Here is a 57,671-nt window from a genome sequence, read left to right on the forward strand (position 1 = left end):
ATGGCCGGCGCGCGCCAGCTGCTGCGCCGCCGCCAGGCCGGCAGGACCGGAGCCGACGATGGCCACTTTCTTGCCGGTGCTAAAACTCGCCGGCTGCGGCGTGACCCAGCCGTGCTCCCAGCCCATGTCGATGATTTTATGCTCGATCGACTTGATGCCGACCGGATCTTCATGGATGCCCAGGGTGCAGGCCGATTCGCACGGCGCCGGGCAGATGCGGCCCGTAAATTCCGGGAAGTTATTCGTCGAATGCAGGATATCGAGCGCTTCGCGGTAGGCGCCGCGGTATACGAGGTCATTCCAGTCGGGAATGATGTTATTCACGGGGCAACCCGTGGTACAGAAGGGAATGCCGCAATCCATGCAGCGCGCGCCCTGCACGGTCGCTTGCGCGTCCGACAGGTGCAAGACGAATTCCTTGTAGTTCTTCAGGCGCGCGGCAGGCTCCAGATAGTGTTCGTCCTGGCGCTTGAATTCCATGAAGCCGGTAATTTTACCCACGATGTTTCCTTTGTATTTGGCTGGCGGGGAGCGGCATGGCCGCTCCCTGGTCGTTCATTTGGCAATGAGCCTGGCTGGCTCAGGCGGCGACGGCTTGTACTTCCATGGCGGCATCGGCCGCCATCTCGATCAGCGCGCGCTTGTATTCGTTCGGGAAGACCTTCACGAACTTGCCGCGCGCCGCGGCCCAGTCGTCGAGCAGGACGCGGGCGCGGGTGCTGCCCGTGTGCTTGAAGTGACGCTCGATCAGGCGCTTGAGGATGACTTCGTCCGCTTCCGGCACGCCGTCGCGGTGCTGCGTGTGCCAGGCATCGCGGTCGACGTGCTGTTCCCCTGCCGACACGACCTTGTCCAGGCTGACCATGGCCGTGTTGCATTTGCTGGCAAAGTCACCGGCCGGGTCATACACATAGGCGATGCCGCCCGACATGCCGGCCGCGAAGTTGCGTCCCGTGTTGCCCAGCACCACCACCGTGCCGCCCGTCATGTATTCGCAACCATGGTCGCCCAGGCCCTCGACCACCGTGGTGGCGCCCGAGTTGCGCACGGCAAAGCGTTCGCCTGCCACGCCGTTGAAAAACGCTTCGCCGGCGATGGCGCCGTACAGCACCGTGTTGCCGATAATGATGTTGTCCACGGCCCAGCCGCGGAACTCGGTATTGGGCCGCACGATGATGCGTCCGCCCGACAAGCCCTTGCCGACGTAATCGTTGCCCTCGCCCACCAGGTCGATCGTGATGCCGTGCGCCAGGAAGGCGCAGGCCGACTGGCCCGCCGTGCCTTGCAGCTGGATGTGGATGGTGTCGTCCGGCAAGCCGGCGTGGCCGTATTTCTTTGCCACTTCGCCGGACAGCATGGTGCCCACCGTGCGGTTCAGGTTGCGCACGGGCGAGATGAAGGAAACGCGCTCGCCCTTTTCCAGCGCCGCGCGCGCTTGCGCGATCAGCTTGTGGTCGAGCGCCTTTTCCAGCGCATGGTCCTGGTTTTCCACGTGGCGGCAGGCTTGGCCATCCGGGGTTTCCGGCTTGTAGAAGATGGACGAGAAGTCCAGCCCTTGCGCCTTCCAGTGCGAAATCGCCTTCGATTTGTCGAGCAAGTCGACCCGGCCGATCAGCTCGTCATACGTGCGGATGCCCAGCTGCGCCATCAACTGGCGGGCTTCTTCGGCCACGAAGAAGAAGTAATTGACGACATACTCGGGTTTGCCCGAGAACTTGGCGCGCAGCACCGGATCTTGCGTGGCCACGCCCACCGGGCACGTATTCAAGTGGCATTTGCGCATCATGATGCAGCCTTCGACCACCAGCGGCGCCGTGGCGAAACCGATCTCGTCGGCGCCCAGCAGGGCGGCGATGACCACGTCGCGGCCCGTCTTCATCTGGCCATCGGCCTGCACGCGGATACGGCTGCGCAAACCGTTCAAGACCAGCGTCTGTTGCGTTTCGGCCAGACCCAGCTCCCACGGCGTACCCGCATGTTTCACGGACGACAATGGCGAGGCGCCCGTGCCGCCGTCGTGGCCGGCGACGACCACGTGGTCGGCCTTGGCCTTGGTGACGCCGGCGGCCACGGTGCCGATGCCCACTTCCGACACCAGTTTCACGGAAATCGAGGCGCGCGGATTGGCGTTCTTCAAGTCATGGATCAGCTGCGCCAGGTCTTCGATCGAATAAATGTCGTGGTGCGGCGGCGGCGAAATCAGGCCCACGCCCGGCACGGAGAAGCGCAGGCTGGCGATGTATTCGGACACCTTATGGCCCGGCAACTGGCCGCCTTCGCCCGGCTTCGCGCCCTGCGCCATCTTGATCTGGATCTGGTCGGCCGAATTCAGGTAAGCGGCCGTGACGCCGAAACGTCCCGACGCCACCTGCTTGATGCGCGAGCGCATGGAATCGCCTTCCTGCAGCGGAATATCGACGACGATCTGCTCGGCGCCCACGACGGAAGCCATGGTATCGCCCTGGCGGATCGGGATGCCCTTCAATTCCTGCGTGTAGCGGTTCGGATCTTCGCCGCCCTCGCCCGTATTCGACTTGCCGCCGATACGGTTCATGGCGACCGCAAGCGTTGCGTGCGCTTCCGTGCTGATGGACCCGAGCGACATGGCGCCCGTGGCGAAACGCTTGACGATTTCCTTGGCCGGTTCCACTTCATCGAGCGGGATCGCCTTGGTCGGGTCGAGCTTGAACTCGAACAGGCCGCGCAGGGTCAGGTGGCGACGGCTCTGGTCGTTGATGATTTGCGCATACTCCTTATAGCTGGAGAAATTGTTGCTGCGCGTGGAGTGCTGCAATTTCGCAATCGCGTCCGGCGTCCACATGTGGTCTTCGCCGCGCACGCGGAACGCATACTCGCCGCCCGCGTCGAGCTTATCGGCCAGCACGGGATCGTTGCCGAAGGCCAGCGCGTGCAGGCGCAGCGCTTCTTCCGCCACTTCAAACACGCCGATGCCTTCCACGTTCGAGGCCGTGCCCTTGAAGTATTTATCGACCAGCGACTTGTTCAGGCCGATGGCTTCGAAGATTTGCGCGCCGCAGTAGGACATGTAGGTCGAAATGCCCATCTTCGACATGACCTTCATCAAGCCTTTGCCGACCGCCTTGGTGTAGTTATAGATGGCTTTCTCGCCCGACAGGTCGCCCGGCAAGCCGTGCGCCATCTCGGCCAGGGTTTCCATGGCCAGATACGGGTGGACGGCTTCCGCGCCATAGCCGGCCAGCAAGGCGAAGTGGTGCGTTTCGCGGGCCGAGCCCGTTTCCACGACCAGGCCGGTGGACGCGCGCAAGCCCTTGCTCACCAGGTGCTGGTGCACGGTGGACGTGGCCAGCAGCGCGGGGATCGCCACCTGGTCGGCGCAGATGGCGCGGTCCGACACGATCAAAATATTGTGGCCTGACTTGACGGCATCGACGGCTTCCGCGCACAGCGAGGCCAGGCATGCTTCCACGCCTTCCTTGCCCCAGGCCAGCGGGTAGCAGATGTCCAGTTCGTACGACTTGAACTTGCCGCCCGTGTGGGCGCTGATGTTGCGCAGACGCGCCATGTCGTCAAAGCCCAGCACGGGCTGCGCCACTTCCAGGCGCATCGGCGGGTTGACGTTGTTGGTATCGAGCAAGTTCGGTTTCGGGCCGATGAAGGACACCAGCGACATCACCATCGCTTCGCGGATCGGGTCGATCGGCGGATTCGTCACTTGCGCGAACAATTGCTTGAAGTAGTTATACAGCGGCTTCAATTTGTTCGACATGACGGCCAACGGCGAGTCATTGCCCATCGAGCCCGTCGCCTCTTCGCCGGCCAGTGCCATCGGCGCCATGAGGAATTTCAAGTCTTCCTGCGTGTAGCCGAACGCCTGCTGGCGGTCCAGCAGCGATGGCTGGGCTTTTTCGCCCTGGGCGCGGTCCAGCTTCGCTTGTCCTTCGGCCAGCTTGATCTCGTCGAGCTTGATGCGCACCGAATTGATCCACGCCTTGTACGGCTTGGCGTTGGCGTAGGTGTTTTTCAGTTCCTGGTCGTCGATGATGCGGCCCGCTTCCAAGTCGATCAGGAACATTTTGCCAGGCTGCAAGCGCCATTTCTGGATGATCTTCGATTCGGGAATCGGCAGCACGCCCGATTCCGACGCCATCACCACCAGGTCGTCGTCCGTGACGATATAGCGCGCCGGACGCAAGCCATTGCGGTCCAGGGTGCCGCCGATATGGCGGCCGTCCGTGAATGCCATGGCGGCCGGGCCGTCCCACGGCTCCATCATGGCCGCGTGGTATTCATAGAAGGCGCGGCGGTTGTCATCCATCGTCGTGTGGTTTTCCCACGCTTCCGGAATCATCATCATCATGGCCTGGGCGATCGGGTAGCCGGCCATCAGCAGCAATTCCAGCGCATTGTCGAAGCACGCCGTGTCGGACTGGCCTTCATAGATCAGCGGGAACAGTTTCTGCAGATCGTCGCCCAGCACGGCCGACTTCATCACGCCTTCGCGCGCGCGCATCCAGTTGAAGTTGCCTTTCACCGTGTTGATCTCGCCGTTATGGGCGATCAGGCGGTACGGGTGGGCCAGCGGCCATTCCGGGAAGGTATTCGTCGAGAAACGCTGGTGCACCAGGGCCAGGGCCGAGATGCAGCGCGCATCCTGCAAGTCCTTGTAGTACACGCCCACCTGGTCGGCCAGCAGCAAGCCTTTATAGACGATGGTACGGGCCGACATCGACGGCACGAAGAATTCCTTGCCGTGCAGCAGTTTCAAGGCCTGGATGGCGTGGCCCGACGATTTGCGGATCACATACAGTTTGCGCTCGAGCGCGTCGGTGACCATGATGTCCGGGCCGCGGCCGATGAAGATCTGGCGGATGACGGGTTCCTTGGCGCGCACGGTGGGCGACATCGGCATGTCCGTATCGATGGGCACGTTGCGCCAGCCCAGCACGACCTGGCCCTCGATGCGCACGGCGCGTTCGATTTCCTGTTCGCAGGCGATGCGCGACGCGTGTTCCTTGGGCAGGAAGACCATGCCCACGCCGTATTCGCCAGGCGGCGGCAATTCCACGCCCTGCTTGGCCATTTCTTCGCGGTAGTACTGGTCGGGAATCTGGATCAGGATGCCGGCGCCATCGCCCATCAGCGCATCGGCGCCCACGGCGCCCCGGTGATCGAGGTTTTTCAGAATCAGCAAACCCTGTTCGACGATCGAATGGGTCTTGTTGCCCTTGATATGGGCGACGAAACCGACGCCGCAGGCATCGTGTTCATTGGCTGGGTCGTACAGGCCTTGCGCTTTCATGGGCTTCTCCGCTGCATATGACTATCGAAAAACTAGAGTAGTGCAACGCAACAAAAAACTCAACCAGAACAATTAGGGTCGGAGTCGAATTAAATTCGAATCTGTCGCCCTAAAAATTTAATAGGGACATAGTTAAAGCGATTTCAATAAAACGTCAAAAAGAAACCATTTTTTGTTTTAAATGCGAATGCTTTTCAATTGGAGGCGGACTCGGCCACGATTTTGCGGGGACGGCCCCGCTTGGCGGGCAGTACTTGCCGCTGCATTTTCTGCTCCAGCGCCTGCTTGAAAGCGTCGGAACCCAGGGGCCAGCCCTTCAAAACAGCCTGTTCCACGGTTTTCACCTGGCTGCTGCCCAGTCCCTGCTCGACCAGGCGCAGATACGCCGCCTCGCGGTCGAACGGCGTGTTGCCCAGCGCCCAGTACAGCGCATGGTCGGTGATGACGGCATCGGGCCGCACGCCCGCATGGTGGGCATAGCTGGACCAGCTGTAATCGAGCGCCTGGCCCGCCAGCCCCGTTTGCACGGGCACGCATTCGAGGTAGCGGCAGCAAGTGAGGAAGAAATTGTCGGGATCGATGACGGAAGTTTTGTAGCGTCCCTGCCACAACGCCCCTTCGCGGCCGTATTTCTGGTTGAAATACGGCACGTAATAGCGTCCCAGCCACTGCATCAGCTGTCCCAGACCCGTCGCATCGCTGGGCGTGGCCAATAAATGTAGCTGATCAGGCAATAAAACGTAGGCGTGGATGGCCACCTTGAACATTTTCGCGCCCGTTTTCAGCCAGGACAAAAATTGCGCGTAATCAAGCGCATCCTGGAACACGGGCTGGCGGTTACTGCCGCGCTGGATCACGTAATGGGGCAGTGCGGGAATGATGAGGCGGGGCAGACGGGCCATGGCAGAATCGGTAAAAAGAAGGCTAAGGCCTTGATTTTACACACTTGCGAGCGCAGGACGCGACTCTGACCCTGTTTTATTTGAAATCTTGAAAAAAGCGATTGACTCTGTCCCTTTTATGCAGCCACCCTCCGTGGGTGGCTGGCATCCGGGATCAGGACAAGTTGAAACTGGCCGACAGGCTGTAACCCTCGCCATACGCGCTGCGCAGGGGCAAGTCCTGGCCCAGGCCCGTCTTGGCTTTCTTGCGCAGCCGGTACACGAGCATGTCGACGCGGCGGCCTGCATCGGGGTCTTCGCCGCCCATGCCGGCCACGATGACGTCGCGCGGCACGGGGCGGGTGTTAATGGTCAACAGGTGCAGGAAGTTGAATTCCTTTTCCGTCAGGGCGATGACGGCGCCCATCAACTCAAGTTGGCGAGCGCTTACTTTCAAGGTCCACTTGCCTGGCTCCGGCACGGGATCTTGCGGCCCCACGCGGCGGTCGAGCGCTTCGATGTGGGCGGCCAGTTCGGGGAATTTGATGGGCTTGGTCAGATAGTGGTCGGCACCGAGGCGCAAGCCGAGGATGCGGCTGTCGAAAGCGACACGCCCCGTCAGCACCAGCACGCCGATTTGCGGATACAGCTGGCGCATGCGGGGGATGACGTTGAAGCCATCCTCATCGGGCAAGCCCAGGTCCAGCACGACTACGCCGACATTACCATGGCTCAACGCCGTCCACATCCCGCCAGCGGAGCTGGTGATATGAACTTCGTGTTCGAGCTCAACGAGAAACTCCGCCATGTCCTCGGCGTAGTCCAGATTGTCTTCGACGATCAGTATTTTCGTCATTGCTACGCCATTCTTCCGTTAGTGAGCTACCGTGGGCAAACCATGCCATTCACTTCTGCACCATGATGGACGGCACAATAGGTTTACGTCAAGGAATTATCACGGTTGGCTTCAGCGGAAGCAAGGCTTTTCCTTGTCTAGACAGGAAGCGGCAGCCAAATCCGGAAAAGCGCCCCGCCTTCGGGCAGATTATGCCCCTGCAAACTCCCCCCATGCACGTCCACCACGGCGCGCGCCATGTACAGTCCCAGGCCCGCACCGGCATGCGTCGCATCGGTTCCACGGAAACCTTTCTCGAACAGCTGCCCCAGTTCTTCTTCCCGCAAGCCGGGTCCCGCATCGCGCACGCACAGGGCCACGCCGCCCTCGGGCAGCAGCCTGGCGGACAAGCCGATGCTGCTGCCCGGCGGGCTGAACTTGACGGCGTTGTCGAGCAGGATTTTCAGGCACAGGGCCATGCCGGGCACGTCGCAGCGCAGCCTGGCCGGCAAGTCTTCGTCGAGTTCCAGTTGCACGCGGTGGCTGGCCGGCACGGTGGCGGCCGCCTGCTGCAGCAAGGCCAGCGGCGCGATGCCGTCGGCGGCCCGCTCGCGGCCGATGGCCGCCATGCGTTCGGGCGATAAATAGTCGGCTATCATGGCCAGCAAACGGTCGACGGCCGTCTGGATTTTCACGTAGCGCTTGCGCGTGGCCTCGTCGGCGTCTTGCGACGTCGAGACGAGGCGCTGGATGGCGCCGTCGATGGTGGCGAGCGGCGTGCGGAATTCGTGCGACAGCATCGAAGCGAAGCGCTTCTGCTCCTTTTCCCGTTCCGCTTCCTGCGCGTGGGCGGCGCTGACGTCGCGCACCGTGCCCACCACGGTGACGCCCCGCCCCGCCGCGGCGGGCACGATGGTCGAGCTGACTTCCAGCGCCAGAGGATGGCCGTCCGCATGCGCCAGCTCCACTTCGCGCAGCAGGGTCAGGCGGCTGGCGTCGCCGTCGCGCCAGCGCTGCAAGCGGGCCGGCACGTCGGCCGCGAGGCGCGCCGCGTGTTCGCGCAAGGCGGCCAGGTCGTAACCGGTCAGGCGTTGCGCGGCAGGGCTGATGTAGAGTAATTCGAGGGTCGTGGCATCGAGCAGGAAGGCCGCGTCGCGGCCATGCTCGGCCAGCAGGCGGAACTGCGCTTCGCCCGCCCGCGCGCGCAGCAGGGCGCGGCGCAACTGGACGAAGCGCAGCGCCATGAGGATGACGCCGGCAAGCAGCAGAAGGAGAAAGGGCAGCATGCGTTATACCTGGCAAGAAAGATTGCCAAGTATAAGCGTGCGGCAGCATTAATCTTCCAGCGGGGCGAAAATCTGCTGCAAGTCTTCCTGCGTGAGGGCCATCTTCTGCGACTCGCCTTCGGCCAGGATCGATTGCGCCAGCTCCGATTTCTTTTGCTGCAGCAGCTGGATTTTTTCTTCCAGGGTGCCCTTCGCAATCAATTTGTAGACGAACACGGGCTTGTCCTGGCCGATGCGCCAGGCGCGGTCCGTGGCCTGGTTTTCCGCCGCCGGATTCCACCACGGATCGTAGTGGATCACCGTGTCGGCCGCCGTCAGGTTCAAGCCCACGCCGCCCGCTTTCAGGCTGATCAGGAAGATGGGCACGGCGCCCTGCTGGAAGGCCGCCACCTGCGCGCCCCGGTCCTTCGTCTCCCCCGTCAGCAAGGCGTACGGGATGTCGCGCGATTCGAGTTCTTCCTCGATCAATTCCAGCATGCTGGTAAATTGCGAGAAGACGAGGATCTTGCGTCCTTCGTCGAGCAAGTCTTCCACCATCTGCATCAGGTCGAGCAGCTTGGCCGAACCGGCCGACTGCTTCTTCGCCGGCAGCGATTTCACCAGACGGGGGTCGCAGCACACCTGGCGCAGTTTCAGCAGCGCTTCGAGGATGACGATCTGGCTGCGCGCCACGCCCTTCTTGTCGATTTCTTCGCGTACTTTTTGATCCATCGCCAGGCGCACGGTTTCATACAGGTCGCGCTGCGGTCCCGTCAATTCCACCTTGCGCACCATTTCCGTCTTCGGCGGCAATTCCTTGGCCACATTGTCCTTCGTGCGGCGCAGCAGGAACGGTTTGATGCGGCGGTTCAGCAGCATGCGGCGCAGCGGATCGTCCTGGCGCTCGATCGGGTGGCGGAACTGGGTATTGAAGGTCTTCTCGTCGCCCAGCAAGCCCGGCAGCAGGAAGTGGAATTGCGACCACAGCTCGCCCAAATGATTTTCCAGCGGCGTGCCGGACAGGCACAGGCGATGGCGCGCGCGCAGCAGGCCCGCGCTTTGCGCCGCCTTGCTGCGCGTATTCTTGATGTAATGCGATTCGTCGAGGATGACCAGGTGGAAATCGTGCTCGCGCAAGGTTTCCTCGTCGCGCGGCAACAGCGCGTAGGTGGTCAGCACCAGGTCGCACTGGTCGATCTGGTCGAATTGCTGGGCGCGGTCCTTGCCTTGCAGCAGCAACACCTTCAGGCTGGGCGCGAACTTGGCCGCCTCGTCCTGCCAGTTGCCCATCAAGCTAGTCGGTGCGATGACGAGGGCCGGATGCGTGAGACGGCCCGCTTCCTTTTCCACCAGGATATGCGCCAGCGTCTGCACGGTTTTCCCGAGGCCCATGTCATCGGCGAGGATGCCCGCCAGGTCATGGTCGCGCAGGAATTGCATCCACGCCAGGCCGTCGGCCTGGTAGTCGCGCAGGGTCGCCTGCAAGCCCGCGGGTGCCGCCACTTTTTGCACGGAACCGAACTGGCTCAGCTTGCGGCCCATGGCGCGCAGCTGCTCGCCGCCCGTCCACTGCATCTCCAGGCCGCGCGCCAGCTCTTCCAGGCGCGCCGCGTCCAGGGTCGACATGCGCACGGCATGCCTGATCTTGTCGCTGAAATACAGTTCCCCCAGGGTATTCAGGATCGGACGCACGCGGCCCCACGGCAGGGCGACGCGCGTGCCGTCCGGCAAGGTCGCCAGCATCTGGTCATCGTCCGCATGCGCTTCGATGACTTTCGGGTTGAAATCGTTGGGCGCGTTGCGGATCAGCTGCACCAGCACGGGCAGCAGCGGCACGCGCTCGTGGTTGACGACGATGCCCAGCTCCAGCTCGAACCAGGCGTTGCCGCTGTCCGGGTCCTGGTCGTCGATCTCCGCGTACCAGTCGCCCACGTCGCTCACGTCGTAGCGGTACTTGGCCGTCTTTTCCACGATCCAGCCCTGTTCCAGCAAAGCGTCGATGCCGGACTCGGCAAAACGCAGCCATTCCGCCTGGGAAGGCAGCAGCAAGGCGCCCTTCAAGCCGCTCAAGGGGGCCGAGCCCGGCTTCTTGAATTGCAGCTCGGCCAATGTCGCCAGCGCGCGCGCTTCATCGACCGTATTTCTCTGGATAATTTCCGTCACCTCGCCCACTTGCCGCACCACGCGCTGCGACGGGTCGAACGAGACTCTTTCGCCATCGTAGTCGTAGGACAGCACGGCGAAATCGCTCCAGCGCTGCAGGCTGCCATCGGCCAGCATGGCGCTGTCCAGCAGCAACACCGGTTGCGCCGGCACGTCCTTGCGCAAGCGCTGCGGCAACGGTTGCGGCAGCGGCATCAAATGCTGCAAGCCCTGCGCCAGCAGCAGTTGCGACACGCGCACCTTGTCGTTCGCATTCAACGGCGGCGCCTGCGCCACCAGCGCCTGCAGGTCGGCCAGGGAAATGTCGGAGCCGCCCTGGTTCAGTTCCAGCACGCCGCACGACAGGTTGTCGATGTACCACGGCGGATCGGTGGGCAGCATATAGTCGATCTGGTCGGCGCCGTGGTGCTTCGCGCCTTCCGGCGGGTCCACTTGCCAGCCCAGGCGCATGGTCTTGCCTTCGTCGCGCCAGAACAGGCGCGCGGGACGCACGGGACCTTCCTTCAACGGGTACACGAGGCCATTGCCCACGTCGGCCCAGGAATTGGCCCACAACAATTTGTCCTGCTCGGCCAGCATTTTCAGCAGGGCCGCGCCCACCTTGCCCTTCGGCTCCGTGGCGCTGCCCGTCTGCGAATTCTGCCCGCTGCGCATGGCCACGAAGAAGCGCACGAGGTCTTCGTCGGCCGGCGTCAAGAACGTGGGCGGCGCCGACAGCAGGGAAAAGATTTCGCTGATGGGAGACGCCGCCGCCACGTCGCCGTTCGGCCGCAGCCGCGCCTTGTACAGGCACAGGGCCACGTGGCGGCCGCCGCTGGTGGGCGCCAGCACGTAGATCAGGCGGTGCTGGTTGAGTTTGGGATCGGGCTCGGCAATCGTCAGCACGGCCTTCGGATGGGCGGCAGCCTCCACCCGCTGCAGCCAGGTGGCGACGGCATACGGCAAAGGCGCTCCCGGCGCGCTGGCCGGGGCAACTGGGGTTTCACTGGTTTCGTCGCGGGTAAAATCCATGGGGCGCATTTTTGTGTAAAGGTCGTATCCAAATCGGCAACAGGCAATATTATCCGCCATACAGGCCTTGCTGGCTTGATTCACACACGCTCTTTGAGCAGTTTTAATGCGCGATGCCTAAAAAATAAGTATTTAATACGACACTTGGGACCCGCCAGCGGCAAAAAAGGCCCGTCGCGGGCCTTTTTTCGACGCCTGTGGAGGGCTTATCAGGCCGGCACAGTTTCTTCTTCGGCCACGCTGGCGGCCTCGACTACCGGTGCCGTGCTCGTATCGGCCGGCGTAAAGTTGCGCAAAAACAAGAAGAACTGGCCCATCATCTGCGTCCACAGTTGCAGATTGATATCCAGGTACTCCTTGCTGACGCCGCCGGCGACCAGCACATCCATCTCCAGCACGACGAAATCGCCATGCTGGGCCACGCGGGCAAAACGCTTGCTGCGGTGCCATTCGGCCAGCAAGCCGGCCGGCAAGTCGCCGCCCTGCACGCGCAGCGGGCAGCTCAAGGTCAGGTCCGCATATTGGCCAGGCGCGGCTTCATTACCCCACAGCACCTGGAAACCGATGCCATGGCTGGCGCTGTGCAGGCGCACGACACCGTCGTGTTCAATGCTGGTCACGGCGCAGCCGGCCGCCTTGATGGCCTCGGCCGTTTGTTCAGCATTCAGGGTGGTCAGCAAGTTGTTGGTGTGTTCCATCGTCATTCCATTCATTTCAAAAAGATTATTGAGGTGCCGGCGCGGGCGCGGCCGGCGTGTCACTTGTTTGACGTGCATCAAAGCGGCCCTGGTATAGCTGGTCGCCGTACTGCTGCGCGATTTGCTCGAGTTTGACCCGGCTTTGCGCGGCGAACGGCTGGCGCGCTTTCATGACGTCCAGCACGTCGAGGCTTTCATACGCTTGCAGGATCTCTTGCCCCGTTGCATACAGCTGGGCATTCTTGCTTTCGCAGCGCGCCAGGGCACCGCGCTGCGCCGCCACTTCGCCATCGAGGCGCGCACGTTCCGCTTCGATCCGCTTGCCCGTGGCGGCCAGCTGTTCGCCGGCCTGACGGTACTGCGCCAGATTCGCGGTGGCCTCCTGTGCGGCAGCCGCGCTGCGCTGCTGCTCGGCGGCCAGCCTTTCCCGTTGCGCGCGCTCCTGCACCAGCTGCGACTGGCTGTGCGCCAGCTCCTTTTTCAAGCCATCGCTGGCAGGCGCCGCAGCGGCGGGCGCCGCCTTGGCGGCAGGCACGCCCTTGGCTTTCAGCGCTTCCAGTTCGCCGCGCGTCTGCTGCAATTGCGCCGTGACATTGCGCAGCTCGGCGCGCAAACGCTCTTCCATGCTTTGCCCCTTTTGTCCCTGCGCCTGGGCGGCACCACCGGCCAGCAGCATCAGCAGCAGAACCGGCAAGCGCGTTTTGTTGAATATCAACATCATGGCTCCTTAAAAACGCGCGTTCAATTCGATTTGCAGGGTGTCGATCGACAGTGCCGAACCGAACACTTCGCGGCTCGACGTCCAGCGGCCATTGAGCCAGGTATTCTTGTCGAGCGCATACGCGCCGCCCAGGTAATAGCCGCGCGCATTCGTGCCGCCCAGGTGGAAGGTGGAATCGTTGTAGGCGTCAGGCAAGGCATCCGGTTCGATGCGCTTGTAGCCAAGCAGCACGTTCCAGTCGCCGCGCGCCGCCGGGTTCGCCTTGCCCAAGGTTGCCTGCAGCATGTAGGCATTGCCGCCGCTCCTGAAATCGGCTTGCGAGACGCCGCCCGTGCCGCCGAAGTTGTTCATGATGCCGCCCTTGGCGCGCGCCCACATGGCGTTCTTGTCGTAGGCCATGTTGCGCACATAATCGCCTTCGATGCGCAAGTCCGTGCCGCCCGCGACCTTGCTATCCCAGCGCGCATTCAGGTTGGCCAGGCGGAATTTCGACGCCAGGCCCACGAATTGCGGCTGCGGCGTATTCGCCGGGTCCAGCGGGTTCAGGGCGATATTGCGCAGCAACATCAAGCTATTGCCCTTTTGCATGCTCGATGGACGCGACCAGTCCGTGCTGCAGCCATCGGCGCCCGCGTACAGCGCGCACGGCTGCGAATACTCGCCGCTGATGTTGCGGAAGTTGTAGTAGGCCACGGCACCGCGCAATTGATGGTCGCTATTGATCTTCCACGAGGCGCCCACTTGCGCGCCGAGCAGCCATTTGTTTTCGCTCGACATTTTTGCCTGGCTGCGGCTAGGCGCATTGTCGGACGAATATTCGAGCGGAATCAGGCCCAGGGTGCCGAACACGGTGACGTCCTTGCTCTCGCCAACGGGCTGCTGCACCTTGGCGGCGATGCCGTCGAAATTGAGTTCGCTGGAAAACAGTTCGTCGCCGGACACGAACGGATTGTCGAAACGGCCCGCCGTCAGTTTCAGCCACGAAGCAGGCTGGTAGGACAGCCAGGCCTGGTCCAGCCAGATGTTTTTCTTGCCCAGGCCGCCACCAAGGGTTTGCGTGGTGGACACCGGGCTGTCGTCATTGCCGCTGGCCAGGCGGATGCCCGCTTGCGTGGTGTCGGAAATGTCGGCCAGGATGCCGAGGCGGGCGCGGGCGCGCAGCAAGTGCTTGCGGTCTTCGCGCGTGTTCAGCAGCGCCGGCAGGGCCAGGTTGGTGTTCGAATTGACGTCGTAGCCGCTGCCGCTGTTGAGCGAGCGCCAGTCGATCTCGATATTGCTGTTAGCCATGTCGTAATAGCGCGATTCGTAGCGCGCGCGCACGTCACCTTCCAGGCGGATGCGCTTGGTCCAGGCCGGCGTTTCATTCGGCGCCGCCCAGCCGCCCGCCTTGGCCTCGGCCATGACCTGGCCCTTGATCTCGTCGCGGATCTGCTCGCGCACGGTTTGCGAAATGTAGGGCACGCGCACGTCGCCCGGCTGCACCTGCGCCAGGGCGGCCGGCGCGGCGGCCGGACGCGCTTGCGCGGCGGCCAGCGCTTCGCTTTGCGCCTGCGCCAGCAAGGCTTCGCCGGCATCCTTGTTCAGGGCGCCGCTCTGGATCAGGCCGCGGATCAGCTTGACCATGGTGCTGTCGGCCGGTGCCTGCGCTTGCACGGCGCCCGCCGCCATGCTCAGGGCCAGGGCGGCCAGCGCCAGCGGAAGGCGGCGCGCACGCTGTGGGGAAGAAAATAAGGAATTCATTGTTTCTTTCGATAAAAATTAAAATGAATGTGGGCACTACGGCCGGCGGCCCTTGATCGATACTCGCGCGGGAAAACGCAGGGACGCCGGCGGCCGCTCATCGGCGCGGAAGTCGCGCACCATGGCCAGCACTTGCTCATCCGTCTGCGCATTGCCCGTGCCTTGCACAAGGTGGACCTTCGACGTCCGGCCTTCCGTATCGAGCCATAGGTCGACGCGGATGTCGGCAAACGCCAGCTGGCGCGTGCGCGGGTCGCGGGCGAACGCCAGCTGCAGCGCGTTGGCCACATAGCGGCCGTACGATCCCGCACCGAGTCCGCCGCCACCGCCGCCGCCCGTCATGCCGCCGCCGCGCCCGGCCTGGATGCCGAACGCGTCGCTGCCGGCCTGCGCCGCGCCGTCGATGGTGACGGGGTCGCCCTTGTCCGGCGACGGGCTTTCCGGCGCGTCATCCATGGGCTTGTCGGCCGGCGTCGGTTCCGGCTCGGACACTTCCGGCACGACCTTGTCGGGTGTCGGTTCCGGCAATTTTTCCGGTTCCGGCGGCGGCGGTGGCGGCGGTGGCAGCATCAGCATCGGCGGGGCCGCCACTTCGCGCTTGGTGGCCGCCGTGTCCGACAGCAAATACCAGACCAGCGCGGCCAGCGCACCGGCCAGCAGCGCGCCGCCGGCCACGCCGCCCCAGCGGCGCCACCACTGCGCTGCGCCCGACGGTTCCGAGGCAGCCATCTTCATCATGTCGTCACGCTTCAACTTGCGCTCCTCATGCCGGCTTGCCGGTCACCAGACCCACCTGGTTCAGGTCTATGCGGCGCAGCAAGTCCAGCACTTCGACCACTTTCGCGTATTGCACGGCGGCGTCGCCGCGCACGATCACGGGGAAGTCGGGCGTCAGGGCTTTTTCCGTGCGCAAGCGCTCTTCCAGCTCGGGCAGGGTGACGGGATAGGCATCGAGGAAGACCTGGCCCGCATTGTCAATGGTGATGGCCTTGGTCTTCGGCTTTTCCAGCGCCATGGCCGAGCTGGCCTTGGGCAGGTCGACCTTGATGCCAGGAATGCTGGCGTTGCTGGTCAGAATGAAAATCACCAGCACCACCAGCAGCACGTCGACGAAGGGCGTGATGTTGATGCCGCCGCTACGCTTGCGGGGGGTAAACTTGGCGGAGGTGGCCATGGTTATGCGCCCCTCACGCCTGCTGCAGCACGGGACGCATCTGGCGTCCGTCGCCCTGCTCTTCAGCCAGGCGCGTGGCAAATTCATCGACGAAGACGGCCATGTCGGCGACGATGGCGTCCGAACGCGACGACAGCCAGTTGTAGCCGAACAGCGCGGGAATCGCCACGCCCAGGCCAGCAGCCGTACACAGCAGCGCTGCCGCCATGCCCGGCGCCACCGAGTTGATGTCCACGGCGCCGGCCATGGCCGCCACGACGAACACCAGCATGATGCCGATCACGGTACCGAACAGGCCGACGTACGGCGCGCCTTCGATGGTGGTCGACAGCCAGATCATGCGTTTCGACATGCGCTCGCTTTCGCGCACCATCACGCCATCCATGGCGGCGCGGATGGCGCCGATGGTCGCGTTCGACACGGCGTTCAGATCGTAGCCGCGGTCGTGGCGGCGGCGCATCTCGTCGATGGCCACGTCATACAGGCGCCACAGCGAGGAATCCGTCTTCACGGAAGCGCTCAGCTTGCCGTTGCGCGCCAGGTGGTCGAGCGGCGCGCCGGCCGCTTCGTGGAACGATTGCATGAATTGCGCATTGGCGCGCGAGATGGCGCCATAGCTGCGGCCCTTGCCGATCATGATGATCCACGACAAGACCATCATCAGGCCCAGCACGCCGACGACGATCCAGGCGTCGAGCGGCATGGCGGCGATGATGAAGCCGAAATGGCTTTTGCCGGCCTGCTGTTCGTCGGCGCCAAACACGGCCAGGCGCGATTCGGAACCTTGCGAAACGGCGTCGGCCAGCAGCAGGGCGTCGGGACGGGCCGTGCGCGACAGGCGCAGCTCGTCGATGGCGCCCGTGAAGTTGGCCAGGGCGGCGGCGCCGGCGGCGACCGGCGGCGCATCGGCGCCCACCGAAGCGGCCGTCGTAAAGGCCGGCAGGGCGGTGGCCAGCGAGACGGCCGGACGGCCGCCCACGTACAGAGCCACGTTGGCTTTATCGGCCTTGACGGCCAGGTGCGACCATTGCGCTGCCTGGATCGGCTGGCCCGGCTTGCTGCGCTGGCCGTTGACCTGCACGAAGGGCACGCCCTGGTCCACGCCGATCAGCAATTCATTGGCGCCGTCGCGGCGCGCGTACAGCACTTGCTGGGCGCCCAGGCTGTCCGGACGCACCCAGGCGGAAAAAGTGAACGGCGCGCCGGCGGCCAGCGCCAGCGAAGGCGAGGCGGGCAGCATCAATGGCGTCGTGCCCAGGCGGGCGCCGGCGCCGATGACGGCACCGTCGAGCGCCGGCACGGCCGTCTGGGCATGGTTGCCGTAGGCGGTGCTGTCGCGCGAGGGCACGCCAGGCTCGCTGAAGTGGTACACGAGGCTGTAATCGGGATCAAACGTACGCTGGCCATTGCCGGAGGCGGGCGCCTTCGGATTGCCGTAGTACATCCACAGCTGCTGCGGCGTACCGGCCGTCAGGGCCGGCACGTCGACCCAGATCAGGGCGATGCCCAGCAGCGGATTGAACTGTTCGATCTGGTGGTTCAGCACCGTTTTATCGTCGCCCGCCACGAAGCGCAGGTCGGCGCCGTTGTCGCTGACGCCTTCGAAGTTGAAGTTACCCGAATGCAAGCGCAGCAGCACGGGGATGCGGCCGGGATCGCCGCCGACGGCGCCCGCCTTCGGGCCGGCATCGACGGTGACGGGTTTGCGGTAAGCCCAGTCGGGCTGCCACCAGGCATGCGCCAGGCCGGGAACAAGCGTGCCCAGGATCGTGAGCAGAAAAAGAAAACGTTGCATGACAGTGATTCTCCGAAGAAAAGTCTAAAAAAGTGCAGTGCTGTTGAGCTGGCCCGTCAGTAGCTGGCCGACAGGTTGAAATTGATGCGGCGCACGTGTTTGTGCGTGCGCGGGCCATCGCGCAACGGATACGAAAAATCGATGCGGCCATTCAGGTAGCGCAGGAACTGGAAGCTGCTGCCCACGCCCACGGACGCCAGGCCGAACAGGTCTTTCTGCTCGATCATCGGATCGCGCAGGCGCAGGCGCGCGCCATCGGCAAAGGCGAATAAACGCCAGTTTTCCAGGCGGCTGAAATACGTCAGCTGGGGCGTGCGCCATTCGACGGTGCCGGACACGCCGTAGTCGCCCGTCGCTTCGGCCGACAGGTAGCCGCGCACGGAATTGGCGCCGCCGGCGGCCATCTGCTCGCCCGACACGAGCGCCGCATCGGCCAGCTGGCCCGACATGCGCCCATGCAGCTGCGCGCCGCTGCCCAGGGTATAGGTGGCGTTGCCGTCGCCCTTGAGTACGAGGAAGCTGGGCGAGGCCTTGTAGCGCTTGTTGTCGTAGGCGGCGCTGTCGCTGCCATAGCCGAACGCGGCGCGCGTGCCGGCCACCAGGGACAGGCCCAGGCCATACGTCGCCGCCTCCGTCTGCGCAAAGCCGTTATACGACACGCTCAGCGGCACATACTTCAGGGGAACGCTGCTGCCCGTGCCATTGAGCTTGAGCGCTTCCTGGTTATCCTTGAAGTCGATGCCGGCAGAAAAACTGTGCCACCAGATGCCGCTGTTGGGCACCGTGTAGTTGAGCTTCATGCCCAGCGCATGGCCCTTGCCCAGCACGCTGGTGCCGCCCGTGCTGGCCACGTTGCTGTTCGACTGGTAGCCCGTCGCTTCCACGCTCCAGCCCTGCGTGCCGATGGGCGCCACGTACGAGGCGGACCACACCTTGGTCTGGTTCAGGTCGCCCGGCGTGCCGAAAAAGCTGATGGTGGCGCTATGCCCCATCTGCCACAGATTGTCGTGGCCGACCGACATGCTGGTGCGCAGCTTCTTCGTGTCGGCGCTGTAATCGTTGTTCAGGCCCACGCTGGCGCGCCACGGGCTGCTGTCGTCCACTTTCAGGTCCACGTCCATGGTGCCGGGCAGGCTGCCCTGCTTGACCAGCGGCATCACCTGGCGCTTGGGACCGCGGTTCAGGGCCGTCAGCTCCACTTGCGCCTGGGTAAAATCGGGCACCGTGCCTTCCGTCAGGGCCGGTACTTGCTGGCGCACGTCGAGAGGCGAGTTGTATTGCGCGCCGACCACGCGCAGGCGGCCCACCTTGGTTTCGCTCACCTGCAGCACCACCACGCCCTGCTCCACCTGCTGCTCCGGCAAGTCCACATAGACGGACTGGTAGCCCCGGGCTTGATATGCCGCAACGAGGGCGTCGCGCGCCCCTTCCACGTCCTTCAGGGTGCGGCCCGGCCCCAGGAAGGGCGTGACCGCCGCTTCGATGGCGCGGGCGTCGAGCACGGTATTGCCGCGCACCAGGTATTCCTCGATCGTCACTTGCCGTTCCGGCGCGGCCACGGCAGCGGCCGCCGGGACCGCGTCCTGCGCGCGCGCCATGCCGGGCAGCGCCAGCATGGCCAGGCACAGCATCGTCAAGGCGGTCGCGGGTGCCGCGGGTGCTGCCCCCTTGCCCTGTTTTCTCATCTCACGCATCTTCCATTCACCTTAAAATCAAACGGTTGCCCTGTGTTGCGGCGCTGGGCCGGCGTTTTTTTGCTGCTAATGCTGATCTACTGATGCCTAGACAGCCGCCGCGCGCGGCGACTGCCGAATGTCATCAAATGTTCATAAATCTCACGGTTGCAGTCCGCGCCGCTCGTTCGGCGTGAGCGCCTGCAGCTGCGGCGCCGTCAACGGTCCCGCGCCCAGCACCTGCACCACGCCGGCCGGCTGGTAGCTGGACGCCTGCGGCTCGCCCCCCTTGTGCTTGCCGACACCATCCTCGTCCGCCTGCTCGTTGCCAAAGCCCAGCACCTTCACCGTGAACAGCGATGGCTGCGCCTGGCGCGTGGCGGCCCGTTCGCGCTGCAGCACATCCTGCGCCGCCGTCACGGCTTGCGTGGCCGCCGCGCTGGCGTTGCTCAGTGCTCCCACGTTCACCGAGGCAATGGTTGGCATGCCCGCCGACTTGCCCTGCACCTGGATGTTTTCCGCATTCACCACCTGCAGGGCCGCCAGGTTGACGTTGCCCGACACGCGGATGCCCGCCTCGCCCGCGTCGATGGTGCCCAGCGGGGCGATCAGGTCGATGTCGCCGGGCGGCACCTCCGGAATCGGGTTCAGGGTGGCGATGCCGGCACCCGTCGTCGGCGTGCTCGGCGACAGGCTGACCAGGCCGATGCTGTCGTAGGCGCGGCGCTGCGGCGTGTAGACGACGGTGGACTTGGTGCCGCGGCCCGCGTTGATGTCGCCCGTGGCCGACCAGGCCAGGATGTTGCCGCCGAAGGTGGTGAAGATGCGGCTCTGGCCCAGCAGGATGCTGTCTTTCGCATACATCTGGATGTCGCCCGCCCCCTGCGTCAGCACGCCCGAGCCTTCGCCCGGCGCATAGCCGCCATCGACGCCGATCAGCGCGCGGCCGCCCGGCACCGTGATGCCGATGTCGCCGCCGAAATCCGTGTGGATGCCCGCATCGTTGACGATCACGTGCGGCACGTTGACGGTCGGACGCCCCACCTCGGCCCATTCCTGCGGACTCAGGTAGCGCACGCCCGCGACCGGCCGCTTGGTATAGATGCCGTCGTAGTCGTTGACCGTGTACAGCGCGCTGCTGAACATCGTCAGGTCGCCCTTGTACTCGATCTTCTTGCCCGCCTTGTCCTGCGCCGGGAAGAGGGTGGCGATGGCTTCGCGGCCGCGCAGATAGCTGCCGCGGCGCACGCCGTCCGGATCGTTGTACTCACGCCCGGCCGCCTTCAGTTCGGCAAAGTAGACATTGCTCAGGTAGACCTGCTGCTGTTCCTTCGGCAAGGCGGCAAAGAAGCTGCGCGCATCGGTGGCCGGGTCGTAACGGATGCCCAGGCCGCTGTCGCCGCCAAAGCGCGTCGTCAGCCAGTTCACCAGGTGCAGCTGGCTGACCTGCGCGTATTCGCGCGCCAGGTCGCACCGCACGCCGCCGTTTTGCTGCCCGGCTTTCTCCAGCTCCGCCTGTTTCGTGCCGAGGAAGGCGGCAGCGCCCGCCTCGTCGCCTTTGTAGCCGAACTGGCCGCGCAGCCAGTCGGCCAGGGTCAGCTTGCCGCCGTAGACGTACACGGCGCTGCCGGCCTGGTCGGCCAGCGGACGGCCCGGGTCGGCCAGCTTGGCCGGGTCCAGGTAGCGCGCCGCGAAGGCCGCATAGTCGGGACCGTTGCGGCCCACGCCGGCGGCCACGCTGATGCCGGCGCCATCGCCGCGCTTGTCCTGGCCGACATTGACGATGGAGCCGAGGCTGCGCAGCTCGCCCTTGTCGGCCATGTACAGGTCGCGTCCGGCGCTCACATTGAGCTGGCCCGGCCCCGCCACATAGAAGGTGCTGTAGCGGATATCGCGCCCGGCGCTGACGACGGAAACGTCATCGGCATGGCGGTGCACGAACAGATTGCCGCGCGCGGAAGAGCCGCCCGAGACGACCGGCTTTTCCGGCAGCTCGGGACTGTTGGCAAAGGGCTGGCTGGTCCATCCGGCCGCGCCGTCCGGCACGCTCTCGACGTTGCCGAGCGGCGTGCCGGAGTTGACGATGTCGCGTCCGGCACGCACGGCCACGGCGCCGCCGCCCTCGTACCACAGGCCCAGGGCGCCGCTGACGCCTTTCAGGTTGCCCCGGTACACGATGCCGCCCGTGCGCAGGCCGACGATGTCGCCGCTGTTGGCATAGAAATGCGCGGGCAGCTGGCCTGCCGGCACATAGTCGGAGACCGTCGGCGGCGTCATGCTGAACAGCGGATACAATTGCTGATTGGCATCGCTGGCGCCATTCGACGTCGTACCAAACCATTTCAATGCCCCCGGCGCCAGCGCATCGGCGCTGACGTTATGCAGCGGCAGCAGGCCGAACCAGACCTTGTCCAGGGCGCCGACGAAGCCCGGATTGAACGGATTCGGCAGCATGCGCGGGTCGGCGCCCGATGGCGTGATCGGATAACCGGCCGCATGGATGGAGTCGGCGGCCAGCATTTCCAGCTGGCCCGTGCCCGTCCTGACAAATTGCGGCGCCACCGGCGACGGCGCCAGGATCACGCCGTTTTGCGGCATGTCCACCTTGCCGCCATCACCACCCAGCCTGCCCAGGCTGGCATTGCCGTAGTACAAGCTGCCGCTGGCGGCCACGGCGCGCAGCACGGACGGCATGACGAAGCGCCCGTCCGTCGGCGCGTGGTTGTCGCCGGGCGTCGCATTGATCCAGGACGAGGTGGGCGTCAGGTTGCCGCCCGCGCTGAACAGGTCGATGGCCGTGGCCGGCGTCCACAGCGAGAACCAGCTCCAGCCTTCGCCGGTGCGCTCCACGCCCTGGTAGCTGAACGGCGAACCATAGCCCAGTTGCTTCACACGGCCCGCATCGGCCACGCCGCCCAGCACCACGTCGCCGCGCGCATCGATGCGCACGCCGCTGTCGCCCGGCACCAGGATCGGCCCGCCGCTGGCGATCGCCGTGCCCGCCGTGTAGGTTTCATACGGCCGCGATTCCGTCGGATCGGCGCGGTCGAAGCGCAATTCGATGCCGCCCACGGCGCCCGCTTCCAGGCGCAGCGCGCCGCGCAGGTTGGTGAGCGTGCTGTTCAGGCCAGGCACCTGGCGTTCGAAACGCGTGTTCGGGTTAGGACGGTCGCTATTGCTGTCGAAGCTGCGCACCTCGGCCACGGGGTTCAGCCCGCCGCCGATGCGGATATCGAGGTCGCCGCCGCCCGTCAGCAGCAGCTTGCCGTCCGGCGTCACCCTGCCCGTGCTGCCCACGGCCACGTTCAGGCCCTGGCTGCGCGGCGCGAACTCGCCGCCCGGATCGGCGCGCGAGGCCAGCATGCCGGCGTCGCCGCCCGCCTGCAGCAGCAGATTGCCGCCGCCCAGGGTGCCGATGCCCGTAAAGCCCGACAGCCCCGGCAAGCCCGAGAACAGGTCGACGCCTTCGGGACGCGCGACATAGGTGCCGAAATTGATCCACCATGCCGTCGGCACGCCGCCGCCCGTGCTGCCGCTGCCCTGGCGCCACAGCCAGGTGCCGATGTCGCTGGTGTCCTGCTGCGCGCGCAGCCAGCCGATGGCATCCTCGCGGCGTTGCGTGGAGGTGCCCAGCGTATCGCCCTTGACGTCGCCCTGGGCGCGCAGCAGCAGATTGCCGCCATGCTCGGGATACCAGGCGCGGTACAGGCTCTGGCTGCCGCCATCGACAAACGGCGTAAAGTCCGTGCCCAGCGCACCGAGCAGATGGCCCTCGGCGTTCAGGCCGCGCGGCAGGTTGAACAGATCCTTGCCATCGACCAGCGGCGAGGCCGACTGCGTGCCCGCCGTGTAGACGCCATACAGCGAACGCATGTCGAAGTCGCCCGCAGCGAGCAAATCGAGGTCGCCCGTGCCCGTGCGCAGCACGCTGAACAGGGGCTGGCGCGCCGGCGCAGTCACGTGCACGTATTCAGGCTCCGTGCCATCCTGAATCTTGACGACGATTGCGCCATATTCATTGAAGCCAAGCAGCGCTTCTTCGTCGGGAAAGAAAGCCAGGTCGATCGGCGTGCCCGGTATCTCGCCAAACAGGCCGGCATCTTCGCCCCATTCATACTTTGCGGGCAAGCCAGTGCCTGGAACTAACTCGCGGACAGTGGCCATGCCGTAATGCGTATCGGCCAGCATCAGATGCGCATCCTTCGCATGCGGTTTCAACGCGCGCGTGTCGGCCGCCGCCGTATCGGCGCCGCCCACCAGGCGCAGCGACCACGCTTGCGAACCCTGGGCCAGCATGGGCGCCAGCGCCAGGTTGCGGCCCTGGCTTCCACTGCCATCCGCGCTGCGCAGCGACACCATGGTGACGTCGCCCGGCAGCCTGACCACCGTGCCGGCAGGCAGCACGCTGCCCTTGTCCAGCGCCAGCGCCGAGGCCAGCACCACGCCATTGACGGCATTCGTGCTATCGGCCACGTCCCACGGCCGGCCTTCCGGGAAAGGCAGGGCCACGTTGGCCGGCCACACCATGGCCGCCACCCGGGCCGCGCCAGGCAGGCGCAGGCCGGCATCGAGCTGCATCCCGCTCGATAAGGTCAACGCCTTGGGCAAGACGGTGCCGGCCGCGTACAGCACGCTGCCGTCGGCATTGCGCACGGCGCCGCCCAGCACGCTGCCTGCAGGCAAGTTCAACTCCGCCGTCAAGGTGGCGCGCGCCGCCAGCAAGGTGCCGCTGCGCAACTCCATGGCTTTCATCGGCACGGCGAAATTGACGCTCGTGCCCGATTTGAAGTACGTGTTTTCGGCCAGGGTCACCAGGCCCGCCTGCGGCACGACGACCTCGCCGCCCCACGGCAGCCGGCCTTTCACCAGTTGCCAGCCCTTGTCATCCATCGTGACGGGCAGGACGCTGGTATCGAAACCATCGGTGATGCTGCCAAAGACGCTGAGCTTGCCACCGGCGCGCAGCACCAGCGCACCGGCCTCGCCCGAGCCGTACACGCCGCTCAGGCGCGCCAGCGGATTGACGCCGTCGTAGCGGTGGCCGGACAGGTCGATGTCGCCATCGATATGCAGGTCGCCGCCCGGCGTGGCGCTGACGATCTCGACACCGGGACGCAGGTGGAAGGCGTTGGCATCGCCGCGCAAGCCGCGCAATTTGTTGTTCATCAAGTTGCCGTTCGCCAGCGCATTGACCATGAAGGCCTGGCTGTCCCCGTGCTTTTCGTCCAGGTAAGCCTGGTTGATGCTCTGGTAGCTGCGGCCGTCCGCATCCTTGCCGGCACCGGCCGGGGCATCCTTGTATTGCCAGAAGGCGTTGACGTTGACGGTGCGCGCGCCGGCGATGTTCAGCGCGCCGGCCGCGTCGATGTCGATATCGTCGCCCGTGGCGCCGCCGAGGCGGCGCGCGTTCAGGTCGATGCTGCCGTAGTTGCCGCCGCCTTTGCCTGCCTCGCCGCTGCGCAGGTCGAAACGCGCGCCGTTTTCCAGGGTCAGGCGGCCGCCAGGCGCGGCCAGTTCGATCACGGCGCGGTTCGGCGCCTCGATCACCTGGCCATAGCTGTCCGTGCGCAGCACCGTGCCATGCGCATCGAGCACGGCGCCCGATTGGATGGTCACGCCGTCGCGGCCGGCCAGGCGGATGCTGCCCACCTGTTCGCCGCTGGCGTCGATGCGGCCGTTCACCGTCAGGCTGCCGCCGTCGACGGAGACGCTCACTTCGCGCGCCTTGAGCTCGTCGCCGATGGCCAGATTGCCCTGCTTGAGCTGGAAGCTGCGGCTGCCGAATACCTTGCCCGTGTTCAGGCGCTGGTTCAGGCCGGCGAAGTCGCCGACATGCTGGGCGCGCAGCTCCAGACCGCCCGCCGCGTACGGTACCAGGGTGCCGCCCGCGTCATAGCTGCCGCTGGCGCCGCCCAGCAGGCTGCCGCGCAAGTCGGCCGTGCCGGCCGCGTCGCCCGTGGCGATCACGCTGAGCTTGCCGGCGCGGTTGTTCACGGCCGACACGTCGATCACGGAAGCGGCCGCCTGGCGCACATCGCCCTCGCGGCTGTCGAGGATCACGTCGCCGCCCCAGCTGTACTTGCTGGTGTCGTAGAAATCGATCTTGCGGCCCGCCAGGTCCAGCTTGGCCTTGTCACCCAGCAGCACATCGCGCTCGGCCGACAGGGTCAATTTTCCGCTCGGCAAGACCACCGACGTATCCACGCTGACATTGTTGCCACTGAGCGCCACTTCGGCGCCCAGGGCGCCGGCCAGCGCCGCATTCGTCTGCGTGGCGGCGGCACCTGCCGGTGCGCTCACCTTGAGGTCGCCGCCCGCCGTGATGCGGTTGACGGAACCGGCCGCGCCCGTCAACAGCGGCGTGTTGATCAGCAAATCGCCGCCGCTGTAGTGATAGCCATTGGTGGCCGTATCCCACGCGCTTTGCGACTGGTAGACGGACAGGCTGCCCTTGTTGTTGGCCGTCATCTGTTCGCTGGCATTGAGCGCCACCTGGCCAAAGCCCAGCACCAGACGGTCCAGCTTGTGGATGGTGTCGGGACGGCTGTCCGGCGTGAAGCCGAACTCGATGCGCTTGGCATCGACCTGCAGGCGGCCGCTGCCCGTGCCGGGGCCATTGGCGACGACAGCGCCAGGCGCATTCGTCGCGCCCTGCCACACGAGGGTGTCCGTGTGGATGCGCGCCAGCGCGTCCGTGCCGCCATAGCCGTAGATGGCGGGCGTATTGAGCACCAGGCGCGACAGCGACGACTTGCCCGTGGCCGCATCGATGGTCGACAACTGCGACGAATCATAGAAGTTGAAGGAATTGCGCGCCGTCAAACCCAGGTTTTCCAGCGCCGGTGCGCCCGTGCTGGTGTCGCCGCGCAGCAGGCGGTCGAGCACGCCCTGGTTCAGCGCCAGGCCGTCCGGCAGGACGCCTCGGGCGCTGGCGTCCGCCAGGGACGCCTCGCTGCCCACATTGATCGACCCCATCGCCAGCACCAGGTTGCGCGTGCCGTAGCGCACGTTGTCGCGCAGGGTAAACGCGCGCTCCGTCACGGCCGCGATGGTGCCCTCGGAATACAGCGCGGTGCTGCCGCCGCAGGCGCCGTCCGTCTTCGCACACGCGCCGATATCGATGATGCCGGGGCCATACGATTCGGACGACGGCGGCGCGGCCGGCAGCATGTCCAGCCAGCCGTTCGAGATGGCCAGCACGCTGCCCATGGGCTCGTACACATAACCGTCGCGGGAATCCCAGGCCGCCTTGCCGCGGCCCAGCGTATTGATGCCGGAGCCCTGCTCCAGGACGATGCCGTCGTCTTTTCTCGCCGTCACCAGAAACACTTCGGCCGCCTTCAGCACGGCGCCGTCGCGCAGCACGATGCCGCCCGCCGATTCCTTGATGGCGGCAATATTGGCGCGCTGGTTGCTGCCCGTGCCAAATTCGCTGTAAGTCACGCGCGGCAAGCCGCCGATGCCCACGCGCTGGGCGCCGAAGGCATTGATCTGCGAGGCATGCACGGAGACGCCGTTGAAATCGGCCAGCGGCGCCGTGCCGTCGGCCAGCACCTCGTAGCGGGTCGACGCATGGTTGCCCGTGCCCAGCAGCAGGGAGCCGCCGAAGCCGCCCTCGGCCGGCGCGTACAGGGCGCTGCCATCCATCATCAATGGCGTATGGTTGTTCTCGACGCTGTGCACGGACGGGGCGATCAGCTGCACGCGCACGCCCTTGGCATCGCGCTCCAGCGCGGCGCGCGGCACGCCGTCGCGCGTGGCCTGCGCCACGGCGAAGGCGGCATAGCCCGTTTCATTGTATTGCGAATAGCTGCGCAGCACGTCGGCCGGCGTCAGGATGGCTTGTTGCGCCACCACGTCGCGGATCGCCGTGCCGGCCACGCCCGTCTGTGCCGCGGTGGCAAACGAGCCATTGCGCATGGCGATCGTGCCGCCCGTCTCGACGGCGCCGGCCAGGCCATTCAGTTCCACGCGGAAGGCGCCGGGCAGCAGGGCGAAATTCGAGGGCAGCAAGGTGTAGGTGCCGGCCGCCAGGCCGGGCACGCCCGCGGCTATGGTGATCTGGCGTCCCACGGCGGGCTTGCCCGCGCCCTGCTCGGCCGTCAAAGGCGCCACGTCCGGCTGTACGCCGGGAAGAATGGCGTACACGGGGTTGGTGTTCAGGCCGGGCAAGGTGAAACCGCCGTTCGGCTTCATCTGCACCAGCGGATTGAGGCGCGCGTCGGTGGAGCCGCCCCGTCCGGCCAGGAAGGCCGCGCCCGTCAAGGTGCCGCCGCCCGACATGTCGAGCACGGCGCCTTGTTGCACGTCGATGGCGGCGCCCGTCAAGGCGATCTCCGGGCCGTTGCCCACGCCCTTGAACACGACATCGTTGCCGTCATACAGGTAGCTCAAGCCATCGAGCGTGCCGCCGTACGGCATCGTCAAGCCTTTCGCGCTGACCGAGGTCAGGCTGCCAGGCAACAGATTGACGCGGCCCGTATTGGCTTCAAAGCCTTCGGCGCCCAGGTTGATCTGGCCCAGCGGCGCGCGCAGCACGCCATGCTGGTTGATGGTGGGTGCAACCAGGCTCAGGGTGCCGAACACGGAGAACGGCTGGTTCGGCATGGCGCCGTCGCCGCTGCGCCCGATATTGAGCGTGCGCAGGGGATCGAGCGTGACGCGGATATTGCCATACTCGTCGATGCCGCTCTTCTGGCCCACCGTGACCATGCCGCTGTCGCCTGTGGCCGGGTAGATCTGCGCGGCCACCAGGGTGGCATTGCCGGGCTGGTACAGGGCGGCGCTGTTCGACAGGCGCATGTCGCCGCGGCTGTTCAAGGTCAGCTGTTCGAAGGCGTCGCGCTCGACCACCAGGTCGGCGCCGCTGCTCTGCGCAATGGTGCCGCGCGTACCCATGTTGACCTCGCCCGCGATATCGAGCATGCCCGCATCGATCTGCAGCAGGGAATCCTCGGCCACCAGCGGCACGCCCAGCATGCCGCGTCCCTTGCCCAGGTTCTTCGAGCCTTTCACGGCATTGGGCACGATGTAGTCGTCCTTCTGCGCACGCACGGCCGTCCCCAGGCGCACGTACGGCGCCGCCAGGCGCACCTGGCTGGCAAGGCTGGCCGCCTTGTCCTGGCCATCGGGCAAAGGCTGCTGCGCCAGGCCCAGCGAGGTGGCGCTCAGGCGCAGGCTCTGGCCCAGCGACAGATTGACGTCGCCGTCAAAACTGAGCATGCCATTCACGTGCAGGGCCAGATTGTCGAAACCGCCCGCCTGCACGCGGTCGGCGCCCAGGCGCGCGCTGCCGTAGCGCAGCGCCGCATCCTGCTGGCCGGCGCGCAAGTCGTCGGGCAAGGCGCTCTCGCCCTGCACCTGCGCCAGCTGCATTTCGCGCGGCACGCGCACCGCGTTGTCCACGTTGTCGCCTTGCAAGTTGTAGCGGTTGACCTTGCCATAATTGGGCGTGTCCAGCGCCAGCGCCAGGGTGCCGCCGGCCGCACCGGCGCCACCGGCCGCGGCGCGCAGGGTGCCGTCGGCAAAGATGCCGTTGTAGGAACTGAGCGAGATCAAACCGCCGTTACCGGCCACGTTAACGGTGCCCTGGTTCGGCAGGTCCAGGGTCGCTTGCGCGCCGCTGGCGTCGAGCAGCGCGCCCGGACGCACGACGACAAAGGCATCGGCCGCGTCGACGCTGGCAGCGTCAGCCTTGTAGCGGGCGCCGATTTCGATGCTGCCGCCCTGGTCCGCACGGCCATAGCGCCCGCCCCGCATGTCGGTGGCGACCGTGGCGCGGCCCGCGACGTCGAGCACGGCCTTGTCGCCGATCCAGATCGACGTGGCTTGTCCCTTGCCGTTCGGCACATCCACCTCATTACCGGTGCCAAACGTGCCTGGCAGGACGGCGATCTTGCCGCCCCAGGCTTCGAGCTTGCCGTCGATGGTGATCTGGTCATTGCCCGTCAGATTGATCTGGCGGCCCGGATCGACCTTGATGGCGGCACCCTCCTGCACCACCATGGCGCCCTTGACGTGCGGGCTGCCGGCCGTCAGCGACAGGCTGGCGCCGGCGCGCTGCGTCAGGCTGGCCTTGCGCGCATCTTCCTGGTACAGCTGCGGCGTCCACCGTTCCAGCGCGGCGCCAGGATCGGTGCCACCCGCCACCGTATGGCCCGTGGCGGGATTGAAACGCAGCACGGGCATGGCGACATCGATATGCGCATCCTTGACCACCACGACGCCATCGCGGCCCGTGACGGCGTAGTCGGCAAAACCGCTCTGGAACAGGCTGGCGTCCAGCGCCAGCAGCGGCTTGACGGCCGCGTCGCGCCCCAGCACGATGCCGGCCGGCAGCACCAGACCAGGCGGTGCGCGCAATTCTTCGGTGGCGATGCTGCCCGCCGCGTACTGCGTCGTCACCGGTACGATAGGCAAGCCCTGCGGAAAGACCGCCGCCGAGACCACGAAACCGGGATTCAAGCCATTGATGACCGTCAGCACGCTGCCGGCTGGAACGGTGGAACCAGCCCAGACATACGTCGCGTTGTCGATGACGACGTGCGCGCCTGGCGGCAACAGCAGGTCGGCGCCCAGCACCAGCGGTTTCTGCACCGACACATCCACCACCACGGGTTTGCTCAAGGCCTGGCCCGGCTTGATCAGGCTGGTGCTGAGCGAAAAATCGAAGGGAATCTTCTCGCCCTTGGCGATCAGGAATTCATCGGCCAGGCGCAGGGCCAACGGCGAACTGCTGCCGGCTGGCAATACATCGCCTTCGAGCAGCTTGCCGCCGATGCTGACGGCCGCGCCGCTGTCGATGACCAGGCGTCCGCCGCCTTTCACGCCATGGCCGCGCAATTCGCCGTCGAGCTTGAGCATGGCGCCCGTCGGCGCTTTCTCCGTCGGCAGGTCGACCGCCAGGGTGATGTCACCGCCGCGCCCGCCCTGCAGGCTGCCATTGCCCATCAGGGCCGCGCCGGACGAGACGTCGATGACGCTGCCGCCCGTCAGGTCGATGCCGCCCGAGCTTTTCAGTACGACCTTGCCGCCATTCACATAGGGCAAGCCGGCGACCGCGCCCGGATCGAGTTCCAGGTTGCTCCACAGGCCGCGCGCATCGAGACGCACGCCGGGCGCCACGCGCACGCCGGCCGTTCCCGTGGGACGGTTGGCCGGCGCCAGCTTGCCATCGGCCCAGACCGCGCCCGCATCCGCCAGGTAACGCGAGACGATGTCGCCGGCGGCGATGCTGCCGCCGCGCGCGCTCACGTTGGCCTTGATCGCCACGTCGGTGGCGTGCAGGGCGATATCGCCGCCATCGGCCACGCGCAGGTCGGCGTCGACACTCACGCTGTCGTAGGCATACAGTTTCAGGGCGCCCAGCTCCAGCCCGTTGAGCCAGTCGGCGTCGAGCTGCAGGGTCTTGCTGCGCGCGGCCGGCAAGGCATCGCTCAGCAGCTGGCCATCGGCGATGCCCGCTACCTTGCCGATTTGCACCTTGTCCAGCACGGCTTGCGGGCTGTCGCGCAGCTGGCCCGTGCGCGTATCGAAGACGGGCGTCATTTTGCCCACGATCAATTGACCGGCGCGCGCCGCCGACGTCTGCGCCTGCTTGTAGCTATCCATGCCGTCATCGCGCTTGCGCTGCTGGCGTTCGCCCTGGAACACGGACGTATCGATATCGCCTTCCAGCACGGCCGCGCCCGTGGACACGATCAGGCGGCCCGCGTCGCGGCCCACCGTATAGCCGTTTTCCAGGCGCTCGCGCGGGCCGATCAGGGCATTCGCGTGAGTTTCCGTCGTGTTCGCGCCCCAGCGCGCATGCGTGCTTTCATAGCCGCGGTACAGGCCCGTGTACAGATTGTCGCCCGGCGCCGTGCTCAGCTTGTACATGGCGCCGTCGGCGCCCTTCAGCCACGTCTGCTTGACCATGCCCGTCTGCACGTCGAGCGAGCCGCCGGCGATGTTGATGCGCGAACCTGCCTGCGTCACCACTTCGCCGCCGCCAAAGCCGACGGTGCCGCCCTGGGCAGCCCATTCGCCGATGCCGTGGCCGCTGGTGTTCAGGTAGCCGCTCACTTCCAGCAAGCCGCCGGCCGTGTACCAGCGGTCCGTGGCATAGCCGTTGGTGCCGGCCGGCACCAGCACCAGGTCGCGGCGGTCGACCCACACGTCGCTGTTGTTCAGGTATTTCGCGTCGCGGCTGCCCGGTGCGTCGCGCTGTTCGTTGCCCTGCACATTGATCAGCACATTGTTGCTGCTCATGTCGACCTTCACGCCGACGGCGCCGGAGACGTCGATGGCGGCGTCGCGCGCCACGTGGCTGCGGCGGGCCGCATCGACCAGCACCTGGCCGCCCGTGGCCAGGGTCAGCGAATCGCCTTCGAACTCCACGTTGCCGGCCGAAACGATGCGCACCAGCGACTGGTCGCGCCGGTCCAACGGCGTGTCCGTGCCCTTGCCCGTATCTTTCAGCAAGGTGTCGCGCTGCACGTCGAGCGCCGTGGCGCCGTTGTCGTCGATAAAAATGGCGCTGACGCTGCCACGTCCCATGGTGACCTTGGCATCCTCGCCCGCCGCCGTCAGATGGATGGCGCCGCGTCCGTTGACGGACGTGCTCGACAGCAGCATGCCGTCCTGGCGCAGCGTGTTGCCGCTCAGCGTGATGTCGCCGCCGGCCGCCTGGATCAGGCCGCGGTTGACGACGGCGCCGGCGCCGCTGCCGGCCGTGCGCAGCATCTCGACTTCATTGCCGCGCGTGCTCGAATACTGGTTCTTGTCCGTGCCCTGGCCCGGGCGCACGACGATGGCGTCGCCGGCGGCCAGGGTGGTCTGGCCATTCGGCGTGGTGATGGCGCCCGCATTGTCGACGTTGCGGCCGGCCAGCAGCACGTAGCCGCCGCCTTCCGTCACCGTCTGCGGCTTGCGCGTGTCGATGCGCGCGCCGGCGGCGACGACGACGTCCGCCTCGGCCTTGCCATGCGTGGAGATGTTCTGGCCCAGCAGCAAGTCATTCGCGAACGTCGGCACGGCGCCCATGCCCTGCGTCTTGCCGTACAGGCCGCTCTTGAACTGGCTGTCGCTCATGCCCATGGCGGCCGCCGCCAGGTTGCGCGTATCGACCTGGCTGCTGCCCGTAAACACGATGCCGTTGCGGTTGACGATCATCACCGTGCCGTCGGCCTTGATCTGGCCCTGGATCTGGCTGGGGCGTGCCAGCGGATCATTGACGCGGTTTAATACGGACCAGTTCGATTTCTGCTCGAATTGCAAGCTGGTGTTCTTGCCGACGTTAAAACTTTCCCAGTTCAGTATCGCCTTGTCATCCGTCTGCACGACCTTCACGACGGTCTTGCCGTCGGCCTGGGTCTGCACCGGTCCCTGGGCATTGAGCCAGCCGGCCGTCAGGCTGTTCGTGTCGACCTGCAAGCCGCCCTTGGCCAGGCCATCGGGCGCGCCGCCCGCCGCCAGCGCCGCCTGGCGCGCGGCCGCCTGCACCGCCTGCTCGGCGGCGATGCCGCGCGCGGCCAGCAACAGGTTATTCAGCGATTGCTGCAGCTTGCCTTCGGCCTTTTGCTGCTGCAGCAGGGGATTGTTCAGCGATGTGGCCGGCTGGCCATTCGGCAAGCGTCCCGTGGCGGTGGCCGCGCCCTGATTGGCGCCCTTGCCCGCGAACCAGGCGCCGCTGAACGGCTGCTGCGCCTGTGCACCGCCCGCCTGCAGCAGCATGGCGATGGCCAGCGCCAGCGGTTTCAATCGCACCGGAAGACCGGTCCGGTTGCCCGCCATGGCGGAGGAGGATGCGTGTTTCGTGACCGACTTGCTTCGCTGCATGGCGACATTCCCTTTTCATGTTCCGTTGCTGACCGATATCGCGAGGCGGCGCGCGGCACGCACGGGGGCGGGCGGCAGGCACTGATTCGCGGCTTCCAGCAGCATTGACAGGCAACAAGGTCCGGGACTGCAAAAGGTCATGAAAATGTCATAATTGGCGCACCGCCTTGGCGCTCAACCAAACAGCACGATACCGCCCGGCAGCCGCGTCACGCGCGCGCCATACGCGTCCTGGATCAGGGCAATCACGTCGTCGAGGCGGTCGAGCGAAAAGCTCGCTTGCACGCGCGTGTGTTTCAAGGCGTCGCCATTGAGGATCAGCTTGCCGGGACGGTAGCGGTTCACCTCGTCCACCACCTCGGCCAGGGTGCTTTGCTTGAACACCAGCAAGCGCTGGCGCCACGCGCTGACGTCGCTCTTGGCCACGGCGCGCGCGATGCCGAAATGCTCGGGCCGGTAGCGCAGTTGCTGGCCGGGCGCCAGTTCCGCATCGTTGCCGGCCTGCGCCACGCGCAGGCGGCCCGTCAGGCAGGTCACGCACACTTCCTGGCCGAACAGGCGGATATTGAAGCGGGCGCTGCCGGCCGACACGGTGCCGTCGCCCGCCTGCACGCGCACCCGCGCCGCGCCGCGCAAGCCGGCCTGGAATTCCGCCTCGCCCGCCAGCAGCACCAGCGACGCGGCGCCGTCCTGCACGGGCGCCGCGTCGAGGCGCGTCTGCGTATTCATCTGCACCAGCACGCCGCCATCGAGCGCCACTTCGCGCTGCTCGCCCGTGCCCGTGGCGTAGTCGGCGGCAAGACCGGCCACGGCCGGCCACAGGTCCGTGGGCGGGCGCAGCACCAGCAAGCCCAGCGAGGCGGCCACGCCGGCGCCCAGCCAGGCGCGCCGCGCCACGTTCACGGGCGCCTGCGCCCGCTTGACGGCATGCGCGGCCGGCGCCATCGCACTCCACACGGCGCGCGCCTCGGCAAACGCCGTCGCATGCCTGCGGCTGCGCGCGCACCAGTGGCGAAACACTTGCGCATCGCGTTCGCTGACCTGGCCCGAGGCCAGGCGCACGACCCACGCCTGCGCTTCCTTCTGGATGACACCCATGTCGTCTTCCGCTTGTTCAATCATGATGTTTAGACGTTTTTCCCGCCCCGGGACCGAAGCGCTGGATGAAATCGCGTCCCATGCGTTCGCAGCAATGTTCCAGGCCGGCGCGCAATTCCTTCTCCACCGTGCGGGCGGAAATGCCGAAGCGCTCGGCGATGTCGCGGTGCGGCAACTGGTCGACGCGGGCAGCGATGACGATGGCGCGCCGGCGTTTCGGCAACTCCTGCAAGGCCCGCTCCAGTTCTTCCAGTTCGGCGCGCGCGCTGAAGGTGCGGGCCGGGTCGGCCAGCTCGTCGGCCATCTCGTACAAGTCGTCGATGTCCGGCAAGCTGAGCAGGCGCGCATTGTCGCGGCGTTGATCTTCCGCAATGTTGATGGCGATGCGCATCAGATACGCGGACGGGTAGCTGATCGCCTCGGGCGCGGTCATCTTTTCCACTCGTAAATATGTTTCATGCAACGCATCGTTCGCCAGGTCTTCCGAACCCAGGCGGCGCTGCAGGTGGCGGCGAAACTGTCCATAGCGTTCCAGGAACAGCTTGCGCAAGGTGGCTTTCAGCAAGTCCGACATCGTCAAGTCGCCCCGGCCGGCAGGTAGGGCGCGCAATCGGCGCCGGGATCGGGCCGCGGCGTCAGTAAAATCGTCAGCGGCTGCGGCAAGCCCGCCGGTGGCGCGCCATCCATCAGCAGACTGCGCAAGCGCTGCAGCACGGCGCGGTCGCGCTGTTCCACGCCGCTCCCTTCCAGCACGTGCACGTCGCGCACCTTGCCCCGTTCATCGAGCCACAACTGGAAGGCCAGCCGATAGCGGCCGAAAGCGTCCGGATGCAAGCGGCACAGGGCACGCGTGAGCGAGCGCTGCAGGATGGCCGCATAGCCTTGCAATGGTGCGGTGGCGGGAGCGGTCTCGGCCGGCACGGGCGCCGGCGCCACGGGGGCGTCGGCCAGCGCCAGCAAGGTAAACGCATTGCTGCCGCTGAAGCGCGCGCCCAGTTGCGTGCCGGCCAGCAGGCGCTGCAGCGCTTCGGCCGGCGTGTAGTCGCCGCGCACGGGCGCCGCCATTCTGCCGGCCGCCAGTTGGCTGCTGACGAGCACGGAATACCCGGTCACTTCGCCGAACGCCACCAGGGCCGCGTCGAGCGGCTGGGCGGGCAAGTCGAAGCGCAGGGTCGCGTGCGCGGCGGCGTCAGCGCCATCCGCGCTGGCGGCGGGCCGCGCGAATGTCATGAATGTCATCAATGTCATCAGCAAGCAGGCGGACAGGGCATTGCCCCTTGCGGCGCGGCGGTGGCTTAGTGTCATTTTCCAGGGGAATCAACGAAAAATCCTGCTCATGAAGTGTCTTGACTGCAATGTTGTCTGCAGAATGGCAGGATGGTAGCTTCATAAAATGACAACTGCATGACATGGCGCCAGCCCCCATCCCGGCCTGTGTCATCGCCGCGACACATGACCTTGCTATGCTGAGCGCTTCCCCACCGCTCCGGGAGCCGCCATGGCACGCCTGTTATCACTGTTGCTGTTGACCTGCGCCACCCTGCCCGCGCAGGCGGACGAGCACACCGTCGTCGTGAAGGCCGCCGCGCCGCCAAAGGGTTGCGTGGAAGTAGAAGCGAACGGCCGGCGCGCGCCATCGATGTCTTGCCTGAATGAAAAATTATTGCCGAATAGCAACACCATGAACGGGCCACCGCCCGCCCTGTCCGGCGCCGAAGCGACCGTGCAGCGGCCATCGAACCAGCTGGGCCTGTACAACCGCGCCGCCCTCGAACACCGCATGGGCAATGCCTTCGGCAAATCCGTCACGCCGCAGAGGCCGCCAGCTCCCGCGCCCGCCAGCCCGCTGCTGCCGGCCCGTTGAGGCGCTTGTCAACGCACAGTCCATTTGCGCTGTCAAGATTGCGCAATCGCGCCGATTGCGTATCATTCCAGGCTTGATCGCTCTGGAAACAACCATGCTGCCCACTATCGAACAACGCCTTGCCCTTGAACTTGCCGCCAAACCGGTGCAGGTTGCCGCCGCCATCGAACTGCTCGACGAAGGCGCCACCGTGCCCTTTATCGCCCGTTACCGCAAGGAAGCGACCGGCGGCCTCGACGATATCCAGCTGCGCCTGCTCGAAGAGCGCTTGCGCTACCTGCGCGAACTGGAAGAGCGGCGCGCCGCCATCGTGGCGTCGATCACGGAACAGAACAAGATGACGCCCGAGCTGCTCGACGCCGTCATGCACGCGGAAGACAAGACGCGCCTGGAAGACCTGTATCTGCCGTACAAGCAGAAGCGCCGCACGAAGGCGCAGATCGCCATCGAAGCGGGCCTGATGCCGCTGGCCGACGGCTTGCTGGAGAACCCGGAACTGACGCCGGAAATGGAAGCGGGCAAGTTCCTGCGCGAGGCGTTTACGAGTGCCGACGGCAACAACCCGGGCGTGGCGGACACCAAGGCGGCCCTCGATGGCGCGCGCCAGATTCTGATGGAGCGCTTCGCCGAAGACGCGACCCTGCTGCAAACCTTGCGCGAATACGTGCAGGAACACGGCATCGTCGAATCGAAAGTGGTGGAAGGCAAGCAGGACGAAGGCGAAAAATTCGCCGATTATTTCGATTACTCGGAAACCATTTCGACAGTGCCCTCGCACCGCGCGCTGGCGCTGCTGCGCGGCCGCCGCGAGGGCATCCTCGACGTCACTCTGCGCCTGGACACGGAAGCGGAAAAACCGAAATGGGATGCGCCGCACAACCCGTGCGAAGGCCGCATCGCCGCCCGCTTCGGCATCAAGCAGCAAGGCCGCCCGGCCGACAAGTGGCTGGCGGACACGGCGCGCTGGACCTGGCGCGTGAAAAGCTTTATGCACCTGGAAACGGAACTGATGGGCGCGCTGCGCGAACGCTCGGAACTTGACGCGATCAACGTCTTCGCCACCAATCTGAAAGCGCTGCTGCTGGCCGCGCCGGCCGGCCAGCGCGCCACCATGGGCCTCGATCCCGGCCTGCGCACAGGCGTGAAGGTCGCCGTGGTCGATGCCACCGGCAAGGTCGTCGACACGGCCGTGATCTATCCGCACCAGCCGAAGAACGACTGGGACGGTTCGCTGCACACCCTGGGCCGTCTTGCCGCCAAGCACAATGTATCGCTGATTTCGATTGGCAACGGCACCGCTTCGCGCGAGACCGATAAACTGGCGCAGGACCTGATCAAGCAGCACCCGGAAGCGAAGATGACGAAGATCGTCGTCTCGGAAGCGGGCGCGTCGGTGTATTCGGCGTCCGAATTCGCCTCGAAAGAATTGCCGGACATGGATGTGTCGCTGCGCGGCGCCGTGTCGATCGCGCGCCGCCTGCAAGACCCGCTGGCCGAATTGGTCAAGATTGACCCGAAATCGATCGGCGTGGGCCAGTACCAGCATGACGTGAGTCAAAGCCAGCTGGCACGCTCGCTCGATGCCGTGGTGGAAGATTGCGTGAACGCCGTGGGCGTGGACGTCAACACGGCGTCCGCTCCCCTGCTGGCGCGCGTGTCCGGCCTGTCGGCCAGCGTGGCGCAAAGCATCGTCACCTACCGCGACATGAAGGGCGCGTTCACCTCGCGCGCGGCCTTAAAGGCCGTACCGCGCCTGGGCGACAAGACCTACGAACAGGCGGCGGGCTTCCTGCGCGTGATGGGCGGAGAGAATCCGCTGGACGCCTCGGCCGTCCACCCGGAATCGTACCCGCTGGTGGAAAAGATCCTGGCCGACATCAAGAAGGATATCAAGGCCGTCATCGGCGAAACGGCGCTGCTGAAAACCTTGAGCCCGGCAAAATACGCGGATGAAACCTTCGGCGTGCCGACCATTACCGACATCTTGAAGGAACTGGAAAAGCCGGGCCGCGACCCGCGTCCGGAATTTACCACCGCCACCTTCAAGGAAGGCGTGGAAGAAATCCGCGACTTGCGCCCGGACATGATTCTCGAAGGCGTGGTCACCAACGTGGCCGCCTTCGGCGCCTTCGTCGACATCGGCGTGCACCAGGATGGCCTCGTGCACATCTCGGCCCTGTCGAACACCTTCGTCAAGGACCCGCACACGGTGGTGAAAGCCGGGCAAGTGGTGCGCGTCAAAGTGCTGGAAGTCGACGAGAAGCGCAAGCGCATCGCGCTGACCATGCGCCTGACGGACAGCGCGCCGCAGGCGGGCAGCAAGCCAGAGCAGCGTGGCGACCGCAACGACCGCCGCAGCATGGCGCAGCACCAGTCGCAGTCGCGCAACGCGCCCGAGCCGGCCGGCAGCATGGCCGCCGCCTTCGCCAAGCTGCGCGGCTAAGCCCGTGGCCGCCGGGCAGGACATCACCATCCTGGCAGCGGACGCGGCCGGTCCGGATGCGCAGCTGCTGCTCGATGCATTGTCGGACGCGCTGCTGCGCATCAACGGCGACAGCGGCCGCTCCTCGTTCGATGCCGAAGCGGCCACGCCGCGCGGCGGCTTTTACCTGGCCCGCGATGCCAGCGGCGCCCTGCTCGGCTGCGCCGCCCTGCGCCCGCTGGGCGAAGCAGACAGCGCCATAGGCGAACTCAAGCGCATGTATGCGCATCCCTGCAGCACGGGCGTGGGCGCGGCCCTGCTGGCCCATGTGGAGGCGCAGGCGCGCCGGCATGGTTACCAGGCCCTGCACCTGTCCACCCGCGTGGTAAATAGCCGCGCGGTGGCGTTTTATGCCAAACACGGCTATGCACCTGTCCTTGCCTGGGGTAAATACGTGGGCGCGGCGCAATCGACCTGTCTGGGCAAGACCTTATAAGCCTCAACGTGGCTGACTTGCCCGATTTATGACTTGAGCGCATACCCGTGCCGTCGTTTTCTTATAAAATGACGGCATCTATTTATTTACCCATCAGAGGCAGCTATGAGCGACGTACAAACCTGGATCAAAGAAACCGTGACGAACACGCCAGTCGTGCTGTTCATGAAGGGCACGGCCCAGTTCCCGCAGTGCGGCTTTTCCGGCCGCGCCATCCAGATCCTGAAAGCGTGCGGCGTGGAAAACATCGCTACTGTCAACGTGCTGGATGACCCGGAAGTTCGCCAGGGCATCAAGGATTACTCGAACTGGCCAACCATTCCGCAGCTGTATGTCAAAGGCGAGTTCATCGGTGGTTCCGATATCATGAATGAAATGTTTGAATCGGGCGAACTGAAGTCCCTGCTCGATGCCTGATAGCCAAGCGCAGCGGCCGCGCCGTATCGTCGTGGCCATCACGGGCGCCACGGGCGCCGTGTATGGCTTGCGGCTGCTGCAATTGCTCGGCGCCATCCCCGGCGTCGAGACGCATCTGGTCCTGTCCGATGCCGCTGTTTTGACCCTGCACCAGGAAACGGGCGTGGGGCGCAAGGACATCGAAGCGCAGGCGCACGTGGTGCACAAGCTGCGCGACATCGGCGCGTCGATCGCCAGCGGTTCGTTTCAATCGGATGGCATGGTCGTCGCGCCGTGCTCGATGAAGACCTTGGCGGCCGTCGCGCATGGCTTGTCGGATAATCTGATCACGCGGGCCGCCGATGTGGTGCTCAAGGAGCGCCGGCGCCTGATCCTGATGGTGCGCGAAACCCCGTTCAACCTGGCGCACCTGCGCAATATGACGGCCGTGACCGAAATGGGCGGCATCATCTTCCCGCCATTACCGAGCTTTTATCACCACCCGCAGAGCATCGCGGAAATGGTCGACCATACGGTGGCGCGCGTCATCGACCTGCTCGGCATCGAGCACGGTCTGGCGCCGCGGTGGAATGGTCTCAAGTCTGCAAGCGACACCCCTATCCTCTAGTTGGCGTCACGATGTAACTCTGGCGTCACGATGCCTGACAAAAGCGTAGCGAGCGGAAGGAAGAGGTGGCCGAGAAGCGCAACCGTGCTGCAGCACGGGGGCGCCGAGCCGGTGAGCATCGCAGACCGCCTATGCGGACGCGCAGCAGCTTTGGTCAGGCATCCACCACTCAGCGTTTTTCGAACTGAACGGCACTGGCCTGCTTCAAATCCCTGGCTTCTTCAACCATCCTGCGGTGGGCGATCCGTTTGCGCATCACTTCCGCATGTTGCGCGGCAGTCATGGGGGGCACGGTCATCAAGTCCTTCAGCTGCGCGGTATTGCTGTAGTTACTTTTCATAAGACGGCTCAAATGCTCGGCTCCGTAGTGGATGAACTGGCTGCTTCTGATGTGATTATGCGCTGGTATTGGCCGCTGCGCCGCTGCGTACGGGATTATTGTCAAATAATCCCGCTGCAGCGCAACATGCGAGGTCTTATTGTGCGGCAAAATCATGTCTCCAGTATGACCTTGCGCAAATAAAAGGACAGGGGGAGCGCCGCCAGCGTAAGGCGGACGGCGCCGGCCGGGGAGGGCCTGGATGCTTACTTTTGGTAGTTGACTCTCACCAGCATGCGAATAAATTCTCGCGCGATTTGACGATGATGTTCATCTAATCTTTGCAAATCGGCAATTAATTTCACATCGGCGGACTCAAAACGCGACAAAGCGCTGCCCGCTTCGCCATTCGGCGTGGCGCTTTCCGGACCGCCAAAACGCAACCATTCCGCGGGAACGCCCAACCATTGGGCAATCATGCGCAATTTTTCTTGCGTGGGAATTGCTTCACCTACTAACCATTTCCTAGCTGCATGCACAGTAATCGGGCGTCCGTCGAAACGGATGTTGAATTCCCGGGCCAGTCTGGTCGGGCTGTCTGGAGAGTAATGGGCGTTTTTGAGAGCCAACTGAAGTCGCTGGCTGAAGCTTTCGCGTTCGTTAGAAGAATTCATAGGTGTACTATTTCATGTTGTAACATGAAAGTCAGTTTCTTGAATGACCATACAGATTGTTACATTTGAAAAGAGTATCAATTAACAATTAACACTCCAGCCAAGCTTTTCAGGTGAAAAAGTGGGCCGAATTTTCTCTTGCGATTCTGTGTGGCTTCGGGTCAAATTCGCGGCTAGCCTTGATTTTCGCACTGCAGCACGATTCAAAGCCTCGGTTTGGCATTACAACGTACGGTATCGGATAATGCCCTCCTCTACCGATACGCGCAATGCCCATGTCATACAATTTCTCGTAGACAAAGTTTTCAGAAGGGCCATTTTGTTTTCAAAATAGAAACAATCCATACAACGTACTCATAGTGGAACGTTGTTTTTTGATCGTGGCTATTGGAAAGCATCTGCGCCAAAAAATTTTACTGCCATCACAGCGAAAAGAATGTCGCCGTTATGCCAGGAAAGCTCTTTTTGGTGTCATCTTGGCCACCAACTCTCGATCTTAAGCGCGTTTGTGCAAGAAGAATCAATTTATTTTCAGTAATTGTTGCCTTATTCGCCAAATCCCCCTGCCCACGCCGCCTTTTTTCTTTGTTGCAGCACGGGCAGGGCACGCTACAATAGTATTGACGTTGACGTAAACGGCACTTTGCCACCACCTGCCTCGCCGCATCCCATCTGACGACCGACCACCCATGCAACCGACACCGCCCGCACCCATGACGACCTATACCATTACCGAACTGGCGCGGGAATTCGACATCACGGCGCGCGCCATCCGTTTCTATGAAGACCAGGGCTTGCTCAGTCCGAAACGCGAAGGCGCAGGCGGCCGCAGCCGCGTCTACACGCCGCGCGACCGCACCCGTTTGAAGCTGACCCTGCGCGGCAAGCGCCTGGGCTTGGCCTTGTCGGAAATCAAGAGCCTGGTCGACATGTATGAGTCGCCGAAGGACACGCGCGCGCAGATGGACCGCTTCCTGGGCGTGCTGGCGCAGCACCGGCAAACCCTGGAGCAGCAGCGCATCGATATCGAAATGGCACTGGCGGAAATCAGCGCACATGAAGACGCTTGCGCGCGCATGCTGGCGGACTTGAATATTGATAAGGCGCAAACAAGCTAGCAAGGCAAGCGGCGGACACCTGCCGCGCGCGCCACTTTACGTTTACGTAAACGTCACAACTGAGTATCATAGCTTCACTGACCCGGCACCCATGACCGCCACACTTATAACGACGACGAGGACGACATGCTCCATCTCCCAGGCTTGACCTTTGACCACGGCGACGACATCGCCTCCCTGCGCGAAGCGATTCAACAATTTGCCGCCGCCGAAATCGCGCCGCGCGCGGCCGAGATCGACCGCACCGACCAGTTCCCCATGGACCTGTGGCGCAAGATGGGCGACATGGGCTTGCTCGGCATCACCGTCAGCGAAGAATACGGCGGCGCCGGCATGGGTTACCTGGCGCACATCATCGCCATGGAAGAGATCTCGCGCGCCTCGGCCTCCGTCGGCCTGTCCTACGGCGCCCACTCGAACCTGTGCGTGAACCAGATCAAACGCAACGGCACGGCCGAGCAAAAAGCGAAATATCTGCCGAAACTGATCACGGGCGAGCACATCGGCGCCCTGGCCATGTCGGAGCCGAACGCGGGCTCGGACGTCGTCAGCATGAAGCTGCGCGCCGACTTCAAGGGCGACCGCTGGGTCTTGAACGGCACCAAGATGTGGATCACCAACGGTCCCGACGCGGACGTGCTGGTGGTGTACGCGAAGAACGACCTGGAAGCGGGTCCGCGCGGCATGACGGCCTTCCTGATCGAAAAGAATTTCAAGGGCTTTTCCATCGCGCAAAAGCTCGACAAGCTGGGCATGCGCGGCTCGCACACGGGCGAACTGGTGTTCCAGGATTGCGAAGTGCCGGCCGAAAACGTGCTGGGCGGCCTGGGCAAGGGCGTCAACGTGCTGATGTCGGGCCTCGATTTCGAGCGCACCGTGCTGTCCGGCGGCCCGCTGGGCATCATGCAGGCCTGCATGGACCTGGTCGTGCCCTACGTGCATGACCGCAAGCAATTCGGCCAGCCTATCGGCGAATTCCAGTTAATGCAGGGTAAGCTGGCCGATATGTATTCGACCATGATGGCGTGCAAGGCCTATGTGTATGCCGTGGGCCAGGCTTGCGACCGCGCCACCACGCCGGAAGCCGTGCGCCAGCTGCGCAAGGATGCGGCCGGCGCCATTCTGTATAGTGCGGAAAAGGCGACCTGGATGGCGGGCGAAGCGATCCAGGCGCTGGGCGGCAACGGCTACATCAACGAGTATCCGGCCGGCCGCCTGTGGCGCGATGCCAAGCTGTACGAAATCGGCGCCGGGACCAGCGAAATCCGCCGCATGCTGATCGGCCGCGAACTGTTTGCGGAAACCAAGTAAGCACGGGCACGCGGTTATCGACTGGGTGATGAGCCATTCATGCGAGCACAACTATGACGCACATTGCCTTCCCCAAATTGCTCTCTTCCCAGATTGCATTCGATATCGCGCGCACCATCCGCGACGGCTTCGACAAACATTACCGTCTGTTCCGCGAAACGAGCCAGCACGCCAAGCGGTATTTCGAGCAAGGCGCCTGGAGCGCGGCACAGACGGCGGCCCGCGAACGCATCGACTTTTATGACAAACGCGTGCAGGAATGCGTGCAGATGCTCGAAGATGAGTACGAAGAGTCGGAGTTGAGCGACGAAGTGTGGCGCGAACTCAAGCTCCACTACATCGGCATGTTGACGGAACACAAGCAGCCGGAACTGGCGGAAACCTTCTTCAATTCCGTCTGCTGCAACATCCTGCACCGCACCTATTTCAATAACGACTATATTTTCGTGCGCCCCGTCGTTTCCACGGAGTACATCGAAACGCAAGACCCCGCTCCTACTTACCGCGTGTATTACCCGGGCCAGGACGGCTTGCGCGACACCCTGACGCGCATGGTGAGCAACTTCCAGCTGGACTGCGCATTTGCCAACCTGGAACGCGACGTGGCCCAGGTGGAAGCGCGCCTGCAGCAACTGTTCGGCGGCGACCGGATCGAGCCGAACCACCAGCTCCAGGTCCTGACCAGTTTGTTCTACCGCAACAAGGGCGCCTACCTGGTCGGCAAGGGCATCAACGGCAACCGCGAATATCCATTTGTCGTGCCCATCCTGCACAACCGCCACGGCAAGCTCGTGCTCGACACGGTGCTGTTCGAACAGCAGCAGATCGCCGTGCTGTTTTCGTTTACGCGCGCCTACTTCCTGGTGGATATGGAAGTGCCGTCGGCCTATGTGCAATTCCTGCGCAGCTTGTTGCCGCGCAAACCGCGCAGCGAAATTTATACGATACTGGGCCTGCAAAAACAGGGCAAGACCTTGTTTTACCGCGACTACCTGCAGCATTTGAAACACTCGTCGGACCACTTCGAGAGCGCGCCCGGCATCCGCGGCCTCGTGATGCTGGTGTTTGCCCTGCCGTCGTTTCCGTATGTCTTCAAGGTGATCAAGGATTTCTTTCCTCCTCCCAAGGAAACCACGCGCGCGCAAGTCCAGCAAAAGTATTTGCTGGTGAAACACCACGACCGCGTGGGCCGCATGGCCGACACGCTCGAGTATTCCAATGTGGCCTTTCCCCGCGCCCGTTTTTCCGCGGAACTGCTGGCCGAACTGAAACAGTTCGCCCCCTCGCTGATCGAGGAAGACCACGAGCAGATCATCATCCGCCACCTGTACATCGAGCGGCGCATGGTGCCGCTGAACATGTGGCTGAGCAATGCCGAAAAGGAAGGCCGCGACGACCTGGTGGAACACGCCATCATCGAGTACGGCAACGCCATCAAGGAACTGGTGGCGGCAAATATTTTTCCTGGCGACATGCTGTATAAAAATTTTGGCGTGACCCGTCATCAGCGTGTCGTTTTTTACGATTACGATGAAATCGAGTACATCACCGATTGCCAGTTCCGCGTCATCCCGCAAGCCCGCACGGAGGAGGAAGAAATGTCGGCCGAACCGTGGTATCCCATCGGCAAGCACGATGTGTTTCCCGAACAATTCGGTACCTTCCTGCTGGGCAATCCCCGCATCCGCAGCTATTTCATGCAGCACCATGCCGACCTGCTGACGGCGCAATACTGGCAGGCGCGCAAGCAGCGCATCGAAGATGGCCATATCGAGGACGTCTTCCCGTATCCGCAGCACCTGCGTTTTTGTATGCAGTCACCTTCCCACCCCTCAACCGGAGATCCAACATGAATGATCCAGTCGTAATCGTCGGTGCCGCGCGCACCCCCATGGGCGCCTTCCAGGGCGACTTTGCCAACGTCACCGCCAGCGACCTGGGCGCCGTGGCCATCCGCGCCGCCGTCGAGCGGGCCGGCGTGGCGCCGGATGCCGTTGAACACGTGTTTTTCGGCAATTGCCTGATGGCTGGCCAGGGCCAGGCGCCCGCGCGCCAGGCCTTGCGCAAGGCGGGCTTGCCCGATTCCACGGGCGCCGTGACCCTGTCGAAAATGTGCGGCTCGGCCATGCAGACGACCATGTTCGCGCATGACACCTTGCTCGCCGGCAGCGCCGACGTGGTGGTGGCGGGCGGCATGGAATCGATGACCAACGCCCCCTATCTCGTGCCGAAAGCGCGCGGCGGCTACCGCATCGGCCACGGCATGATCTATGACCACATGATGATGGATGGCCTGGAAGACGCCTACAGCCGCGACGAAAAGGGCAATGCCCGCTCGATGGGCACGTTTGCCGAAGAGTGCGCCAGCCAGTACCAGTTCACGCGCGAAGCGCAGGATGCGTTTGCCATCGAATCCGTGAAACGCGCGCAAGCGGCCACCAAGGATGGCAGTTTCGAGTGGGAAATCGTGCCCGTGACCGTTTCCGGCCGCGGCGGCGACACCGTCGTCAGCATCGATGAAGGCCCGCAAAAAGCCCGCCTGGAAAAAATCCCGACCCTGAAGGCGGCATTCAAGAAGGACGGCACCATCACGGCCGCCTCGTCCTCGTCGATCAACGATGGCGCGGCAGCGCTGGTGCTGATGCGCGAATCGACGGCGAAAAAACTGGGCTGCACCGTCATCGCCAAGATCCACGGCCACGCCACGCATGCGCAGGCGCCGAACGAATTCACGACGGCCCCCATCGGCGCCGTGAAAAAGCTGTATGCCAAAACGGGCTGGAGCAGCAGCAATGTGGACTTGTTCGAGATCAATGAAGCGTTCGCCGCCGTGCCGATGGCCGCCATGCATGACCTCGACATTCCGCATAGCAAGATCAACATCCACGGCGGCGCGTGCGCGCTGGGCCACCCGATCGGCGCCTCGGGCGCGCGCATCATCGTCACCCTGCTGGGCGCCCTGAAGAAAACCGGCGGCAAGCGCGGCGTGGCGGCCCTGTGCATCGGCGGCGGCGAAGCGACGGCGATGGCGATCGAACTGGTATAAGCTCTTCCCGAGCACGGGCGCGCACCACGGTGCGCGCCTTTCATTTTATTTTCAGGGAGAAAACATATGCCTACCGCATTGATCATCGGCGCCTCGCGCGGCATCGGCCACGAAATCGTCCGTCAATACCGCCACGATGGCTGGCGTGTCATCGCCACGGCGCGCACGCAAGACGCGTGCGAGGCCCTCAAGCAACTGGGCGCGGAAGCGCACCAGCTCGACGTGACGGATGTGGAAGGCTGTGCCGGCCTGGGCTGGAAGCTCGACGATGAAAAGCTCGACGTGGCCATCCTCAACGCGGGCGTGTATGGCCCCCGTCACGACGGTTTCCCTGCGCAAGCCGATTTCGACCTCGTCATGCACACCAACGTGCTGGCGGCCATGCGGCTGCTGCCGATATTGGCGCCGCTGGTGGCCAATGCCAAGGGCAAACTGGCCGTGCTGTCCTCGCACATGGGCTCCCTGAGCGAGCGGGGCAACCCCAGCGGTTCGCTGTACCGCGCCAGCAAGGCGGCCTTGAATTCGGTGCTGATCGACACATCCCTCGTGCATGGCCCGCAAGGCGTCAGCTGCGTCGCTTTCCACCCGGGCTGGGTACGCACGGACATGGGCGGCGCCGGCGCCGATATTTCACCGGAGGAAAGCGCTGCCGGCATCCGCGCCACCCTGGCCAGCCTGCCGGCCACGGACAAAGCCGTGTTCCGCAACTACGATGGCAAGCCCATAGGCTGGTAATTTCCCCACACACCATAAAAACAAACGAGACGACGTCCCATGATACTCAATGAAGAACAGACCATGATTCAGGAGGCGCTGCGCAGTTTCGCGCGCGAGCGCCTGGCGCCCAACGCGGCCCGCTGGGACAAGGAACATCATTTCCCGAAAGAAGAATTGCAGGAACTGGCCGCGCTGGGCGCCTTTGGCGTAGCCGTGCCGGAAGCGCTCGGTGGTGCCGGCCTCGACTATGTGTCCTTGGCCCTGGTGCTGGAAGAAATCGCCGCCGGCGATGGCGGCACCTCGACCATCATTTCCGTGAATAATTGCCCCGTGTGCAGCATCGCCATGATGTACGCCAACGACGCGCAAAAGGAACAATGGCTGCGCCCGCTGGCGCAAGGTACGATGCTCGGTGCATTTTGCCTGACGGAACCGCACACGGGCAGCGACGCCTCGGCCCTGCGCACGACGGCCACCCGCGATGGCAATGCATATGTAATCAACGGCACCAAGCAGTTCATTACCAGCGGCAAATATGCGGACGTGGCCATCGTCATGGCCGTGACCGACAAGGCGGCCGGCAAGCGCGGCATCAGCGCCTTCTGGGTGCCGACGAACACGCCCGGCTACATCGTGGCGGGACTGGAACAGAAGATGGGCCAGCATTCGTCGGACACGGCGCAAATCCTGTTCGACAACTGCCGCATCCCCGCGGAAAATCTGATAGGTGAAGAGGGCCAAGGCTACAAGATCGCCCTGTCCGGCCTGGAAGGCGGGCGCATCGGCATCGCTTCGCAAGCCGTGGGCATGGCGCGCGCTGCGTATGAAGCGGCCTTGAATTACGCACGCGAGCGCGAAAGCTTCGGCAAACCCATCTATGAACACCAGGCCGTGCAATTCCGCCTGGCCGACATGGCGACGCAGATCGAAGCGGCGCGACAACTGATACGCCACGCGGCGGCCATGAAGGATGCGGGCCTGCCCTGCCTGAAGGAAGCCGCCATGGCCAAGCTGTTTGCGTCGGAAATGGCGGAAAAAGTGTGCTCGGACGCCATCCAGGTGCACGGCGGCTACGGTTATGTGTCCGATTTCCCCGTCGAGCGCATCTACCGCGACGTGCGCGTGTGCCAGATTTATGAGGGGACCAGCGATATCCAGAAGATACTCATCGCCAGAGCCTTATAAAAGCAGTAGAAGTCTCGGCGCTTTTAGAAACCGTCGCGAGCAAGCCTGATATCGGATTGAGTAACGCAGCCGTACTTCGGTACGGCGAGTAACGCCGATTCGAGAGCGGGCTGCGCAGTAGGTTTATAAACGCGCCCACCAGACGAAAAAAAAGCCCGCTAGCGCGGGCTTCGTTCCAATGTATTACCAATGCTTTAATCGTGTCATGGACGCCAGTGCTATCTGCAAAGTGCCTCCTGATTTTCGGACTCCCATGCTATCTGCATGGTGACTCCAAGTGTAAAATCGACCATCGTATCCGGAATTACAAAATCCATTTCTTCGCACTGTCACGCCATCGACATTACACCTGTCGGTCGCCGCGCTGAAACTGGATGGTGAGATAATTTGCTGCCAAATCTCAATCACTGAACGGAGTATAGCACAGCCTTTTGTGCAATGCAACAACCTTTTTAAATCAAGTCCTTAGCGCCAGCGGCTTGTCTTCTTCGCCGCCGCGGGCCACTCTTTCGTATTCGGAAATCACTTGTGCGCCCAGCAGCAGCAGAGTGGCGCCGATTTCCAGGCTGAACATGACGACGATGGCCGTCGTCATGGAGCCATACACGACGTTCACCTGCGACAAGGTCGAAAAATACCAGACCAGCACGTGGCGGGCGATTTCCCACAGCAGGGCCGCCGTCACGCCGCCGATCAGCGCATGCGTGATCGACAATCTTCCGACCGGCATGACCAGGTAGATTGAGCTGAGCACGAGGATTTCGCCGCCCAGCCCCAGCAGATACAGCAGCACGCCAGACACGCCTTCCAGGCCCCAGTCGTGGCGCAAAAAGCGCACGCTTTCCTCGCCCATCACCTGCAGGCTGCCCGCCACCAGTGTGATGAGCAAGATCCCCACGCCCAGGCACAGGATGTAGCAGTACGGCAGCACGGCGGAAATAAGGAAATGGCGGCGGCGGATGGCGACGCGGTGAATGAAGATCACGCTCATGGCGTTTTCCAGCACGGTAAACGCCAAAGAGCTGAAAAAGAGCATGGTCAGCAGCAAGAGCCAGCCGATCACGCCCCGGTTATTGAGGAAATGCGCTACTTCCGCCACGATGGCTTTCGATTGCCCGGGTACCAGCCATTCCAGGTAATGGCCGATTGTCTGCAGCAACTCATCCTGCGCGATCACGTGCGACAGCGCCACCACCACCAGCATCAGCAGGGGCACGATGGACAGCAGCGAGTAATACGCGACGGCGCCCGCCAGCAGCAAGCCCTGGTTGGCGCGGAAACCCTTGAGCACCTGCAGCGCGAAGGCCAGCGGGTGGCTGAGGATGTAGGTACTGGCGTGGCGGTTGATCATGTCGGGAGCGGTGAGGAAGACGGCGCGGCCTCGTGCCACGCCTTATCACACTAGCATACTGACAATCGCCCCGCTGCACCGTACGCTAGCAGACGGCCAGCTCCAGCAAGGTCAAGGTTTGCCGGTCCGCATCCAGGGTGGCCAATATGCCCATCGGTAGCGTGAACTGATGGCGGATGTGGCCAAACGAGTAGCCGCTGACGGCCGGCACGCGCAAGGGCAGCAAATGCTGGTCCAGGGTGGCATCGAGGGTCAGCGCCGTGTCGCCCTCGGCCGCCTCGCAATGCTCGAAGATGCCCAGCATCAAGGCCGCCGCGTGCTTGAAACCGATGGACAGGTCGAGCTGGCACAGCATGCGGTCGATGCGATACGGCACTTCATTGATTTCTTCGAGAAATAAAATATGCTCGCGGAAATCGGCCGCATACGGCGTGCCGGCCAGCGCGCTGACCATGCACAGATTGCCGCCCGTCAAGCGCCCCGTCGCCTGACCACCGTGCACGGTGCGGATGGCGAAGTTCGGCTGCGTCTGCGCGCGGCGATGGTTGTCCAGCGCCATCGGGATCGTGTAGCTGTCTTGCGGCGTCATCAGCACATTGCGCAGCTGCGTCACCGTGTAGTCGGACAACGTGGATGAGGCCACGGGGCCGTGGAACGTCACCAGGCCCGTCTGGCTGCCGATGGCCAGGTGCAGGGCCGTGATGTCGGAATAGCCGATCAGCACTTTCGGATTGCGCCGGATCAAGGCGTAGTCGAGCAGCGCCAGCAGCGAAATGCAGCCGGAACCGCCACGGATGGCCCAGATCGCCTTGACCTCGGGATCGGCGAACGCCGCGTGCAGATCGTCGAGGCGCTGCTGCACCGTGCCCGCATAGTTGCCGTGCACGGCGCGGATGTTCGCGCCCAGGCTGGCGCGCAAGCCCAGCGATTCGACATTGCGCTGGGCCTTGGCGATGGCCTCCTCATCCGTAAAACCGCCCGGTGCGATGATGGCCACCAGGTCGCCGTCGCGCAGGCGCGCCGGTTTGATCAATGCGTGGTGCTGTTGCATGCGTTTGTCCTTCCCTTGCGCGGCCGCCGCCCACGCCGGTGTGCCTGCCGCCCCCACGGTGGCGGCCAACAAGCCGCCGAAGCGGCGCCGGCTGAGATTGGTCTGACTGGACATGCGGCCCTTTCCTGGAATAAAAACGGCGACGCCAGGCGCCGCCGCACGAGGTTAGCATGCCGACGGGATCGCCGCCGGCATGACCGCCTTACATGAACTTGTACTTCAGCTGGAACGACAGCGAACGGCCGCGCGGGTCGGCCACGCGCGGGTCCCAGCCGGCGCCCACCACTTCATCCACGTTGTGCGCGGTGAATGGCGGATCGCGGTCGAACAAGTTCTGGATACCCACGGTGATGGTGGTATTTTTGAAGCCCGTGTACGTGCCCGACAGGTTATACGTGGTGTAGCTGGACACGTCCGGCTTGAAGCCCGGCGGCGGCGACCCCTTGCCGCCATTCGGCAACTGGTCCTTGTAGCCCGACGAAAAACTCTGCACCAGCAAGCCGCTCCAGTCGCCGCGCGACACACCAAAGCTGGCGTTGTGTTTCCAGCGCAAATACAGGTCGCGCGTATAGAATTTGCCGACTAGTTCCTGGTATTCCTGGCCTTGATATTCGGCAAACTTGAAGCTGTCCATATACGTGCCGTCAAGGGTCGCCGTCCATTTCGCGTCCCGGATCTTGCCTTCGCCGCGCAAGCCCACGTCGAGGCCGCGCACGCGGCTGCCTGCCGCATTGATCCAGCCCGCCTGCACGTACTCGATGGTGCCGTCGGGATTGCGGTGGATGTACTGGTTCAGCGCCTGGTAGTTGGCCAGCACGATTTGCGGCGTGCGGTTCAGGATGCGGTCCTTGGTGTTGATGGCCCAGTAGTCGAACGAGGCGGAATAGCCCTTGAACGGTTCGATGACAAAACCGACGCTGCCCTGCTTCGACGTTTCCGGCTTCAGATTCGTGTTGCCGCCCGTCTTGTAGTCGAGACGGTCGATGGCGCAGTACTCGGGCACGCCCGGATGCTTGGCGCAGCCTTCCTGGTCGACCACGCCGTTCGGCAATTCCTGGCTCAGCGAACCGGAATACAGCTGCTGGAAGCTTGGCGCGAGGAAACCCTTGCTGGCCGAACCGCGGAACAACAGGAAGTCGGCCGGCTGGTAGCGGAAGGCCACTTTCGGATTCGTCGTCGCGCCCACCAGGCTGTAATCGTCGCGGCGGATGGCCAGCTGCATTTCCAGGTCCTTCGTGACCGGCACCAGCAGCTCGGCATACACGGCCTTGACGGTACGGCTGGCATCTTTGAGTGCGGCATTGCCTGGCGACAGCAAAATCTGCGTGGCATCGACGTCTTGCGCGAAGCTGTAGCCTTCGCGGCGCAAGTCGAAGCCAGCCGCCATGGCCAGCGCACCGGCCGGCAGCTGGAACAGCTCGCCCGAAACGGAACCGTCGATCTGCGTCAGGGTCGTCTTGCCATGCTGGAAGTCGCCACGGAACTTGGTCGATTCGATCAATTGCTTGGCCGCTTCCGTCTGGCTCTGGCCGGCGCCTACCCACGGGTTGATGATGCCCGTCGCCAGGGCTGCGTACAGCTTGTCCGTGTAGGAATAGCCATCCGTCAGCTTGGTCTTGGTGCTGCTTTCGGCGCGCGAAATGCCGGCCTTGTAATCCCACTTGCCGAAGTTGCCTTCAAAGCCCACCAGCACGCGCGCATTGTCGGTGGTGTTTTCCTGCGTGCGGTTGCCCACGTCATTGGCGCGCCATTTGTAGGAAATCGGCTTGCTCTTGTCGAACGACGGGATGTAGGCCGACAGATCCTGGTAGTACGCGCCGCCGACCGGATACAGATTCTTGTTGGCGACGGTCGCCTGCACCTGCATCGGCGTCAGGATGGCCGTGGCCTTGGTGCGCGAACCGAGCACTTCGACAAACATGCGGTGGTCGGGCGCCAGCTGGAAGGTACCGCGCGACAGCAGATTGGCCCGCTCGACGGGGAATTGCAGCACATAGTCGGCGCCATAGTCGTAGGCGCACGAATACCTGGTGCGCAGCGGCGAGGTCACGTCTTTCCACAGCTCCGTCTGGTATTGCGACATGCCGGCGATGGTGTCGCACTTGCCCTGGAAGCTCAGCGGATTGGCTTGCAGGTACTTGTTTGGATCGCCCGGCAGCTGAAACGACGTGCCCAGTGCCGTGCCGGTCCCTGCCATCTGGTTGGCAAACGGCGTGCCCGTGGTATCGGGCGACAGGCCGCGGCCCGGCTGGAAGCCGTTGACGAAGGAACGGTCGCTGCCGTTCAGGCGCTCGGCCTTGTCGACGGTCAGGCTGGCCATGATGTTGTAGCGGTCCGACTCCAGCGAGCCCGTGCCGGCCAGCAGGGAAGCGCGGCGCGTGGCGCCGCCGCCGGCCTGCGTGTCGTTGGTGGAGACGGACGCTTCCACGCCATTGTAATTGGTTTTCAGAATGAAATTGATCACGCCGCCGATGGCGTCCGTGCCGTAGATGGCCGAGGCGCCATCCTTGAGAATTTCCACACGAGAAATTGCGCCCAGCGGGATCGAGTTCAGGTCGACCGACTTGCCGCTGGCGCCATGCGTGGCGATGCGGCGGCCGTTCAGCAGCACCAGGGTGCTCGACGGTCCCAGGCCGCGCAGCGAGGCGAACGAAGCGCCGCCGCTGACCCGGTCGGCATCGGCACCAAACACGTTATTGCCCGAAGTCATGTTGTCGGCGCCCGTGCCGTTGGCCGACAGGGTGCGCACCAGTTGTTCGGTCGTCGTGATGCCCTGCTTTTCGATCTGGTCAAAGGAGATGACTTGCACCGGCAGCGCGCCTTCCTTGGCCACGCGCTTGATGCTGCTGCCCGTCACTTCGACCCGTTGCATCGCTGGCGCCGCCGCTTCCTGTGCCATCACCGGCCCCACCACCCCCATCAATGCCACCAACTGCGCTAGTTTCTTCAATTTCACTGGTCTCTCCTTGTTGGGCAATCGAAACTTGAGTTCTCAAGTCCAGGCTGTTTTGTAAGGTCGCGGCGTCTGTCTCGCGGTACATTTTTTTATGACGCCAGCGCTTTACTTTATTTGTTTTCATTTTCAGAGTAGCGCGATGCATCCGGGCCCAGCCAATGAAAAATGCTTTCCTAACCATAACTTTTTGGAATGAATGCCCTTTTCAACGCCGTGCTCACTTGCCTGCGGGGCGGCCCTTGGCGGGATCGACGTCCAGGTAGCGCCAGGACGTGAATTCCACGGGGTGGCGCCTGTAGTTTTTTAGCCACGGTTGTTGCAGGTCGGCAGAGATGGGATGCGTCAGCAGCACCCACGGCGTGTAAGCGTGGATCAGCTGAAACAGGTCGAAGTACAGACTGCGTCGGCGCGGCGTATCGGATAGCAGGCGCGCCTCCTCATAGCGTTTATTGTAATCGGGCAAGTTGAAGCGGGCATAGTTGGCGCGGCCAACGTTGCCCCCATACAACAATTGCATAAAGTTATCGCCATCGGGAAAGTCCGCGATCCAGTTGGTCTCGAACATCTGCACCTTGCCCAGGCGCGACGCCTTGATGATCTCCGTCTTCTTGTCGCTTTTAAATTCCACGCGCAGGCCGATGGCGTTCAGGTTGCGCCGCCACAACTCATCGCGCAGCCGGCCCACCGTGCTCGGCTCCGTGTGCATGGTGAGGATCAAGGGCGTGCCGTCGGGCTGCGTGCGAAAACCGTCGGGCCCCGCCTTGTAGCCGAAGCGCTCCAGCAAGGCGCGCGCCAGCGCCGGATCGTAGCCGACGGGGCTGCGGTAGTGCTTGTCGTAACCGAGCACGTTGGGCGGCAGCGGCGACTGCGCCGGCAAGGCCAGGCCTTTCTTTAATAGCGCGATGTCTTCGCGGCTGTTGTAGCTGAGGGCGATGGCGCGCCGCAGGGCCAGCTTGTCCTTGCTCATGCCGCCCAGCACGGGATCGTCCATATTCATCCACATGTAATACGTCTGCAGCACAGGAAAGCGCGTCAGCTGCAAGCCCTTGGCGGCCAGCGCCGGTTTCAGGGCGCCGTTTTCCAGCACCATGTCCGTCATCGATTCCGGCACTTGCTCCAGGTAATCGAATTCGCCTTTCAGAAAACCCAGCATGCGCGATTGATATTCCTCGACGATGCGCACCTCGATGCGCTCGACCAAGGGCAAGCGCTGGCCCTCCAGCGCCGTCGCGATAGCGCGCGCGTCAACCGGCAAGGCGGCCAGCGCCTTGGTTTCCGTATGGAACACGGTGGGGCGGAAAGTCGGATTGGCCTGCAGCACGATCTTGTCGCTGCGCTTCCATTCCTTCACCAGGAACGGCCCCGTGCCCACGGGGTGGTTGCCGATCTGCCCTGCCGCCGGGTACGCCTCCGCCACTTCGCGCGCCACCACGGCGGTCGCCGGCATGGCCAGGTAGAACAGGAAATTCGGGTCGATGGCGTTGAGGCGAATGCGCAAGGTGTATTTGTCCAGCGCCTGCAGGCCGGCGATCGGCGTGTCGTAGCTGAATTTGCTTTTCAGGGCCGCGTCGCCCACCAGCTTATCTTCCAGCAAAAACAGCCACGGCGACTTCAGGCTGGGGTCATACAGCCGCGTCAGGCTGTACACATAATCCTGCGCCGTCACTTCGCGCGGCTGGCCCTTGAAGGCGGGATCGGGGGTGAAGAAAATGCCGGGCTGCAAATGAAAGAGATACGTGCGGCCGCCGTCTTCCACGGTCGGCAAGCCGCGCGCCGTGTTGCCCTGCAGCTGCACCGGGCGCGCCAGGTAGTCGTAGCGCAGCAGCGGATCGAAGATGTTTTCCATCAAATTCAGGCTGGCCAGGTCCGAGGCCACGGCCGGGTCCAGGCCCGTCTCGCTGGTACTCAAAAACAAGTGCAGGGTCTTGTTCGCGCGGGCATCGGTGGCGGCATCGGCGGGCGCGGTAAATAGCGTCAACAGGGCCAGGCCGGCGGCGCAGGCGGTTTTGCGTAAAAACATCATCAGTGATCCAGTGCAGACAAGGGTAACGAACAGCGATAAGCGACAGGCATCCCCCACACTACGCGGGCAAGCTACGGGGCGCCAATGAAAACAGGCTGCCAGCTTATAACTTTTTGGCATGCGATTGCTGCATTCTTTCATCAACTCGTATCGGGCTGCCTCTATACTTTGTTTGCAGTACCTTTTCACCTCCCCGAAATACAGAACTGATCGCATATGGCACTTAATTACATCTGGTCCGGCTTTTTCCTCGTTGGCTTCCTGGCCGCAGTGCTGCAGTGGCTGTTTCTCGGCGATACCGATATCTTCAAGCGCATCATCGACGGCACGTTCGAAACCGCGCGCATGGGCGTAATGGATATCGCCCTGCCGCTGGCGGGCGTGATGACCTTGTGGCTGGGCATCATGAACATCGGTGAAAAGGCGGGCATCGTCGGCTGGCTGGCAAAAGTCATCGCGCCCTTCTTTTCGCGCATCTTCCCGGAAATTCCCAAGGACCATCCGGCGACCGGCCACATGGTGATGAATTTCTCGGCCAACCTGCTGGGCCTGGACAATGCAGCCACGCCCTTCGGTCTGAAAGCCATGGAAAGCCTGCAAACCTTGAACCCGAACAAGGAAGAGGCGACGAATGCGCAAATCATGTTTTTGGTGCTGCACACCTCGGGCCTGACCCTGATTCCGCTGGCCATCATGGCGCAGCGCTCGATTCTCGGCGCGGCCGACCCGTCCGACATCTTTATCCCCTGCATGATCGCCACCTATGTGGCCACCATGGTCGGCATCATCACCGTGTCCATCAAGCAACGCATCAACTTGCTCAACCGGGTCGTGCTGGGCTGGATGGGCGGCATGACGAGCGCCATCGTCGCCATGATCTGGTACTTCACGCAATACCTGACGAAGCAGGAAATCGAGCTGGTCTCGAAAGTGGTCAGCAACCTGGTCTTGATCAGCGTCATCGCCATCTTCATCATCGGGGCCTTGCGCAAGAAGGTGAACGTGTACGACGCCTTCATCGAAGGGGCGAAAGGCGGCATCCAGACCTCGATCACCGTGATTCCCTACCTGGTCGGCATGCTGGTGGCCATCAGCGTGATCCGCAACGCGGGCGTGTTCAATTTCCTGATGAGCGGCATGAACTGGTTTTTCGCCAACCTGGGCATCAATACGGATTTCGTGCCCGCCCTGCCGACTGCCATGATGAAGCCGCTCAGCGGTTCCGGCTCGAAAGCCATGATGATCGACGCCATGAATACCTATGGCGTCGACTCCTTTGTCGGCCGCCTGGCCTGCGTCTTCCAGGGCTCGGCCGACACCACTTTCTATATCGTGGCCTTGTATTTCGGTTCCGTCGGCATCCGCAAGACGCGCTATGCCATCACGGCCGGCCTGATCGCCGATCTGGCCGGCGTGATCACGGCCGTCTTCGTTGCCTACGTCTTTTTCCACTAAGGAGAGCCATGTTCCGTCCCATCCTCATCGCCGCCTTGCTGGCTGGCATCGGCTTGTCGAATGCCCAGGCGCAATTGCCCGAATCCGTCAGCCTGCTGTTGCGCAGCGCGAATATCCCCGAAGATGCCATGGGTGCCATCGTCTTGCGCGGCAACACCACCGTGCTGTCGCATGGGGCCGAGCGCAGCATGCAACCCGCGTCCACCATGAAACTGGTGACGACGGCCGTGGGCCTGGAACAGCTGGGACCCATCTTCCGCGGCCGCACGGAGCTGCGCACCAGCGCCGACGTCATCAATGGCGTGCTGAAGGGCGACCTGATCCTGCGCGGCGGCGCCGACACGGATTTCAACGCGGACGTGCTGGAGCACATGCTGCAAACCCTGCGCAATCAGGGCATCGTGAAAATCAAGGGCGATCTGATCCTTGACCGTCAGCTGTTCCAGCCGGCCCGGCCCGATATCGGCGCGCCGCCGTTCGACGAGTCGGCCGAGTTCCGCTACAAC

General features: G+C 64.1%; 36 protein-coding genes (2 of these 36 running past the window's edge). 13 read left to right on the plus strand and 23 right to left on the minus strand.

Annotated elements, in window-relative coordinates:
- From ACQ4WQ_RS26935 to ACQ4WQ_RS27015, 17 genes are all read right to left on the minus strand, one after another.
- Nucleotides 1-501: the beginning of a glutamate synthase subunit beta gene (locus tag ACQ4WQ_RS26935; RefSeq protein WP_326459555.1), read on the minus strand. The gene continues 963 nt to the left of window position 1, outside the view; 501 of the gene's 1,464 nt are visible here — the first part of the coding sequence; the start codon lies at nucleotides 499-501; its stop codon lies off the left edge, out of view.
- A 79-nt stretch (nucleotides 502-580) separates the two neighbouring features.
- Nucleotides 581-5,281, minus strand: a complete 4,701-nt coding sequence (locus tag ACQ4WQ_RS26940; RefSeq protein ID WP_436501251.1) for a glutamate synthase-related protein — start codon at nucleotides 5,279-5,281, stop codon at nucleotides 581-583.
- 194 nt (nucleotides 5,282-5,475) lie between these two features.
- The gene (locus ACQ4WQ_RS26945) at nucleotides 5,476-6,183 is read right to left on the minus strand and encodes a transposase (RefSeq protein ID WP_436501253.1); all 708 of its coding nucleotides are present in this window, start codon (nucleotides 6,181-6,183) and stop codon (nucleotides 5,476-5,478) included.
- A 154-nt stretch (nucleotides 6,184-6,337) separates the two neighbouring features.
- Nucleotides 6,338-7,018 (minus strand): response regulator transcription factor, encoded by a 681-nt coding sequence (locus ACQ4WQ_RS26950; RefSeq protein ID WP_034753797.1) that lies wholly within the window; start codon nucleotides 7,016-7,018, stop codon nucleotides 6,338-6,340.
- Between the two features lie 137 nt (nucleotides 7,019-7,155).
- Entirely contained in the window at nucleotides 7,156-8,283 is a 1,128-nt protein-coding gene (locus tag ACQ4WQ_RS26955; protein WP_436501255.1) for a PAS domain-containing sensor histidine kinase, read from the minus strand.
- A gap of 48 nt (nucleotides 8,284-8,331) precedes the next feature.
- Nucleotides 8,332-11,436 carry a DEAD/DEAH box helicase gene (locus tag ACQ4WQ_RS26960; protein WP_436501257.1) on the minus strand — a complete coding sequence of 1,035 codons (3,105 nt, stop codon included), beginning with the start codon at nucleotides 11,434-11,436 and terminating at the stop codon, nucleotides 8,332-8,334.
- A gap of 209 nt (nucleotides 11,437-11,645) precedes the next feature.
- The gene (locus tag ACQ4WQ_RS26965) at nucleotides 11,646-12,134 is read right to left on the minus strand and encodes a YbjN domain-containing protein (RefSeq protein ID WP_326459550.1); all 489 of its coding nucleotides are present in this window, start codon (nucleotides 12,132-12,134) and stop codon (nucleotides 11,646-11,648) included.
- 25 nt (nucleotides 12,135-12,159) lie between these two features.
- Complete coding sequence (locus ACQ4WQ_RS26970) at nucleotides 12,160-12,855, minus strand: hypothetical protein (protein WP_436501259.1); 696 nt, start codon at nucleotides 12,853-12,855, stop codon at nucleotides 12,160-12,162.
- Between the two features lie 6 nt (nucleotides 12,856-12,861).
- Complete coding sequence (locus ACQ4WQ_RS26975; protein ID WP_436501261.1) at nucleotides 12,862-14,595, minus strand: putative porin; 1,734 nt, start codon at nucleotides 14,593-14,595, stop codon at nucleotides 12,862-12,864.
- Between the two features lie 36 nt (nucleotides 14,596-14,631).
- Entirely contained in the window at nucleotides 14,632-15,348 is a 717-nt protein-coding gene (locus tag ACQ4WQ_RS26980) for an energy transducer TonB (protein ID WP_436501263.1), read from the minus strand.
- Between the two features lie 10 nt (nucleotides 15,349-15,358).
- Nucleotides 15,359-15,769 carry an ExbD/TolR family protein gene (locus ACQ4WQ_RS26985; protein WP_034753784.1) on the minus strand — a complete coding sequence of 137 codons (411 nt, stop codon included), beginning with the start codon at nucleotides 15,767-15,769 and terminating at the stop codon, nucleotides 15,359-15,361.
- Between the two features lie 13 nt (nucleotides 15,770-15,782).
- Nucleotides 15,783-17,564: a DUF2341 domain-containing protein gene (locus ACQ4WQ_RS26990; RefSeq protein WP_436501265.1), complete on the minus strand. Its 1,782-nt coding sequence runs from the start codon at nucleotides 17,562-17,564 to the stop codon at nucleotides 15,783-15,785.
- A gap of 56 nt (nucleotides 17,565-17,620) precedes the next feature.
- Complete coding sequence (locus ACQ4WQ_RS26995) at nucleotides 17,621-19,258, minus strand: ShlB/FhaC/HecB family hemolysin secretion/activation protein (protein ID WP_436501267.1); 1,638 nt, start codon at nucleotides 19,256-19,258, stop codon at nucleotides 17,621-17,623.
- Nucleotides 19,259-19,399: 141 nt separating this feature from the next.
- Complete coding sequence (locus tag ACQ4WQ_RS27000) at nucleotides 19,400-33,055, minus strand: filamentous hemagglutinin family protein (RefSeq protein ID WP_436501269.1); 13,656 nt, start codon at nucleotides 33,053-33,055, stop codon at nucleotides 19,400-19,402.
- A gap of 174 nt (nucleotides 33,056-33,229) precedes the next feature.
- On the minus strand, nucleotides 33,230-34,177 hold the full coding sequence (locus ACQ4WQ_RS27005; RefSeq protein WP_436501271.1) for a FecR family protein: 948 nt from the start codon (nucleotides 34,175-34,177) through the stop codon (nucleotides 33,230-33,232).
- Nucleotides 34,170-34,763 carry an RNA polymerase sigma factor gene (locus ACQ4WQ_RS27010; protein ID WP_326459542.1) on the minus strand — a complete coding sequence of 198 codons (594 nt, stop codon included), beginning with the start codon at nucleotides 34,761-34,763 and terminating at the stop codon, nucleotides 34,170-34,172. Before ACQ4WQ_RS27010 ends, ACQ4WQ_RS27005 begins: the two co-directional genes overlap by 8 nt.
- On the minus strand, nucleotides 34,730-35,392 hold the full coding sequence (locus tag ACQ4WQ_RS27015; RefSeq protein WP_436501273.1) for a secretin and TonB N-terminal domain-containing protein: 663 nt from the start codon (nucleotides 35,390-35,392) through the stop codon (nucleotides 34,730-34,732). The genes ACQ4WQ_RS27010 and ACQ4WQ_RS27015 overlap by 34 nt, the downstream gene beginning before the upstream one ends.
- A 259-nt stretch (nucleotides 35,393-35,651) precedes the next feature.
- Here ACQ4WQ_RS27015 and ACQ4WQ_RS27020 point away from each other — a divergent pair, with 259 nt between their 5' ends.
- The 5 genes from ACQ4WQ_RS27020 (at nucleotide 35,652) to ACQ4WQ_RS27040 (ending at nucleotide 39,959) form a co-directional block, all read left to right on the plus strand.
- Nucleotides 35,652-36,017 (plus strand): hypothetical protein, encoded by a 366-nt coding sequence (locus ACQ4WQ_RS27020; RefSeq protein WP_436501275.1) that lies wholly within the window; start codon nucleotides 35,652-35,654, stop codon nucleotides 36,015-36,017.
- A 94-nt stretch (nucleotides 36,018-36,111) separates the two neighbouring features.
- Nucleotides 36,112-38,460 carry a Tex family protein gene (locus ACQ4WQ_RS27025; protein ID WP_326459539.1) on the plus strand — a complete coding sequence of 783 codons (2,349 nt, stop codon included), beginning with the start codon at nucleotides 36,112-36,114 and terminating at the stop codon, nucleotides 38,458-38,460.
- Nucleotides 38,461-38,464: 4 nt separating this feature from the next.
- Nucleotides 38,465-38,935: a GNAT family N-acetyltransferase gene (locus ACQ4WQ_RS27030; protein WP_436501277.1), complete on the plus strand. Its 471-nt coding sequence runs from the start codon at nucleotides 38,465-38,467 to the stop codon at nucleotides 38,933-38,935.
- Nucleotides 38,936-39,040: 105 nt separating this feature from the next.
- Entirely contained in the window at nucleotides 39,041-39,352 is a 312-nt protein-coding gene (grxD, locus tag ACQ4WQ_RS27035) for a Grx4 family monothiol glutaredoxin (protein WP_034753766.1), read from the plus strand.
- Nucleotides 39,345-39,959 (plus strand): UbiX family flavin prenyltransferase, encoded by a 615-nt coding sequence (locus tag ACQ4WQ_RS27040; protein ID WP_436501279.1) that lies wholly within the window; start codon nucleotides 39,345-39,347, stop codon nucleotides 39,957-39,959. The genes grxD and ACQ4WQ_RS27040 overlap by 8 nt, the downstream gene beginning before the upstream one ends.
- A 169-nt stretch (nucleotides 39,960-40,128) precedes the next feature.
- On the opposite strand, the gene ACQ4WQ_RS27045 is transcribed toward ACQ4WQ_RS27040, so the two are convergent.
- Nucleotides 40,129-40,455 (minus strand): hypothetical protein, encoded by a 327-nt coding sequence (locus tag ACQ4WQ_RS27045; protein WP_436501301.1) that lies wholly within the window; start codon nucleotides 40,453-40,455, stop codon nucleotides 40,129-40,131.
- 89 nt (nucleotides 40,456-40,544) lie between these two features.
- Nucleotides 40,545-40,952 carry a hypothetical protein gene (locus ACQ4WQ_RS27050; protein WP_034753756.1) on the minus strand — a complete coding sequence of 136 codons (408 nt, stop codon included), beginning with the start codon at nucleotides 40,950-40,952 and terminating at the stop codon, nucleotides 40,545-40,547.
- A gap of 713 nt (nucleotides 40,953-41,665) precedes the next feature.
- Here ACQ4WQ_RS27050 and ACQ4WQ_RS27055 point away from each other — a divergent pair.
- The 6 genes from ACQ4WQ_RS27055 to ACQ4WQ_RS27080 all read left to right on the plus strand — a co-directional run bounded on the left by ACQ4WQ_RS27055 (nucleotide 41,666) and on the right by ACQ4WQ_RS27080 (nucleotide 48,329).
- Nucleotides 41,666-42,070 (plus strand): MerR family transcriptional regulator, encoded by a 405-nt coding sequence (locus tag ACQ4WQ_RS27055; protein ID WP_326459569.1) that lies wholly within the window; start codon nucleotides 41,666-41,668, stop codon nucleotides 42,068-42,070.
- Nucleotides 42,071-42,196: 126 nt separating this feature from the next.
- On the plus strand, nucleotides 42,197-43,381 hold the full coding sequence (locus ACQ4WQ_RS27060; RefSeq protein ID WP_070260712.1) for an isovaleryl-CoA dehydrogenase: 1,185 nt from the start codon (nucleotides 42,197-42,199) through the stop codon (nucleotides 43,379-43,381).
- Between the two features lie 53 nt (nucleotides 43,382-43,434).
- A complete protein-coding gene (aceK, locus tag ACQ4WQ_RS27065; RefSeq protein WP_326459536.1) occupies nucleotides 43,435-45,234 on the plus strand; it encodes a bifunctional isocitrate dehydrogenase kinase/phosphatase in 1,800 nt (599 codons plus the stop codon).
- On the plus strand, nucleotides 45,231-46,427 hold the full coding sequence (locus ACQ4WQ_RS27070) for an acetyl-CoA C-acyltransferase (protein ID WP_070221734.1): 1,197 nt from the start codon (nucleotides 45,231-45,233) through the stop codon (nucleotides 46,425-46,427). Before aceK ends, ACQ4WQ_RS27070 begins: the two co-directional genes overlap by 4 nt.
- Before the next feature lie 66 nt (nucleotides 46,428-46,493).
- Nucleotides 46,494-47,162 carry an SDR family oxidoreductase gene (locus ACQ4WQ_RS27075; protein ID WP_436501282.1) on the plus strand — a complete coding sequence of 223 codons (669 nt, stop codon included), beginning with the start codon at nucleotides 46,494-46,496 and terminating at the stop codon, nucleotides 47,160-47,162.
- A gap of 39 nt (nucleotides 47,163-47,201) precedes the next feature.
- Nucleotides 47,202-48,329: an acyl-CoA dehydrogenase family protein gene (locus ACQ4WQ_RS27080; protein WP_436501284.1), complete on the plus strand. Its 1,128-nt coding sequence runs from the start codon at nucleotides 47,202-47,204 to the stop codon at nucleotides 48,327-48,329.
- Between the two features lie 457 nt (nucleotides 48,330-48,786).
- Here the strand turns inward: ACQ4WQ_RS27080 and ACQ4WQ_RS27085 are convergent, their stop codons facing one another.
- The 4 genes from ACQ4WQ_RS27085 to ACQ4WQ_RS27100 all read right to left on the minus strand — a co-directional run bounded on the left by ACQ4WQ_RS27085 (nucleotide 48,787) and on the right by ACQ4WQ_RS27100 (nucleotide 55,707).
- Nucleotides 48,787-49,680 carry a YihY/virulence factor BrkB family protein gene (locus ACQ4WQ_RS27085; RefSeq protein WP_436501297.1) on the minus strand — a complete coding sequence of 298 codons (894 nt, stop codon included), beginning with the start codon at nucleotides 49,678-49,680 and terminating at the stop codon, nucleotides 48,787-48,789.
- Nucleotides 49,681-49,765: 85 nt separating this feature from the next.
- A complete protein-coding gene (locus ACQ4WQ_RS27090) occupies nucleotides 49,766-50,845 on the minus strand; it encodes a S66 peptidase family protein (RefSeq protein ID WP_436501286.1) in 1,080 nt (359 codons plus the stop codon).
- A gap of 88 nt (nucleotides 50,846-50,933) precedes the next feature.
- The gene (locus ACQ4WQ_RS27095) at nucleotides 50,934-53,687 is read right to left on the minus strand and encodes a TonB-dependent receptor (RefSeq protein ID WP_436501288.1); all 2,754 of its coding nucleotides are present in this window, start codon (nucleotides 53,685-53,687) and stop codon (nucleotides 50,934-50,936) included.
- A 217-nt stretch (nucleotides 53,688-53,904) separates the two neighbouring features.
- A complete protein-coding gene (locus tag ACQ4WQ_RS27100; RefSeq protein WP_436501299.1) occupies nucleotides 53,905-55,707 on the minus strand; it encodes an ABC transporter substrate-binding protein in 1,803 nt (600 codons plus the stop codon).
- Between the two features lie 219 nt (nucleotides 55,708-55,926).
- On the opposite strand from ACQ4WQ_RS27100, the gene ACQ4WQ_RS27105 reads away from it, so the two are divergent.
- Together ACQ4WQ_RS27105 and dacB are read left to right on the plus strand one after the other, a co-directional pair.
- On the plus strand, nucleotides 55,927-57,165 hold the full coding sequence (locus ACQ4WQ_RS27105; protein WP_034753725.1) for a nucleoside recognition domain-containing protein: 1,239 nt from the start codon (nucleotides 55,927-55,929) through the stop codon (nucleotides 57,163-57,165).
- Between the two features lie 8 nt (nucleotides 57,166-57,173).
- Nucleotides 57,174-57,671, plus strand: the start of a protein-coding gene (dacB, locus tag ACQ4WQ_RS27110) for a D-alanyl-D-alanine carboxypeptidase/D-alanyl-D-alanine endopeptidase (RefSeq protein ID WP_326459531.1). Its footprint extends 1,005 nt past the window's final position; only the first 498 of its 1,503 coding nucleotides appear in the window; the start codon lies at nucleotides 57,174-57,176; the stop codon falls past the right edge of the window.

The sequence above is a fragment of the Janthinobacterium goodfellowi genome, from assembly GCF_051380695.1.
Taxonomy (GTDB): domain Bacteria; phylum Pseudomonadota; class Gammaproteobacteria; order Burkholderiales; family Burkholderiaceae_D; genus Janthinobacterium.

Excerpts from the sequence above, each read along its gene's own strand:
- ACQ4WQ_RS26940 (WP_436501251.1), bottom strand. The coding sequence starts at position 5,281 with ATGAAAGCGCAAGGCCTGTACGACCCAGCCAATGAACACGATGCCTGC.
- ACQ4WQ_RS26945 (WP_436501253.1), bottom strand. The coding sequence starts at position 6,183 with ATGGCCCGTCTGCCCCGCCTCATCATTCCCGCACTGCCCCATTACGTG.
- ACQ4WQ_RS26950 (WP_034753797.1), bottom strand. The coding sequence starts at position 7,018 with ATGACGAAAATACTGATCGTCGAAGACAATCTGGACTACGCCGAGGAC.
- ACQ4WQ_RS26955 (WP_436501255.1), bottom strand. The coding sequence starts at position 8,283 with ATGCTGCCCTTTCTCCTTCTGCTGCTTGCCGGCGTCATCCTCATGGCG.
- ACQ4WQ_RS26960 (WP_436501257.1), bottom strand. The coding sequence starts at position 11,436 with ATGGATTTTACCCGCGACGAAACCAGTGAAACCCCAGTTGCCCCGGCC.
- ACQ4WQ_RS26965 (WP_326459550.1), bottom strand. The coding sequence starts at position 12,134 with ATGGAACACACCAACAACTTGCTGACCACCCTGAATGCTGAACAAACG.
- ACQ4WQ_RS26970 (WP_436501259.1), bottom strand. The coding sequence starts at position 12,855 with ATGATGTTGATATTCAACAAAACGCGCTTGCCGGTTCTGCTGCTGATG.
- ACQ4WQ_RS26975 (WP_436501261.1), bottom strand. The coding sequence starts at position 14,595 with ATGAATTCCTTATTTTCTTCCCCACAGCGTGCGCGCCGCCTTCCGCTG.
- ACQ4WQ_RS26985 (WP_034753784.1), bottom strand. The coding sequence starts at position 15,769 with ATGGCCACCTCCGCCAAGTTTACCCCCCGCAAGCGTAGCGGCGGCATC.
- ACQ4WQ_RS26990 (WP_436501265.1), bottom strand. The coding sequence starts at position 17,564 with ATGCAACGTTTTCTTTTTCTGCTCACGATCCTGGGCACGCTTGTTCCC.
- ACQ4WQ_RS26995 (WP_436501267.1), bottom strand. The coding sequence starts at position 19,258 with ATGCGTGAGATGAGAAAACAGGGCAAGGGGGCAGCACCCGCGGCACCC.
- ACQ4WQ_RS27000 (WP_436501269.1), bottom strand. The coding sequence starts at position 33,055 with ATGCAGCGAAGCAAGTCGGTCACGAAACACGCATCCTCCTCCGCCATG.
- ACQ4WQ_RS27005 (WP_436501271.1), bottom strand. The coding sequence starts at position 34,177 with ATGATTGAACAAGCGGAAGACGACATGGGTGTCATCCAGAAGGAAGCG.
- ACQ4WQ_RS27015 (WP_436501273.1), bottom strand. The coding sequence starts at position 35,392 with ATGACATTCATGACATTCGCGCGGCCCGCCGCCAGCGCGGATGGCGCT.
- ACQ4WQ_RS27020 (WP_436501275.1), top strand. The coding sequence starts at position 35,652 with ATGGCACGCCTGTTATCACTGTTGCTGTTGACCTGCGCCACCCTGCCC.
- ACQ4WQ_RS27025 (WP_326459539.1), top strand. The coding sequence starts at position 36,112 with ATGCTGCCCACTATCGAACAACGCCTTGCCCTTGAACTTGCCGCCAAA.
- grxD (WP_034753766.1), top strand. The coding sequence starts at position 39,041 with ATGAGCGACGTACAAACCTGGATCAAAGAAACCGTGACGAACACGCCA.
- ACQ4WQ_RS27040 (WP_436501279.1), top strand. The coding sequence starts at position 39,345 with ATGCCTGATAGCCAAGCGCAGCGGCCGCGCCGTATCGTCGTGGCCATC.
- ACQ4WQ_RS27045 (WP_436501301.1), bottom strand. The coding sequence starts at position 40,455 with ATGATTTTGCCGCACAATAAGACCTCGCATGTTGCGCTGCAGCGGGAT.
- ACQ4WQ_RS27050 (WP_034753756.1), bottom strand. The coding sequence starts at position 40,952 with ATGAATTCTTCTAACGAACGCGAAAGCTTCAGCCAGCGACTTCAGTTG.
- ACQ4WQ_RS27055 (WP_326459569.1), top strand. The coding sequence starts at position 41,666 with ATGACGACCTATACCATTACCGAACTGGCGCGGGAATTCGACATCACG.
- ACQ4WQ_RS27060 (WP_070260712.1), top strand. The coding sequence starts at position 42,197 with ATGCTCCATCTCCCAGGCTTGACCTTTGACCACGGCGACGACATCGCC.
- aceK (WP_326459536.1), top strand. The coding sequence starts at position 43,435 with ATGACGCACATTGCCTTCCCCAAATTGCTCTCTTCCCAGATTGCATTC.
- ACQ4WQ_RS27070 (WP_070221734.1), top strand. The coding sequence starts at position 45,231 with ATGAATGATCCAGTCGTAATCGTCGGTGCCGCGCGCACCCCCATGGGC.
- ACQ4WQ_RS27075 (WP_436501282.1), top strand. The coding sequence starts at position 46,494 with ATGCCTACCGCATTGATCATCGGCGCCTCGCGCGGCATCGGCCACGAA.
- ACQ4WQ_RS27080 (WP_436501284.1), top strand. The coding sequence starts at position 47,202 with ATGATACTCAATGAAGAACAGACCATGATTCAGGAGGCGCTGCGCAGT.
- ACQ4WQ_RS27085 (WP_436501297.1), bottom strand. The coding sequence starts at position 49,680 with ATGATCAACCGCCACGCCAGTACCTACATCCTCAGCCACCCGCTGGCC.
- ACQ4WQ_RS27090 (WP_436501286.1), bottom strand. The coding sequence starts at position 50,845 with ATGTCCAGTCAGACCAATCTCAGCCGGCGCCGCTTCGGCGGCTTGTTG.
- ACQ4WQ_RS27100 (WP_436501299.1), bottom strand. The coding sequence starts at position 55,707 with ATGTTTTTACGCAAAACCGCCTGCGCCGCCGGCCTGGCCCTGTTGACG.
- ACQ4WQ_RS27105 (WP_034753725.1), top strand. The coding sequence starts at position 55,927 with ATGGCACTTAATTACATCTGGTCCGGCTTTTTCCTCGTTGGCTTCCTG.